We start from the raw sequence: 40,833 nt of genomic DNA, 5'->3' as shown, positions 1-40,833 counted from the left end.
CTCGGGGGTGGTGGAGGTGGACTGGGGGGCGGCACCGGCCGCGGCGTCGTCGGCCGTCTCGGTGGCGGCGACGATGGGCCACCACTTCTCCATGGCGGCGCGCAGGGCCACGTGCTCCTCGTGGAGGCCGAACTCCTCGCCGCGGGCGAGCAGCGCGTACTCCACGCGGGTGCGGCCGTCGTCGTCGGTGCGGGCGCGCACCCACACGCGGCGGCGGCGGACGAACAGACTGATCGCCAGGCCGAGCAGGGCGGTGCCGGCGAACACGCCGACGCCCCACTTGCCCGGGTCGTAGTGGATGTCCAGGCCGACGTAGCGGCGGACGCCGTCGAAGCTGATGGAGCCCTTGCCCTCGGGCAGCTCGTACGTCTGGCCCGGGCTGAGCACGATGCCGCCGTTCTCGTTGGTGCGGCTGTTGAGCTCGGTGAGGGATGCGGTGTCCAGCACGTACACGTTCTGCGGGCGGCCGGTGTCCAGGCCGAGGTCCCCGTAGTACGAGTTCAGCTGCAGCTCCGGGTTGAGCAGCTCGGGGTCCGCGGAGAACGCGGCGCCTTCCTCGTCCTCCACCGCCGAGGGCAGGAAGAAGCCGACGAAGCCCAGCTGGTCCGGCCGCGCGTCGGGGACCTTGATGGTGGCCTGCGAGCCGTAGTTCTGGTCGAACACGCGGGTGACCACGGGGCCCTGGAAGGCCACGTCCCCGGCGCCGTCGCGGATGGTCACCACGGGCGCGTAGCCGTTGCCCACGAGGTAGACGCGCACGCCGTCGATGTCCAGCGGCTGGTTGACCTTGAGGATCTGGCGCTGGAGCTCGCCGCCGGAGCCCTCGCGGACGTCCATGACGGCGGTGTAGTCCAGCGGCTGGCCGTAGTGGGTCTCGGACTCGCGGTCGAACACGGCGTCGAAGGAGTCGAGGGTGAGGGAGAACGGCTGGAGGTCGTCCGCGCTGAAGTAGGTGCCGGGGGTGAAGGAGTCGTAGGCCACGAGGTTGTTGGCGAAGCCCTCGCCCTCCACGATGATCTTCTGCCCGCCGTACTTGGTCATGCCGCCGTAGGCCATGAACACGAGCACGCCGATCAGCGAGACGTGGAACAGGATGTTGCCGATCTCGCGCAGGTATCCGCGCTCGGCGCCCACGGACGCGCCGCCGGCCTCGGGGCGGTGCTCCACGCGGTAGCGGCGCTTGCGCAGCCACGCCTGGGCTCTGGCCACGGCCTCCTCGGGGCTCGGGCCGCCCTCCTCGAGGACGACGACGCCGGAGGCCGGCAGGCGCGTCAGGTTGCGGGGGGTGCGGGCCGGGGGCTGGCGCAGGGCCTTGGCGTGCTGGATGGCGCGCGGCCACACGCAGCCCACGAGGGAGACGAACAGCAGCAGGTAGATGGCCGAGAACCAGACGGAGTTGTAGACGTCGAAGAACTGCAGGGCGTCCAGGACGGGGCCCCACACGGGGTTGTCCTCGATCCACTGGTCCACGATCTCGGGGCCGGCACGGCGCTGGGGCACGAGGGAGCCGGGCACGGCGGCGACGGCGAGCAGGAGCAGCAGCATGAGCGCGGTGCTCATGCTGGTCAGCTGGGTCCAGATCCAGCGCAGGGTGCCCGCCAGGCCGAGGCGCGGCAGGGTGACGGGCTCGGAGCGCGTCCGGGCGGCCTTGGAGCTCACAGGGGCATCTCCCATTCGTTGGCGAACCACAGCTGCAGCTGCGTGGTCCAGGCGGTCCAGACGCCGGTGACCATGAGCAGGCCCAGCGCGATCAGCAGGGCGCCGCCGAGGCGCATGATCAGCACGCGGTGCCGGCGGAAGAACCCGAGGGCCCGCATGCCGCGCTCCATGCCGAGGGCCATGAGCACGAACGGCAGGCCCAGGCCGAGGCAGTAGAGGAAGGCGAGCAGGGCGCCGCGGCCCACGGAGCCGGAGCTGGCCGTGGACATGGCCAGGACGGCGGCCATGGTGGGGCCGATGCACGGCGCCCAGCCCAGGCCGAAGGTCATGCCCAGCAGGGGCGCGCCGACCAGGCCGGCGGCGGGCTTGAAGTGGACGCGGCGCTCCTGCTGAAGCCGGCCGCCGCCGCCGAGGAACACGAGGCCCATGAGCATCACGAGCACGCCGAGCACGGGGGTGACCCAGGCGCCGTCGCGCCGCAGCCAGACCATGGCCTGGGTGAACACCACGGTGATGCCCACGAACACCACGGCGAACCCGAGCACGAACAGCACGGAGCCGAGCACGAGGCGCCCGCGGCGGCGGCTGGTGAGCACGTCCCCGCCGAGGCCGGTGACGTACCCGAGGTAGCCGGGCACGAGCGGCAGCACGCACGGGGAGAGGAAGGAGATCAGGCCGGCCAGCACGGCGATCGGCGCGGCCAGCAGCAGGGAGCCGTCGAGGGCGATCTCGGCGAAGGGGTTGCTCTGCATGGACACGGCGGCCGGGTCAGGCCGCGGCCTCGTCCACCACGGTGGTGAGCAGGGCGCGCAGGGTGGACTCCTCCACGGCGCCGAGCACGCGGGCGGCCACGCGGCCCTCGACGTCCAGGACGAGGGTGGAGGGCACGGCCTGCGGGGGCACGTAGTCGGTCATGTTCAGGAGCACGTCCCCGCGGGCGTCCTCGATGGACGGGTAGGGGATCTCGAAGGTGCGCTCGAAGGCCTGCGCGGTGGTGACGGTGTCCCGGACGTTCACGCCGAGGAACCGCACCCCCTGCGGGGCGAACTGCTCGTGCAGGGAGACGAGGTGGGGGGCCTCGACGCGGCACGGCGCGCAGGCGGCGTACCAGAAGTTCAGCAGGGCGGGGGTGCCGCGCAGGCTCGCGCCGGTCACGGGGGTGCCGTCGAAGAGCTCGGCGGCAAACTCCACGGGGGCGCCGCGCTCGGCGGGGGCGATCTCCAGGACGGAGCCGTCGCCGGCGATGTAGTTCTTGCCGTCCGCGTTGCCCGCCTGCCGCGCGAGCGAGTCGTCACCGCCCGAGCAGGCCGCGAGCGCCGGCGCCAGGCTGGCGAGGGCGAGGCCGGTCAGCAGGGTGCGGCGGGACGGACGGGGCGGGGTGTGCATGGCGTGACTGCCCTCCAGGGGATGCGCGGCGCTGGATTCCGGGGACCTGGGAAGTCTACTGTCCGCCCCGCATTCTGACTGAACCCTGGACGTCACACCCCCACCCCGTGGGAGGCCGCGGCCGGCGTCGTCGACGCCGGCCGCCGTCGGGGCCTCAGGCGCCCGGCAGGGAGGAGGCGTCCTTGAGCAGGGCCTGGTTCGGTTCGTGGTACTCGACGCGCGGCACCCTGCGCCCTTCCTCGTACACGAGCGAGGTCACGGAGGTCAGCGAGCACTCACGCCAGCGCGGGTCGTGCCACAGCGGACGGCCCTCGACGGCCAGGCGCGTCACCCAGATCGGCAGCTGGTGCGAGACGAGCACGGACTCGGCGCCGGGCCCCTCGGCGGCCACGGCCTCGCCGCGGAGCCGGTCGACGACGGCCAGCATCCGGGCGGCCTGCGCGCGGTACGGCTCGCCCCAGGACGGGCGCAGGGGATTGCGCAGCCGGGGCCACAGCCGCGGGTTCCGCTTCAGCGACGCCGCCACCTGGGACATGCCCTCGAAGGCGTTCTCCGCCTCGATCAGGTCCGGCTCGGTGACCAGCGGCAGGTCGAACGCGGCCGCGATGGGCGCGGCGGTCTGCTGCGCGCGGGTCAGCGGGGAGGCGGCGACGACGGCGGGCGCCCGGCCGGTCTGCGCGGCACGCTCCTCGAACCACGCGGCCACGCCCCGGGCCATCTCGTGGCCGAGCTCCGAGAGCCCGAACTCCGGCAGGCGGCCGTAGAGGACACGATCGGGGTTGTGGACTTCTCCGTGGCGGACCAGGTGGACGGTGGCGAGCGTCTGCATGGGGCCAGTCTGGCAGAGGCGGACCGGTGGCCCCGGCGGTAGCGTGGAGCACAGCTCGGCGCGACCGCGCCGCCACCCCCGTCCGCACCGAGACGCCGCGAGCGTCGGCGTCGCTAGGAGGCCCCATGTCCGGCACCTCGCCCACCGATCCCCACGGCAGCCAGAACCCGTACGGCGCCGACCCGTACGGCGCCGTCCCGCAGGGGTCGACCCCGGGCTCCCCCGACCCGGCGGGTGCGAGCCCGTACGGCCAGAACCCCTACGGCGCACCGCCGGCGACTCCGTACGGCGCCCCGGGCCAGGCGGGGATGCCCCAGGCCCCCTCCCCCCACGGCCCGGCCGGCTGGCAGTCTCCCGGCCCGGTCGAGCTGCCCCCGCGGCCGCGCTCCCTGACGGCCGCGTTCTGGCTGATCGTCTCGGGCGGCCTCCTGCTGCTGGCGACGACCCTGCTGGCGGCCTTCGCCCTCACCCAGCCGGAAGGCCAGGCCGCGATCCAGCAGGAGCTGGACCGGTCCGTCGAGCAGATGGATCTGCCCGCCGACCAGGCGGAGCAGATGCGCGCCATGATGGACGGGATGCTCCCGGCCCTCGCCACGACGGCGGCCGTGTTCGGCGTGCTCGCGTTCCTCGTCTACCTGTGGGTGGCGTTCGCGATCCGCGGCGGCTCGCGCGCCGCGCGCATCGTCGGAACGGTGCTGGCGGCCCTGTCCGTGCTGGTGCTGGTCTCCAACGCCGTGATGGGGGCGTTCAGCCCGCTGGACCTGGTGTGGGTGGGCCTCGGCGTCGCCGGCATCGTGTTCGCCTACCGCCCGGACGCCACGGAGTACATGCGGCTGAAGGCCTGGCAGCGCTTCGCGCGCCGCTGAGCCCGCTCAGACCCGCGGGGCGTCCAGGAGCCGGCCCAGGCGGGCCGGGTCCACGCGCCAGAAGTCGCGCTGGACGCCGTCGACGAACAGCACGGGCACCTCGTCCGCGAACCGCTCGAGCAGGGCCGGGTGCGCGGCGCCGTCGACGGCCTCCCAGGCCTCGCCCCGCGCATCGCACACCTGCGCCACCGCGGCCTCGGCCTCGGCGCACAGGTGACAGCCGGGCTTCACGAGCAGCTGGACGCGGGCGGTGGCGGCGGGCAGGTCGGCGGTCATGGCCCCACTCTACGGATCGCCGTCCACGACGAAGCCGCCGTCCCCCCGGAAGGGGACGGCGGCTTCGTCTCGTCAGCGCCCGGAGGGCGCGGGCGTCACTTCTTGTTGCGACGCTGGTGACGGGTCTTGCGAAGCAGCTTGCGGTGCTTCTTCTTCGACATGCGCTTGCGGCGCTTCTTGATCACAGATCCCATGGGGACTCCTTGAATCGGGGCGAGGGTCGGCGGTCGTGGGACCGCAGGCATCCGGGGCGCCGGACACGCCGACCCGCATTCCACCGGATGTGGAACGCCTGGAAACGTTCTCGGCCACAATACCGGCCGCACGGGCCGCGGTCGAACCGGGACGCGGGCCGGCTCAGTCGAACCAGGGGTCCAGCCCGTGCAGCGGGAACACCTCGCGGCGCGTGGCCATGATCGACTGGTCCACCGGGTCGGCCGGGTCGTAGCCCACCTCCCACGAGCGCCACCACACGTCCGCGTCCTCGCCCATCACGGTGGGGATCCGCTCGGCGTCGTCCCCCACGTGCACGGACATGTCCCCGGTCAGCTCGTCCGCGGTGAGGGCCCGGACGTGCTCGATCCAGGCGGCGGGGATCTCGCTCTTCACCGGGATCGGGGTCTGCAGGACGGCGGCGGTCAGGTGGGCCCACGCGCGCGGCACCACCCGCAGCGGGTTGTAGCCGCCACCCCCGGTGGCCAGCCACCGGCCGTGCGCGAACCGGTCGGCCCAGTCGCCGACGTCGAACGCGAGCTGGCGCTGGCCGTCCACGGTCAGCCGCAGGTCGGCGAGCGGGTCCGTGCGGTGGCCGTCGCAGCCGTGCTGGCTGACCAGCACGTCCGGGGCGAACGCCTCCAGCAGCGGCGGGACCACGGCGTGGGCGGCGCGCAGGAAGCCGGCGTCGCCGGTGCGCGGGGGCAGCGCGACGTTCACCGCCGTGCCCTGGGCGGCCGCGCCGCCGATCTCATTGGCGAAGCCCGTGCCCGGGAACAGGCTGATGCCCGTCTCGTGCAGGGAGATGGTGAGCACGCGGGGGTCGTCGTAGAAGACCGACTGCGTGCCGTCGCCGTGGTGCGCGTCCACGTCGACGTAGGCCACGCGCTCCGCGCCGAGGTCCAGCAGGCGCTGGATGGCCACGGCGCAGTCGTTGTAGATGCAGAACCCGGACGCCGAGGACCGGGCGGCGTGGTGCATGCCGCCGGCGAAGTTCACGGCGCGGTCCACCTCGCCGGACCAGATGGCCTCGGCCGCCGCGAGGGAGCCGCCCGCGATCCGGGCGGCGGACTCGTGCAGGTCCGGGAACACGGGACAGTCCTCGGTGCCCAGGCCGAAGCGGCCGTCCTCGGCCGACGACGTCGCCGCGGCCCGGCGGACGGCGGCGACGTACTCGGGGTCGTGGACGAGGGCGAGCTGCTCGTCCGTGGCCACGGGCGGCTCCACGATCCGCACGTGGGGCGCGTCCAGCAGGCCGAACGCCTCCACGAGCCGGTGCGTGAGGTCCAGCCGCAGGGGCGCCATCGGGTGCTCCGCGCTGAACCGGTAGCGGAGCAGGCTGGAGTCCCACACCACAGCGGCGGGGGTGGGAGCGGGAGGGGTGGACGTGGTGCTCATCACGGTCCAGCCTAGGGCTCCGGGCGGCACGGTGGCGACGAGCGCCTCGGATGTCTCACCCGCGTGACGCGCGGGCCTCAGGGGCGCGCGATACTGGGAGCCGGTCCGTTCCCCGTCCCCGTGCAGGAGGTGCCCCGTGGCAGGTCCCCGTCCGACCCCGCACGCCCGCCGCCACGGCGGGGTGCGCCGGCCCGGCGGACTCCCCCGGCCCGGCCAGGCCTCCACGCTGGAGTCCTCGACCGACCTGCGCACGGCGCTGCGGCGCTCGGGCCGTGCCGTCAGCTCGGTGGTGGGCGGCTCCCCGGCCCGCGCCGCCCTCTCCGCCTTCGCCCTCATGGCCCTGGTGTTCACCGGGCTCCTCGCCCTGCCGTGGGCCGCGGCGGACGGCCACGCCACCCCCCTGCACGACGCCATGTTCACCGCGGTCTCCGCCTTCTCCGTGACCGGTCTGACCACCGTCAACACGGCCGAGCACTGGTCCCCCGCGGGCCAGGTGGTCATCCTCGTGGCCATCCAGATCGGCGGCCTGGGCATCCTCTCGATGGCCTCGCTGCTCACGTTGGCCGTCTCCCGGCATCTGGGCCTGAGGTCGAAGCTGGCGACGCAGCAGGCGGGCATGACCTCCGGCAGTCTCGGCGAGGTCGGCCAGCTGCTGCGCGTCGTCGTCGTGACGGTGCTGACCGCCGAGGCCGCGCTGGCGCTCGTCCTCGTGCCGCGGTTCGCGGCCATCTCCGGCTCGTGGCTCACCGGCCTGTGGCACGGTGTCTTCTACTCGGTCAGCGCCTTCAACAACGCGGGGTTCACCCTGCACGTGGACGGCCTGCCGGAGATCATGCACGACCCGGTGGTCATCACGGTGCTCGGCGTCGGCGTGTTCCTCGGCGCGCTCGGCTTCCCCGTGGTCATGGTGCTGCTGGAGAAGGGGTGGCGGTTCCGGGAGTGGAACCTGCACACCAAGCTCACGGTCGAGGTGACGCTGGCCCTGCTGGTGCTCGGCGCCGTCGCCCTCTTCTTCTTCGAGGCGGGCAACCCGGCGACCCAGGCCGGCATGGGCTTCTGGCAGCGGGTCGGGCACTCCCTGTTCGGCTCCGTGATGACCCGCTCCGGAGGCTTCGCGATCGACGACACGAACGCGCACCAGCCCGAGTCCCTGCTGCTCATGGACGCGCTGATGTTCGTGGGCGGTGGGTCCGCCTCCACCGCGGGCGGCATCAAGGTGACCACGCTGGCGATCATGTTCCTCGCGATCGTGGCGGAGGCGCGCGGCGACCGCGAGGTGACGGCGCACGGCCGCACGATCGCCCCCGAGTCCCTGCGCGTGGCCATCGCGGTGCTCGCACTCGGGGCCACCCTCGTGCTCGTGGCCACTCTGGCGCTGGTGCACATCACCGACGAGTCCCTCCAGCGACCCCTGTTCGAGGTGATCTCCGCGTTCGGCACGTGCGGGCTCTCCGTGGGCGTCTCCGCGGAGAGCCCACCGGCCGGCAAGTACGTCCTGACGGCCATGATGTTCGCGGGCCGCGTTGGTACGATCACGTTCGCCGCCGCCCTGGCCCTGCGCCAGCGGCGCGTGCTCTACCGCTACCCCGTCGAGAGGCCGGTCATTGGCTGACACCCCGCAGCGCACCGATCCCAACGCCCCCGTGCTCGTCGTGGGGCTGGGCCGCTTCGGCGCCGCCACGGCCGAGGAGCTCGTCGCACAGGGGCGCGAGGTGCTCGCCGTCGAGCGGGACCCCGTCCTCGTGCAGCGCTACGCCCCCTCGCTGACCCACGTGGTGGAGGCGGACGCCACCGACCCCGAGGCCCTGCGCCAGCTCGGCGCGCAGGACTTCTCGACGGCGGTGGTCGGCGTGGGCACCTCCATCGAGGCATCGGTGCTGATCACCGTGAACCTCGTGGACCTGGAGATCCCGCACATCTGGGTGAAGGCGATCAGCGAGGCGCACGGCACGATCCTCAAGCGGATCGGGGCGAACCATGTGATCTTCCCGGAGCACGACGCCGGCGTGCGCGCCGCCCACCTCGTGAACGGGCGCATGCTCGACTTCATCGAGTTCGACGACGACTTCGCGATCGTGAAGATGTACCCGCCGGCCGAGTGCGTGGGCTTCACGCTCGCCGAGTCCCACGTGCGCTCCAAGTACGGCGTGACCGTGGTGGGCGTGAAGACCCCGGGCGAGGACTTCACCTACGCCCAGCCGGACACCCGGGTGGGCCCGCGCGACACCCTCATCGTCTCGGGCCACACCGACCTCATCGACCGGTTCGCCGCCCGGCCCTGAGGCACGCCGGAGCCGTCAGGCCCCGAACTCCTCGGCCATCTCCTTGTCGCGCTGCGCGGCCGCGTCCATGGCACGGTTCACGAGGTCGCCCATGCCGCCGTCCAGGAACGCCTCCACGGCCTTCTCGGTGGTGCCGTTCGGGCTCATCACGGCCTTGCGCAGAGCCTCGGCCCTGGCCCCCTCCTGCTGGAGCATGATGCCGGCGCCCTTGACGGTGGCCGCGGCCATGGCCTCGGCGGAGGCGGCGTCCAGTCCCATCTCCGCACCGTGGGCGGCGATCAGCTCGGCCAGCAGGAACACGTAGGCCGGGGCGGAGCCGGCGGTGGCCACCACGGCGGAGAGCTGCTCCTCGGCCACCGGCACCACCAGGCCGGAGCCCTCGAAGAGAGCGCGCACGGCGGTGGCCTGCTCCTCGGTGACGCCCGGCCCGGGAGCCACGCCCACGACGCCGGAGCCCACCGTCAGGGGCGTGTTCGGCATGGTCCGCACGATCGGCTGCCCCGCCGGCAGCACGGCGGCCATGGTCGCGGCGGTGACGCCGGCTGCCACGGACACCACCACGGTCTCGGGGCGCAGCGACGGCGCCAGGTCCGTGAGGGTGGCGACCATGTCCTTCGGCTTCACGCCCACCAGGACGATGTCCGCCTCGGCGACCGCGGCATGGTTGGCGCGTTCGTCCCGCTCCTGGGAGGTCACGGTGACGCCGTGCTGCGCGGCGGCCTTCTCGGCGGAGGCGGCGGAGCGGGTGGTGGCGGTGACGTCCTCGGCGCGCACGGCGCCGGCGTCGAGGGCTCCGGCGAGGATCGCGCCGGTCATGGTGCCCAGGCCCAGGATGGTCAGCTTCATGGTCGGTCCGTCTCCTTCGTGGTCGGGCGCGGAACGCCGTCGTCGTCGTGGTGGTCGGTCCCGCCGGCGGCCAGGTGCTCGCGCGCGAAGGCGAGCGAGGCGGCCAGCTTCTCCTCGCGCTGGCCCGCGTACTCCACGCCGCGGGTGCCCACCTCCACGCACACCGCACCGGCCAGGCCCTCGGCCGCCAGGTGGCGCAGGGTCTCGGCCACGCGCTGCGTGCCCTCGCCGGGGACCAGGTGGTCGTCCTTGCCGGAGTCGTTGCCGTCGGTGAGGTGGACGTGCCGCAGCCGCGGGCCGAGCTCGCGGACGGCCGCCAGGGAGTCCGCCCGCGCGATGGCCGCGTGGGAGAAGTCCCAGCAGATGTGCTCGTACGGCTCGGGCAGCGGGTTCCAGTGCGGCAGGTACATCTTGGCCTCGCGGCCGTAGGCCCGCCACGGGTACATGTTCTCCACGGCGATCACGACGCCGGTCTCCGCCATGAGCTCGTGGATGCCCTCGGCGAAGCGCACCGCGTACGTGCCCTGCCAGCGGAACGGCGGATGGGCCACCACGGTGGCCGCGCCCACGGCCTGCGCCAGCTCCACGGAGCGGCGGATCTTGGACCACGCGGAGCCCCAGACCTGCTGCGTGAACAGCAGGGTGGGCGCGTGGATGGAGTCGATGGGCATCCCGTGCCGCTCGGACAGCCGCGTCAGCCGCCGCGCGTCCTGGCTCCACGCGTTGTGCGTGACCATGACCTCCACGCCGTCGTAGCCGAGGTCCTCGGCGGTGGCGAACACGTCCTGGGTGCCCAGGGGGAACACGGACGAGGAGGACAGGGTCACGGGGATGTCCGCTCCGAAGCGCGCCGCGGGGGCCAGGTGCGCGGTGGAGTCCGGCATGGTCAGCGCACCCCCAGGCTCAGTCCCGGCAGGAGGGTGTCCGGGTTGAGGTTCACGTGGCCGACGCCGGGCCGGCCGTCCCGGGTGAGGTGGCCCTCGAGCATGAGCGCGTCGAGGCGGTTGAGGATCAGGCCCTCGCGCAGCGCCCACGGGCAGATCTCGAGCTGGGCGATGCCGAACGTGCGCATGGCCGTCAGCGCGACGATCGCCCCCGCGAACACCTGGTGCGCGCGCACGTCCGAGACGCCGGGCAGCTCCGCCCGCTCCGCGACGGTCATCGCCGCGAGGCGGTTCACCCACAGGTGCAGGTCGTCCGCGCGCAGGTGCCGCTTCACGAAGGGGCCCGCCGCCGACGGCGCCGCCCCGGTGATCCGGGCGAGGGAGCGGAACGTCTTCGAGGTGGCGGTGACCACCACGGGCGACTCGATGCGCGGGAAGGCCGTATACGCCTCCTCGAGTCGCTTCTCCACGTGCTTGCGGAGCTTATTCACCGCCTTGGGGCTGGGCGGGTCCTCGAGCACCCAGTCGCGGGTGAGGCGGCCGGCGCCCAGCGGCAGGGACAGGGCGTGCGAAGGCAGCTCGTCCTGGCCGTAGGCGATCTCGAAGGAGCCGCCACCGATGTCGAAGTTCAGGATGGAGCCGGCGCCCCAGCCCTGCCAGCGGCGCACGGCGAAGTACGTCATGGCCGACTCCTGGTCCCCCGTGAGCTCGGAGAGGTGCACACCGGTCTCGGCCTGCACGCGGGCCAGCACGGCGGCACCGTTCGCGGACTCGCGGATCGCCGAGGTGCAGAACGAGATCATGTCCTCCGCCCGATGCTCCTCCGCGAACGCGGCGGCCTCCCGGACGAAATCCACGAGCTCCCGCTGTCCCTCCTCCGTGATCGCCCCGTCGGCGTCCTGGTAGCGGATCAACGGAAGGGAGCGCTTGTGCTCCGCGTAGGCGACGGGGCGGGCCCCCGGGTGGGCGTCCACGAGCAGCAGGTGGACGGTGTTGGATCCGATGTCCAGGACGCCGAGGCGCATGGCGCTCAGGCCTTCTTCCGCGCGGTGGTCTTCTTGGCCGGGGCTTTGCGGGTCGCCGGCTTCTTGGCACCGCCGCGGGTGGCCGGGCCCTTGGCACGCTTGTCCGCGAGCAGCTGGTAGGCCTCCTCCGCCGTGAGCTCCTCGGGCTGGCGGTCGCGCGGGACGGTGATGTTGGTGACCCCGTCCGTGACGTACGGGCCGAAGCGGCCCTCCTTCACGGTGACCTTCTTGCCGGAGACCGGGTCCTCGCCGAACTCGGCCAGCGGCGGCTTGGCGGCCCCGCGGCCACGCTGCTTCGGCTGGGCGTAGATCTCGAGGGCCTGCTCCTGCGTGATGCTGAAGATCTGGTCCTCGGACTCGAGCGAGCGCGAGTCCGAGCCCTTCTTCAGGTAGGGCCCGAAGCGGCCGTTCTGGGCGGTGATGACCTCGCCCTCGGCGTCCGCGCCCACGACGCGCGGCAGGGACATCAGCTGCAGCGCCTGCTCGAGGGTCACGGTGTCCACGGACATGCTCGTGAAGAGGGAGCCGGTGCGGGGCTTCTCCTTGGCCGGCTTCTTCTTCGGCTTGGGCTTGCCGTTCTTGTAGTACTCGGTGGGCTGGGCGTCGAGCCAGGCCTGCAGCTCCTCCTCGGTCATCTCCGGGATGACCTCGGTGACGTAGGGCCCGTAGCGCCCGTCCCTGGCGACGACGGTCCGGCCCGTCTCCGGGTCCGTGCCGAGCTCGCGCTCGGAGGGCTGGGCGGTGGCGAACAGCTCCTCGGCCTTGGCCGGGGTGAGCTCGTCCGGGGCCAGGTCCTCGGGGACGTTGGCGCGCGGCGGGGTGGCGCCCGCCTCCGCGTCGGCCGGCAGCGACCGCTCCAGGTACGGGCCGTACTGGCCCACCCGCAGGGTGATGTCCTCGGTGATCGGCAGCGAGTTCACGGCCCGCGCGTCGATCTCGCCGAGGTTGTCCACCACGTGCTTGAGGCCCTCGACGCCCTTCTCCGTCTCCGCGGCGGGGGCCCCGAAGTAGAAGGTCTGCAGCCAGGCCTCGCGGCCGAGCTCGCCCGCCGCGATCCGGTCGAGGTCGTCCTCCATGCGGGCCGTGAAGTCGTAGTCCACGTACTTCGCGAAGTAGTCCTCGAGCAGTCCGATCACCGCGAACGCGGTCCACGACGGGACGAGCGCGGTGCCGCGCTTGGACACGTAACCGCGGTCCATGATCGTGGAGATCGTCGGGGCGTACGTGGAGGGCCGCCCGATCTCGCGGCGCTCCAGCTCGGCGACGATCGACGCCTCGGTGTAGCGGGCCGGCGGGGAGGTCTCGTGCCCGGTGGCCTCGATCGGGTCACCGGTGAGGCGCTCGCCCTGGGCCACCTGCGGCAGGCGGCGGTCCTTGGCCTCCGCGTTCTCGCCGTCGACCTCGGCGTCCCGACCCTCCTCGTACGCGTCGAGGAAGCCCTTGAACGTGATGACGGTGCCCGAGGCGCTGAACTGCGCGAGGCGGCCGTCCTGCGCGGTGGCCGAGAGCCGCAGCGTGGCGGTGTAGCCCTTGGCATCGGCCATCTGCGAGGCCACGGTGCGCTTCCAGATCAGCTCGTACAGGCGGAACTCGTCCGGGCGCAGCTCGGCCTTGACCTGGGCCGGGGTCCGGAAGGAGTCCCCCGCGGGCCGGATGGCCTCGTGGGCCTCCTGCGCGGTCTCGTTGCGCTTGGCGTAGACGCGCGGCTGGGCCGGCACGGCGTCCGCCCCGTAGAGCTCGGTGGCCTGGCGCCGGGCGGCCTGCACGGCTTCCTGCGAGAGGTTCACCGAGTCCGTGCGCATGTACGTGATGTAGCCGTTCTCGTACAGGCGCTGGGCCACCTGCATGGAGACGCGGGAGCTCATGCGGAGCTTGCGGGCGGCCTCCTGTTGCAGCGTGGAGGTGGTGAAGGGGGCGGCCGGGCGGCGGGTGTACGGCTTGTCCTCCACCGAGTCGACCGTGAAGTCCGCCCCGCGCAGACCCTCGGCCAGCGAGCGGGCGCCGGCCTCGTCCAGGTGGGTCACCTTCTTGCCGGCGGAGGCCTTGAGCCGCCCGGCGTCGTCGAAGTCGCGGCCCGTGGCCACGCGCTCGCCGTCCACCGTGCTGAGGCGGGCCGTGAACGAGCTGCCCACGGCGTCCGCGGCCTGCGCGCCCTCGGCCACCGTGAAGGTGCCCTCCACGCCCCAGTAGTGGGCGGAGACGAAGGCCATGCGCTCCCGCTCGCGCTCGACGACGAGGCGGGTGGCCACCGACTGCACGCGGCCCGCCGAGAGCCCGCGGGAGACCTTGCGCCACAGCACCGGCGAGAGCTCGTAGCCGAACAGGCGGTCGAGGATGCGGCGCGTCTCCTGGGCGTCCACGAGGGCCGTGTCCAGCTCGCGGATGTTCTCCAGGCCTCGGCGCACGCCCTCCTGGGTGATCTCCCCGAAGGTCATCCGGTACACCGGCACCGTGGGCTTGAGGGTGTCCAGCAGGTGCCAGGCGATGGCCTCGCCCTCCCGGTCCGCATCCGTGGCGAGGTAGAGGGCCTCGGCGTCCTTGAGCTCGCGCTTGAGCTCCGCGACCTTCTTCTTCTTGTCCGGGTGCACCACGTAGTACGGGGTGAAGCCGTGCTCCGTGTCCACGGCGAACTTCCCGAACGGGCCCTTCTTCATGTCCGCCGGCAGGTCCGAGGGCTTGGGCAGGTCGCGGATGTGCCCCACGGAGGAGTCCACCACCCAGCCGGAGCCCACCGCGTTGAGGTACTTCGCGATGGACTTGCTCTTGGCCGGGGACTCCACGATGACCAGCTTCTTGCCCTCGGGCACGGGAGCGGTCACGGAAGCGGATGACGTGGACAAGGGGGTCCTCCTCGGACGGGGAAGGCGGTGGTTCCGGGCCGGTGCGCGGTGCACGCCGGCGTCGGGCGGACGTCCCCACATCGTAGGGGGCGCGGTGCCCACGATAACGCCCGGCGTCCCCGCGCCCGCCACCGCCCGATCGTCAGCCCTCCACCAGGAACCCGTCCTCGTACAGCTCCCGCAGCGCGGCCAGCAGGCCGGCCCGCCCGACGTCGTCCAGCTCCAGCAGCGCGGCGACCGCGCCCACCAGCTGCCCCACGGACAGCTCACCGTCGGAGGCGGACAGCACGCCCGCCGTCGCGGTGTCCAGGCGCGCCACGCGCCGGAACCCGGAGCCCTGCCGGGCCAGGATCACCTCGGGGTGCTCTGCCCCGAACCGCTGGTGGCGCTCCTCCGTGACGTCCGCGGCCACGCGCAGGTGCAGGCCGCGCAGCGCGGCCAGGGCCGGGTCCCCGACGGCGTCCCCCGCCCCGGCGCCGGCGGCGAGCCGGTCCCGGCGGGCGACGGCGGCGGCCCACGCGGTGCCGAGGGCCTCGTCGACCGGCTGGGTCAGCTCCTCGGCGACCACCCACGCCCGGCCCTGGGAGCCGTCCGCGGCGGGCCGACGCAGCCACACGTGGCCGAAGCCCACGCCCGCGACCCCGCGCGCGGCGAAGTCGTCCAGGTACCCGCGGTAGGCGGCCTCGTAGGCGGGCGGGTCGAGCTCGAGCGAGGAGTCCTGCAGCCACGTCTCCGCGTAGCCCGCGGGGTCCTGCCGGTCGCGCTGGAGCAACCAGGCCTGCATCCCCGGCGCCACCCACGAACGCGGGCGCGCGTCCCACGGTGCGGTGTCGGCGTCGGCGGTGTCACCCGCCGGGATCTCCCAGTTGGCGAGCAGCTGCGCGGTGCCGCCCTCGGCGAGCACGTCCGGCAGGGCCGCGATCAGCTCCGCGACGATCCGGTCGCCCTCGCCGCCGCCGTCGCGGTAGGTCAGCACGGGCGCGTCCGGGTCCGTGCGCGGGGTGATCACGAACGGCGGGTTCGAGACCACGAGGTCGAACCGCTCCCCCGCCACCGGCGCCAGCAGATCGCCGGCCGCCAGCCGGACCCGGTCCTCGAGCCGCTCCCGGTCGAGGCCGAGCACGTCCGCGTTGAGCAGCAGGTTGAACCGGGTGAACGCCAGGGCGCGCTCGGAGAGGTCCGTGGCGGTGACGTGGTCGGCGTGGGCGAGCAGGTGCAGGGTCTGGATCCCGCAGCCCACCCCCACGTCGAGGGCGCGGGCCACGGGACGGCGCTGGGTGGCGCCGGCGAGTGTGAGGGAGGCCCGACCGACGCCGAGCACGTGCTCGGGAGGCAGCGGGCCGCGCCGCTGCAGGGCCGTCAGGTCCGAGGCGATCCACATCCGGCCCGGCTCGTCCGCCTCGTACGGCGAGAGGTCCACCGCGCCGCGCACGCGCCCGTCCGGCCCCTCGACGACGAGCCCGGCGGCCACGGCCCCGGCCAGGCCGAGGCTGGGCAGCGCGGCGTCGAGGTCGGCGGCGGGGACGGGGTCGCCGAGCAGCCAGGCCCCGACGGCGGCGGCGAGGCCCCGCGTGCCGGGCCGGTCGCCGGGGCCGGCTGCGTCGTCGTGCCGGCCGGGGCCCGCCAGGTGACCGGCGACGACGCGGCGGGCGGCCTCGGCGTGCTCGCGGTCCAGGGCGAGCGTGGCCACGGGTCCGAGCAGCCCCTCGACGGCGGCGGTCGTGAACGGCAGGGCCGCCAGGTCCGCGGCGAGGGCCACGGCCGTGGCCGGGGTCAGCCGCGGGGCGGGGGGCGACGGGTCCAGTCCACCGTCCCGCCCGGGTGCCCGCGCCCCCGGTCCCGCCGCTGGGGACACGGGCCCGCCCTCCGGCGCCTGTGCAGGAGCGGACGGCGGAGCGCAGCCGTCAGTCGCGCAGGATCTCGTGGGTCCGCGCGTCGCGCACGCGGGAGTCGTCCCACGGCACGTCCCAGCCCAGCAGCCCCAGCACCCGGTCCAGCAGCGCCGCCGTGAACCCCCACACCAGGCGCTCGCCCACGAGGAAGCCCGGCGTCTCGCCGCGGCGGCCGCCGGGCCGGGCCACGCGGCACCGGTTCGCGGGGTCCACCAGGTCCGCGACCGGCATCCGGAACACGGCCGCGGCCTCGGCCTGGTCGACCACCGCCACGCGGCTGGGGTCCCGCCACCACCCGAGCACCGGGTGCACCACGTGCCCGGAGACCACCACCGGCACCGCCGGCAGCACGCCCAGGACCTCCACGCCGGCCGGGTCCAGGCCGGTCTCCTCCTGCGCCTCGCGCAGGGCCGTGGCCACGACGTCGCCGTCCTCGGGGTCGACGCGACCGCCGGGGAACGCGATCTGCCCGGCGTGCTGGCGCAGGGTGGCGGCGCGCTGGGTCAGCAGCACGTCCACGTGCGGGTGCACGCGCTCGGCGTCGTGACGGGCGGGGACGTCGTCGAGGGCGCCGAACAGGATCAGCACGGCGGAGGGGCGCGGATCGCCGGACCGGGGCCAGTCGAAGCCCCACATCGGCACGGCCTCGGGCGGGACCGTCGTGAGCGACGCCGGGTCGTGGTGACCGGGCGCCTCCGCAGGGGGCGCGCCCCACCGGGCCACGAGGTCCGCCAGCTGCTCACGCGCGCCCGCCAGGGACGCGTCGGACGTCCCGGCGGCGTCGCGGGAGGTCGGGCGGGGGCTCGCGGGGGTCTCAGGCATGGCCCCCACGCTAGTCGCCGGTCGTAGCCTCGGGGCATGACGGCTCCCCTGACCTCGCCCCCGGCGGCCACCGCGTCCCCGGATCCGGTGGACGTCGCGGTGATCGGCGCCGGCCAGGCCGGACTGGCGGCCGGCTACTTCCTGGCGCGGGCCGCGCGGGACGTCGACCGCGGACGCCGGGCGGGCCCGGCGCCGTCGTTCGTCCTGCTCGACGCGTCCGCCCAGCCCGGCGGCGCGTGGCCGCACCACTGGGACTCCCTGCGCCTGTTCTCCCCCGCCGAGCACTCCTCCCTGCCGGGCCGACCCATGCCGCCGTCGCCCGGCCCCGGCACCCCGGACGCCGGGCACGTCGTCGCCTACCTGGCCGACTACGAGGACCGCTACGGGCTGCCGGTGCGCCGGGGCGTGCGTGTCGCGGAGGTGACGCACGACGCCGCCGCGTCCCCTCCGTTCACCCTGCGGCTCGAGGACGGCACGGCCCTGAGCGCCCGCGCGGTGGTCTCCGCCACCGGCTCGTTCACCCGCCCGTTCTTGCCGGCCCTCCCGGGCGTCGACCACTTCGGCGGCACGCAGCGGCATTCCGCCGCGTACCGCTCCCCCGACGCGTTCACCGGGCGGCACGTCCTCGTGGTGGGCGGCGGCAACTCGGGCGCCCAGATCGCGGCGGACCTGCTGCTGGCGGGTGTCGCCACCACGTGGGCCACCCGGCGTCCGCCCCGGTTCATGCCGGACGACGTGGACGGGCGGGTGCTCTTCGATCGGGCCTCGGCGCGCGTGCTGGGCCGCTCCGAGGCGCGCGTGGGCGACCTCGGGGACATCGTCATGGTGCCCTCGGTGATCCGCGCCCGCGACGGGGCCGGGCTCCACGCGGTCCCCGCGCCCACCGCGCTCACGCCGGACGGCGTCCGCTGGGACCACGACGCCGGCGCGAGCCACGGCTGGCCCGCCGCCAACCGCGCCGCGGCCCGGGTGCGCGGCGCCGAGCACCCGGTGGACGACGTCGTCTGGTGCACGAGCTTCCGGGCGGACCTGCGCCATCTGCGGGGCCTCGAGCTGACCCGCCACCCCTCCGGGGCGCCGGCGACGGAGCGTGCACTGCCGACCGCCTCGGTGGACGTGCCGGGGCTGCACCTGCTCGGCTACGACGACTGGTGCGGGGCCGCCTCGGCCACGCTCGCGGGCGTGGGGGCTCACGCGCGCCGGGCGGTCGCCGCGATCCTCGCGGGTCTCACCGAAGGCTGAGCGGGCAGGCCGGGCGCTCAGGCCTCCAGCCCGTGGCCGAGGGCGCGCAGCTCCCGGCGCGTCCGCCCCGCGCGCAGGAGCTCGAGCAGCTCCTCCCGGCCGGGCTTGAGCTCGTAGGCCAGCAGGGCGCGCGCCCGCTCGGGGTCGGTCTCCCCCTCGCCGTAGGACGGGCACCAGCGGGCGATCGGGCACGCCCCGCACGCCGGGCGGCGCGCGTGGCACACGCGGCGGCCGTGGAAGATCAGCCGGTGGGAGAGCATCGTCCAGTCCCGGCGCGGGAACAGGGCGCCCACGGCGTGCTCGACCTTCACCGGGTCGGTCTCGTCCGTGAACCCCAGGCGTCGGGCCAGCCGGCCGACGTGCGTGTCCACCGTGATCCCGGGCTGGCCGAAGGCGTTGCCGAGCACCACGAACGCGGTCTTGCGCCCCACCCCGGGCAGCGCCACGAGGTCCTCGAGACGGGCGGGGACCTCGCCGTCGTGCCGGGCCACGAGCTCCTGGGACAGCCGCAGGATCGCGGAGGCCTTGTTCCGGTAGAACCCCGTGGAGCGCACGAGCTCCTGCAGCTCGGGCTCGGTGGCCGCCGCCATCGCGTGGGCATCCGGGAAGCGGGCGAACAGCGCCGGCGTGGCCGCGTTGACCCGCACGTCGGTGGTCTGGGCGGACAGCACCGTGGCCACGAGCAGCTCGAACGGCGTCTCGAAGTCCAGCTCGGCGACGGCGTACGGGTACGTCTCGGCCAGGATCCGGTCGATCCGCCGCGCCCGGCGCACCAGGGCCAGCCGGGTCTCCCCGGTCGGCGTGCCCGTCGACTCCGTCTCCATCCGCGCGTCCTCCCGCTTCGTGCGATCCGCTCAGGTCCGACCATCCTAGGGAGCGGGGCGCGTGCCGACGTCCGTACCGGGTCCGGCCCCCGCTTCCGGGCACGAGGCGACACACAGGACCCGAGGATTTGTGGCGACGGCGCCGCGCGCGGCATGCTGAGGCGGGAGACTAGTGTGGGACGCGTCACATCCGCGCCGCGCACCGACCGCACCACCCCGAAAGGACCCGTCGATGGACGAGCAGATCCCCACGTTCCCGCCCCCGGCCGAGTTCGCCGCCCAGGCGGTGGCCGGAGCCGACCTCTACGAGGAGGCCGCCGAGGACCGCCTGGCCTACTGGGCCCGCCGCGCCCGCGAGATCCTGCACTGGGAGCAGGACTTCACCGACGTCCTGGACTGGTCCGACGCGCCCTTCGCGAAGTGGTTCGTCGGCGGCACCACCAACGCCGCGTACAACGCCCTGGACCGCCACGTCGAGGCCGGCCACGGCGACCGCGTGGCCATCCACTTCGAGGGCGAGCCCGGTGACACCCGCACCTACACCTACGCCGACCTGGCCGCCGAGGTCCGGCGCGCCGCCAACGCGTTCGAGTCCCTCGGCGTGACCAAGGGAGACCGCGTGGCCGTCTACCTGCCGATGATCCCCGAGGCCGTCATCACGATGCTCGCGTGCGCGCGCATCGGCGCGGTCCACTCCGTGGTCTTCGGCGGCTTCTCCTCCGACGCCCTGCGCTCCCGCGTGGACGACGCCGAGGCCAAGCTCGTCGTCACGGCCGACGGCTCCTTCCGCCGCGGCAAGCCCTCCATGCTCAAGCCCGCCGTGGACCAGGCCCTCTCCGCGCCCGGCCACACGGCCGAGCACGTGCTCGTGGTCCGCCGCAACGAGGCCGAGGTCGAGATGACCGAGGGCCGCGACCTGTGGTGGCACGACGTCGTGGACGCCCAGTCCGACGAGCACGAGCTCGTGTGGCACGACGCCGAGCACCCGCTCTACATCCTGTACACCTCCGGTACCACCGGGAAGCCGAAGGGCATCCTGCACACCACCGGCGGCTACCTCGTGCAGGCCGCGGCCACCCACCACGACACCTTCGACCTGCACCCGGAGTCGGACGTCTTCTGGTGCACCGCCGACGTCGGCTGGGTCACCGGGCACTCCTACGTCGCCTACGCACCGCTGGTCAACGGCGCCACCCAGGTGATCTACGAGGGCACCCCGGACTCCCCGCACCAGGGCCGCTGGTGGGAGATCGTGCAGAAGTACGGCGTGAGCATCCTCTACACGGCGCCGACGGCGATCCGCACGTTCATGAAGTGGGGCCGGCACATCCCGGACGAGTACGACCTCTCCAGCCTGCGCGTGCTCGGCTCCGTGGGCGAGGCCATCAACCCGGAGGCCTGGCGCTGGTACCACGAGGTCATCGGCGCCGGCCGCTGCCCCATCGTGGACACCTGGTGGCAGACCGAGACAGGCGCCCACATGCTCACCCCGCTGCCCGGCGTGACCACCCTCAAGCCCGGTTCCGCCCAGAGGCCGGTGCCCGGCGTCGTGCTGGAGGTCGTGGACGAGCTCGGCGAGCCCATGACGGACACGAGCGCGGGCTTCCTCGTGGTGCGCGAGCCGTGGCCGTCCATGCTGCGCGGCATCTGGGGCGACCGGGAGCGCTTCAAGGAGACCTACTGGTCCCGCTTCCCCGGCATGTACTTCGCCGGCGACGGCGCCCGCTACGACGAGGACGGCGACATCTGGCTGCTGGGCCGCGTGGACGACGTCATGAACGTCTCCGGCCACCGCCTGTCCACCACCGAGATCGAGTCCTCCCTCGTGGCGCACCCGTCCGTGGCCGAGTCCGCGGTGGTCGGCGCGAAGGACGAGACCACGGGCGAGGCGGTCGTCGCGTTCGTCCTGCTCACCGAGGACGCCGCCGCGGCCGATCGCGACGTCGCCGAGGTCGAGGAGGAGCTGCGGCAGCACGTGGGCAAGGACATCGGCCCCATCGCCAAGCCCAAGCGCGTGCTCGTGGTCCCCGAGCTGCCCAAGACGCGCTCCGGCAAGATCATGCGCCGCCTGCTCAAGGACGTGGCCGAGGGCCGCGACCCGGGCGACTCCACCACGCTGGCCGACCCCACGGTCATGCAGCGCATCGTGGAGACGCTCGCCCCGAAGGCCTGAGCCGGCACGACGACGCCGCCCCGGTCCGCACGCTGTGTGCGGTCCGGGGCGGCGTCGTCGGTGGGCGGGCCCGGCTCAGGCGCGGGCGGCCGCGTCCCGCCGGACCAGCTCCACGGCCTCGTCGGGCGTGTAGCCGAGGCGTTCGAGCAGGGTGTCGAGACAGCGGCGCACGGCCTGGTGCGCGGCGTCCGCGCGGGCGTCCGCCGAGGCGGCCACGAACGTGCCCGCGCGCCCCCGGGTGCGGATGGTGCCGTGCGCCTCGAGCTCCTTGTAGGCCCGGGCCACGGTGCCCGGTGCCACGCCGAGCTCGGCCGCGAGCGCACGCACGGGCGGCAGTCGGTCCCCGCGGGCGAGGGATCCGGAGGCGACGCCGGCCAGGACCGCGTCCACGATCTGCCGGTAGGGCGGGGCCGGCAGGCTCCCGTCCACCGCCACGACCGGCAGGGAGGCGGAGACCACGCCCGCGGCCCCGTCGGCGACCGAGGCCGCGGACGGGGCCGCTGCGGACGGACCGGGGGCCCTCATCGACTCACCGGTGCCGTGCGTCGAGACGGCCATCCTCGCGCTCCCACACGGCGGGGGCCAGTTCGTCCTCGATGGCGAGGTCGCCCGAGGAGTCATCCGGGTGGCGGAGCAGGTGGACGGCGGAGACCGCGAGGCCGCCCCACACCAGGAGGATGGCCAGGGACATCATGACGATCGCTGCGGTGCTCATCGGTCAGAGCTCCTTCCGGGTGGCGGCCGCGGGCACCACCGGCAGGGCGCCGGTGGGGACGGTGCCCTCGGGCACGGCGTTGTGCGGGATGAGGTCGCCGTGGATCTCGCTGTCCAGGTCCTCGGCGTAGAGGTTGGACTTGCGGGACCACGGGATCAGGGAGAGCAGGATCGCCAGGGCGACGGAGCCGAGCGCGATGCCCCAGCCGAAGACGCCGAGGAAGTCGCCCGGGTAGCCCTCATAGCCCTCCGCGATCACCTTCATGATCCAGGAGAGCCAGATGTAGGCGAGCACGATCGGCATGAGCACGCCGATCAGCAGCACGTACCCGCGGCCGACCTTGAAGGAGGAGACGGCGTTGAGGTGCGCCGTGATGCGACGGGCCGAGCCCAGCGCGCCGGTGACCAGGAGCACCGACAGGAGCGCCGCGCCCACGATGCCGAAGTTGTTGGCGAACGCGTCCATGGTGTCCAGCATCTGCAGGCCCGTGGTGGTGGAGAACAGGGCGAGGGAGACCACCCCGGACAGGCCGATCACCACGATCGTGGCCGTCCAGCGGCCCCAGCCGAGCTTGTCCTTCACGGCGGAGATGACGACCTCGAGGATCGAGATCAGCGAGGTGAAGCCGGCGACCACGAGCGAGCCGAAGAACAGCACGCCGATCAGGGCGCCGAGCGGGGCCTGCGAGATCAGGGTGGGGAAGGCGATGAACGCCAGGCCGATGCCGCTGCCGGCCACCTCGGACACGGACACGCCGGAGGCCTGCGCCATGAAGCCCAGGGCGGAGAACACGCCGATGCCGGCCAGGATCTCGAAGCCCGAGTTGGAGAAGCCGACCACCAGGCCGGAGCCGGTGAGGTTCGTGCGGCGGTTGAGGTAGGAGGCGTAGGTGATCATGATGCCGAAGCCGACGGACAGCGAGAAGAAGATCTGACCGTAGGCGGCGATCCAGACGCCCGGGTCCGCGAGCGCGGCCCAGTTCGGCGTGAACAGCGCGTCCAGGCCCTGGGCGGCGCCCGGCAGGGTGAGGGCGATGCCGACGAGGACCAGGAACATCACGATGAGCAGCGGGATGCCGACCATCGAGGCCAGGGCCACGCCCCGGCGCACGCCGAAGCCCATGATGAGCAGCGTGATCACCCAGACGGCGAGCATGGGCCAGAAGACGCCCGAGACGAAGTCGAAGGACGGGGACGGGTCGTCGGCGACCTGCAGGTAGTCGCCCATGAGGAAGGTCTCCGGGTCCTCGCCCCACCGCTGGTCCACGGAGAACCAGGTGTACATGATCGCCCAGCCGATGATCGCGGCGTAGTAGATCCCGATGACGACGCAGATGAGCACCTGCCACCAGCCGACGGCCTCGGTCCACCGGGACAGGCGCCGGAACGCCAGAGGCGCGGAGCCGCGGAAGCGGTGGCCGATCGCGTAGTCGAAGAACAGCAGCGGGATGCCCGCCGTGAGCAGCGCGATCAGGTAGGGGATGACGAACGCGCCGCCGCCGTTCTCATAGGCGACGTAGGGGAAGCGCCAGATGTTGCCGAGGCCCACGGCGGAGCCGATGGCCGCCAGGATGAAGGCCCACCGGCCGGTGAACTCCTCCCGGGTGCGCTTCGGCGCCGTGGCGGGCGCGGAGACGGTGCTGGACATGCAGGACCTCCGAGGGTCGGGGAAACTCGAGTGTGACGGATGCCACAATAGTCGACGCGGGCCGTTACCGGACAGTCCGGTCCGGAATGCGGGCGTCAGGCGCGTGGCGCGGCGCCGGCTCAGCCGCCCGGGACGCAGTCCCCCGAGGGGACCGTGGCCGTCATCCCCGGGGCCGCGGCGACGACGGGGGCGATGGTGTCCGCCGTCAGGGCGTAGCCGACGGCGTCCGAGCCCGGGGCCCGGGCGAACACCAGACCGGCCAGGTTCCCGGCGGCGTCCACCACCGGGCCGCCCGAGTAGCCGTGGCGGATGTCCGCCGCGAGGGTGTAGACGTCCACCATGCTCGCGGCACCGGTCAGGACGTCGCCGAGCGGCACCTCGCCGACGGCCTGCACGGTCGCGGGGGTGGAGGCGAACGGGCCGCCGTCGGGATAGCCCAGGACGGAGGCCGACGCGCCGCCCGTCAGCTCGGCGCCGACCGGCATGACGGGCAGGTTCGCGTCGTCGACCGCCAGGACGGCGAGGTCGTGCGCCGTGTCCAGGTGGACGATCCGCGCCGCGTGCACGCCGCGGGCGCGGTCCGTCACGGTGGGGGCGTCCACGCCGAGGACCACGTGCGCGTTCGTGAGCACGCGGTCCGGGGCCACGGCCACGCCCGAGCCGCTCTGCACCTGGTTGCACTGCGCGGCCGTGCCGGTCAGCCGGACGACGGCGGCCGACGCCGAGGAGGCGGCGGGAGTCGAGGGGGCGGCCGTCGACGTCGACGAGGCGGGGGCGGTCGTCGTGGCCGACGGCGCGGCGGCCGTGGACGACGACGCCGCGGCGGCGTCGTCGGGCTCCTCGGGGGTCGCCGAGGCGGACGGGGCGGACGTCGCGGTGTCGGACGGGGAGGAGGCGGCCGAGGGCAGACCCGGCGTCGCGGCCGGGGCCGGGGCGGCGCGGACGCCGTCGTCGGACTCCGGGACGGGGGCGGGCAGCTCGAGCTCCGGCAGCACGTCCAGGTCGGCGACGGCCGAGCGCGAGCGGGCGGCCCAGGCCAGGAGCGAGTCGGGCATCACGGTGTCCAGCGCCGTGATCACCTGCGAGCGGTTCACCTCACGGGTGACCGCGGTGGAGCCGGAGGCCGCGATGGAGAACGCCACGAGCCAGAGGACGAGGGCGCCCGCGAGACCGGCGGCGAGCGCGCCGAGCAGACGGTCGACGAGTCGCAGGGCCGGCAGGTTCACGCGCAGCCGGATCGCCTCGCCGATGGCGGCGCCCACGTACTGGCCCGCCGCCACGAGCAGGACGAGGGTGGCGATCAGCGCGGCCCACCGCCACTGCGGCGCGGTGACGAACTCCGCCACCTCCGGCAGGGCGTAGAACGCGATCGCGGCGCCGCCGACCAGGCCGACGAGGTTGCCCAGCACCACCCACAGGCCACGACGGTGACCCTGGACCAGGAGCATCGCGAGCGCGACGATGAGCAGGACGTCCAGCCACGTCAGACCCAGCGGCATGGGCGACCTCCTTCGGATGCGACGGCACCGGCCACGCACGGGGACCGCCCGCGCGCCCGGTGGAGGATCCAGGGTATCGGCCCGCACGGGGGTATGGGGCACAATGGACGCCAGTGAACCGGGCGGCTCCTCCGCCGCGGTGTGAGGAACTGCCCACAGAGAGGACACGCACACATGGATCTCGAGGTTCTGCGGAAGGCTCCGCTGTTCACCAACCTGGACGACGAGGTGTTCGCCATCCTCACCTCGGAGCTGACCGAGGTGGAGCTCTCCCGCGGCGCGTCCGCGTTCCACGAGGGCGACCAGGGCGATCAGCTGTACGTGATCATGTCCGGCAAGATCAAGCTCGGCCGCACCGCTTCGGACGGCCGCGAGAACCTCGTGGCCGTGCTCGGCCCCGGTGAGATCTTCGGCGAGATGGCCCTGTTCAACCCCGCCCCGCGCAACGCCACCGCCACCGCGGTGTCCGCCACGCGCCTGGCCGGTCTGCGCCACGAGAACCTGCGCCGCGCCATCGCCTCCTCGCCGGACGTGTCGGTCCAGCTGCTCCAGGCCCTGGCCCAGCGCCTGTCCAAGACCAACGAGTCCCTGGCGGACCTGGTGTTCTCGGACGTGCCGGGCCGCGTGGCCAAGGCGCTCCTGGACCTCGCGGACCGCTTCGGCCGCCCGGCCGCGGACGGCCTGCTGGTGGCGCACGACCTCACGCAGGAGGAGCTCGCCCAGCTGGTGGGCGCGTCCCGCGAGACCGTGAACAAGGCCCTGGCCGAGTTCGTCCAGCGCGGCTGGATCCGCCTGGAGAACCGCGCCGTGGTCATCCTGGACCTGCAGCGTCTGCGTCAGCGTTCGCGCTGACGCCCCCCGCCCTGCCGTGGAGCGGGCCACCCCGGTCAGTCCCGGGTGGCCCGCTCCACGCGCATCCGGGGGGTGCCGTCGTCGCCGGCCTCGGTGACCAGATGGTATTCCGGCACGGGACCACGCCGGACACAGGGCGTGACGGAGAGCAGGAAGGCGGCGGCCGTCCGGTGCGCCGCGACCCGCCGCACGATCACCTGCGTCAGCGGGGTCGCCACCTGGTCGAAGGGTGCCGTGCCCTCCGCCCCGGCGGGTCCGGGCAGCCGCAGCGGGCCGGCGAGCGCGCGACGCGCGGGCACCCACGCCTGAAGTTCGGGACCGGGTTCCTCGGATGCCGGCGCGGACTGCAGCGGTGGGGTCATCGTGGCGAACACGGCCGTGTCGAAGCGTCGGTGGACGTGGGGCGCGGATCGCCAGCGCATGACGGGGCGCAGCAGGTCGGCGCGCACCCCGAGGCCACGCGCGGCCAGCAGATGGGGCAGACTCTCCGAGCCCTCCTCGAGGGAGCTGCGGCCCCCGCCCCAGGTCTCGATGCGCGCCGTGGACACGACGTCCGTGTCGGAGCGACCGGCGAGGAGCACTCCGGCCTCGTCGTGGAGCTCACGGACGGCGGCCACCACGTGCTGCCGCGCACGCCGCCGGTCCGTGGTCCCGAACGTGCGGGCCCACTGGGAGGGCTCGGGCCCGTACCACGGGCAGGAGTCGGCGTCGGACTCGATGAGCGCGCCGCCGGGCAGACCCACGCGGCCGAGCGGGGTGCGTCCCGCGCGGTGACGGAGGAAGACCTCCGGGCCGTCGTCGCCGTCCCGGACGAGCACGACGGACGACCCGGGCCGGGCGGGGCGGACCTGGCGGAAGCGCCGGTCCAGCCACTGGCGGGTGAGGTCCTCCTCCTGCCCCGGGACCGGCAGCAGCAGGCCGGCCGGGTCAGCGGACACGGACGGTGATCTCCACCTCGACGGGAGCGTCCATGGGCAGCACGGCCACGCCGACGGCGGAGCGCGCGTGGCGGCCGGCCTCGCCGAAGATCTCGGCCAGCACGTCCGAGGCGCCGTTCACCACGCCGGGCTGACCGGTGAACGCGGGGTCGGAGGCCACGAAGCCGACGACCTTGACGACCTGGGCGACCCGGTCCAGGTCGCCCACCAGCTCGTGCACCGCGGCCACCGCGTTCACGGCGCATGCCCGCGCGAGCTCCTGGGCGCGTTCGGGGGTGACCTCCGCGCCCACCTTGCCGGTGGCGGGCAGGGCGCCGGCCACGAAGGGGAGCTGGCCGGAGGTCAGCACGAGGTCGCCGTCCCGCAGCGCCGGGACGTAGGAGCCGACCGGCGCCGCGACGGCGGGTCGGTCGATGCCGAGCTCCGCGAGGCGGGCCGCGACGGCGCCGTCGCCCCAGGTGGGGGCCGAGGACTGCTCCGTCACGTTCACGCCGCCTTCGGACGCTTGAGGTAGGCCACGGGGTTGTTCCCCTCGGGGCCCGGGATCACCGTGACGAGCTCCCAGCCGTCCTCGCCCCACTGGTCGAGGATCTGCTTGGTCGCGTGGATGAGGAGGGGGATCGTGGCGTACTCCCACTGCGTCTGCTGAGTCATGGGACCCACCCTAGCCACCGGCGCGGACCCCGGAAGAGGTCCCAGGTGCCCGCGCTACACTCGCGCCCATGGCCTCCCGCACGACCCGCTTCCCCGCGCCCTCGAGCGCCCTCGGCCGCCTCCTCGCCTTCGTGGGCCTCTCGGCGGTGGCCGGCCTGCTCGTGGCGGCCCTCCTGCTGCCCGTCGCGGGCCTGGCCGGTGTCGCCGCCGCGTCGGGCCGGGAGATGCTGGACGAGCTGCCGGACGAGCTGCCCACGGAGCCGGTCTCCGTGCCGTCGCGCATCCTCTCGGAGGACGGTGAGGAGATCGCCGTCTTCTACGAGGAGAACCGCACCCCGGTCCCGCTGGACGAGATCTCGGAGCACATGCAGCACGCGATCGTGGCCATCGAGGACGAGCGCTTCTACGATCACGACGGCGTGGACGCGCGCGGCCTCATCCGCGCTGCCGTGAACAACGCCACCTCCGACTCCACGCAGGGCGCCTCCACCCTCACCCAGCAGTTCGTGAACAACATGCTGGTGAACGTGCAGCAGATCCGCGGCGACTCCCGCCTCACCCTCTCCGGCTCCAAGAACATCGCGGACAAGGTCAAGGAGATCAAGCTCGCCGTCGCCGTCGAGAAGCAGATGTCGAAGGACGAGATCCTCGAGGGCTACCTCAACATCGTGCTGTTCTCCGGCCGCGCCTACGGGGTCGAGGCCGCCTCGCAGTACGTGTTCGGCAAGTCCGCCGCCGACCTGGAGAGCTGGGAGGCCGCCACGCTGGCCGGCATGGTCCAGTCCCCCACCCGGTTCAACCCGGCCCGCAATCCGGAGGAGGCCACGGAGCGGCGCAACCTCGTGCTGAACGCGATGAAGGACAACGGCTACCTCTCCCAGGAGGAGTACGACCACGCCGTCGCCCAGCCGATGGAGGTGGTGATGGAGTCCCGCCCCTCGGGCTGCCTCTACGCCAAGTTCGGCGCCTACTTCTGCGACTACGTGGAGCGGCAGATCCTTGCCGACCCCACGTTCGGCCCGGACGTCCAGTCCCGGCAGGCCCTGCTGGACCGCGGCGGACTCACCATCCGCACGACGATCGACTCGACGCTCCAGAAGGAGACCGAGAAGAACCTGCGCGCCTCCGTGCCCAACAACGAGTCGCTGGGCGCCGGCCACGCGCTCACCTCGGTGGAGGCCGGCACCGGCAACATCCGCACCATGGCCCAGAACACCGAGTACGCCATCCAGGACGAGCTCGGCCACACCTCGCTGAACTTCAACGTGGACAAGCAGTGGGGCGGCGGCCAGGGCTTCCAGGCCGGCTCCACGCTCAAGCCCTTCGTGGCCCTGACCTGGCTGCGCAACGGCAACCGCCTGGTCGACTCCGTGGACGCCTCCCGGAACGTCTACCCCACGGGCACGCGCTTCGCGGCCTCGTGCCGCCCGGGCGGCTACACCACGATCGGCGGCACCTGGCAGTTCAAGAACGTGATCCCCGACATGCTGCGGCAGGTGCGCGTGGACGAGGGCCTCTTCTGGTCCGTGAACACCCCGACCGTCGCCACCGCGTACCAGCTGGACCTGTGCGACATCACGAGCCTCACCACCCAGCTGGGCATCACCCGTGCCCTGGACAGCTCCCCGCTGCAGCCGGACGACCCGTCCTTCCTGCTCGGCAAGGACTCGGTGGCCCCGCTCTCCCTGGCCGGCGCGTACGCCGCCATCGCCGCGAACGGCCTGTACTGCGAGCCGCGCGCCATCCTGGAGGTCACGGACACCGCCGGCAACCAGTACGACGTCGCCGACCCGCAGTGCGACCAGGTCATCGACCCGGACCACGTCCGGGAGCTGATGCCGGTCCTGCGCCACATCGGCGGCTTCAACATCGCCGAGGAGGGCGCCGGCTACGAGTTCGGCGGCAAGACGGGCACGAACGACAACGTGTCCTCCACGTGGTTCGTCGGATTCACCAGCGAGCTGGCCACCGCCGTGTGGACCGGCCGCTACAACAACCTGAAGTCCATGACGGGCGAGACCGTCAACGGCGAGGTCCGCAACCCGTTCTACTCGACCTCCATCAACGGCCCGTCCTGGCTCGAGTACAACCAGTTGGCCAAGGAGAAGTTCCCGCCGGGTGAACTGCCCGAGTGGGACGGCCCGCAGTCGGAGGACCCGGGCGAGGCCGGCGAGCACCCGGACGGACGCCAGTTCACCATCGACGACCTGGACCGGGGCGGGCCGCAGCCCCAGGCGGTCCCGGGCTTCTGACCGCGATGCGCCCCGCCGCCTCCCGCGCCCGGCGCATGTTCTGCGCCGCAGCGCCTGCCGCCGCCGGGCTGGCCGCGACGGCGGGCCTCGGCCTGGCCTGGGGCCTCGCCGAGGCCGAGGCCCGGACGGTGCGCACGCACCGACTGGCCGTGCTGCCGGCCGGGTCGGCGCCGCTGCGGGTGCTGCACCTCTCGGACATCCACCTGCTGCCCCGGCACCGGGCCAAGCGGGCGTGGCTGCGCGGATTGGATGCACTCGAGCCGGACCTCGTGGTCAACACGGGTGACAACGTGTCCGCCGCGGCGTCGGTGCCGCTCGTGCTCGACGCGCTCGGGCCGCTGCTGGCGCGGCCCGGCGTGTTCGTGCCCGGCTCCAACGACTACTACGCGCCCAAGGCGGCCAACCCCCTCCGGTACTTCGCGGGCCCCTCGCGCATGGACGCGGACCGGCCCCGGCTTCCCTCCGACGTCCTGTTCGGCGCGTTCCGCGCCGCCGGCTGGGCCGACCTGACGAACCGGGGCGCCGCTCTGGCCGTGCCGACCCGCGCCGGGACCACGCTCGAGGTCCTCGCCGCCGGCACCGACGACCCGCACCTCGGTCTGGACGCCTGGGCCGGCTTCTCCGGCTCCGCGCCCGACGACGGCGCCGGGCGGCCCGGCGACGACGGGCGGTTCCGGCTGGGCGTCACCCACGCCCCGTACCGCCGCGTGCTGGACGCCATGACCGCCGACGGCGCCGACCTGCTGCTCGCCGGCCACACCCACGGCGGGCAGGTGTGCGTGCCGTTCCTCGGCGCGCTCGTCACCAACTGCGACCTGCCCCGCCGACAGGCCTCCGGGGTCTCGACGTGGACGGCCGCGGGGCGGACCGTCCCCCTCGAGGTGTCGGCCGGCCTGGGGACCGCGCCGTCCGCGCCCGTGCGGTTCGCGTGCCGGCCCGAGGCCGTGGTGCTGGACCTGGTCCCGCGGGGCTGAGCCGCCTGTCCCGTCCGCGGCCGCGGGTACAGTGGAGCCCCGTGACCCGCGCCACCTCTCCCGCCGCCTCGTCCCTGCGTGACGCCCTGGGCGGGATCGCACCGTACCTCGAGGGCGTGCGGGCGCGCTGGGTGCTCGGGCTCGCCTCGGCCACGGCGGCGGGCCTCGTGGCCCTGGCCATCCCGCAGGTCATCCACCTGCTCGTGGACACCGTGTTCACGCAGACTGTGCTCGCCGGGCCCTCCTCCCCCGACTCCCGCGCGGACGTATGGCGGGCCGCCGGCCTGCTCACCGTGCTCGGCCTCGCCGAGGCCGCGTTCATCGGCCTGCGCCGGTACTTCATCCTCCCGCCGGCCGCCGGGGTGGAGAACCGGGCGCGCATCGCCCTGTTCGAACGGCTCCAGCGCCTGCCGGTGGCGTTCCACGACGCGTGGCCCTCGGGGCAGCTGCTCTCCCGGGCCCAGGGCGACCTCTCGCTGCTGCGGCGGTGGATCGCGTTCGGCTCGGTCATGCTCGTGGTGGACGTGGTGACCATCGCCGTCGGCCTCGTCCTGCTGTTCCTGCTGTCCTGGCAGCTGGCCCTGCTCTACCTCGCCGCGGCCGTGCCGATCATGTGGGCGTCGTTCGGGTTCCGCAACGACTTCCGCGCCGCGTCCCGGCTCTCCCAGGACCAGGCCGGGGACCTCGCCACGTCCGTCGAGGAGTCGGTGCACGGCATCCGCGTCCTCAAGGCGTTCGGCCGCGGCGCGCACGCCCTCGACGGCTTCCGCGGGCGCGCCCGCACGCTGCAGGGCACCGAGGTGCACAAGGCCTCGGTGCTGGCCCGGTTCATCGCGCTCATCGTGGCCCTGCCGGAGACGGTGCTGGGCCTGGGCCTCGCCCTGGGCCTGTGGCTCGTGGCGACCGGGGAGCTGACAGTGGGCGCGCTCGCCGCCTACTTCGCCACCGCGGCCGTGCTGGCCGGGCCGGTCGAGTCGGTGGGCCAGCTGATGGGCATGACGCTCTCGGCCCGCACGGCGATCGACCGCCACGTGGACGTCCTCGCCACGCCCGTGGACATCGCCTCGCCCACCGGGGAGGCCGCCGTCGTGCCCCCGGCCACCGGCGCGCTCGCGTTCCGCGGGGTGCGCTTCCGCTGGCCGGACGCGGACCCGGGGCGCGGGGAGCGCGACCTGCTCGACGGCGTCGACCTCGAGCTGGTGCCCGGCGAGACGATGGCCCTGGTCGGCGCGACCGGCGCCGGCAAGTCGACGCTGCTGCAGCTGGTCCCCCGGCTGCTCGACGTCACGGCGGGCTCCGTCTGCGTGGACGGGGTGGACGTGCGCCGGATGCCGCTCGAGGAGCTGCGCCGGCGGGTGTCCGTGGCGTTCGAGGACGCCACGCTGTTCTCCGCGACCATCCGGCAGAACGTGCTGCTCGGCGCCCCGGCGGACGTGCTCGCGGACGGCCTCCACTCCCCCGCGGCGGACGCCCTGCTCGACCTCGCGCTCGAGACCGCGCAGGCGGGCTTCGTGGCGGACCTGGCGGACGGCGTCGAGACCGAGATCGGCGAGGAGGGCCTCAGCCTCTCCGGCGGACAGCGCCAGCGGATCGCCCTCGCCCGCGCGATCGCGGCGCGCCCGGACGTGCTCGTGCTGGACGACCCCCTCTCCGCCCTCGACGTGCGCACCGAGGAGGCCGTGACCGCGCGCCTGCGCGAGGTCCTCGACGGGACGACCACCCTGATCGTGGCGCATCGTCCCTCCACCGTGGCCCTGGCGGACCGGGTCGCGGTGCTGGCGGACGGGCGGATCGAGGACGTGGGGACGCACCCCGAACTGCTGGCCCGCAGCGCCGTGTACCGGCACATCATCTCGAGCCGACCGGAGGAGCAGGCATGAGCGCCGCCGACGTGAGCCGCGTGCGCGGCGTGGGGGCCGAAGAGGACCTCGACTACACCCGCGCGGAGCGCCGCCACATCCGGCGCCGGTCCTTCCGGCTGCTCGGCGAGCTCGCGCGGCCGGTCCGGGGGACGCTGCTGCTCACCGTGGTCTTCGTGCTCGTGTCCAACGCGGCGCGGGCGGCCGGGCCGCTGATCATCGCCTGGGCGATCGACGCGGAGCTGCCGCGCGTCGTCGAGGCCGTGCGGGCCGACGAATCCGTCTGGCCCATCCTCGTCCCCGTGGGCGGGGCGTACGTGGCGGCGGCCCTCATCTCCGGCGGCCTCCTGGGGGCGTACACGTGGCTCACCGCGCGGGCGAGCCAGGCCATGCTGCTGAGCCTGCGGCTGCGCGTGTTCCGGCACACGCAGCGGCTGAGCCTCGGCTTCCACGAGCGGTACACGTCCGGGCGGGTGATCTCGCGGCAGACCTCGGACCTGGAGGCGCTGCGGGAGCTGCTGGACCAGGGCGTGTCCTCGCTCGTGTCCGGGCTGATGTTCATGTCGTTCACCGCGGCGTCCATCCTGCTGCTGGACCCGCCGTCGTTCCTCGTGCTGCTGGGTGCGGCCGTGCCGGTGGCGATCGTGACGCGCTGGTACCAGGTGCGGTCCGAGGAGGCGTACCGGCGGTCGCGGGTGTCCTCGGCGCGGTCGATCGTGCACTTCGTGGAGACCATGACCGGCATCCGCGCGGTCCAGGCCTTCCGGCGGGAACGGGACAACGACGCGCGGTACCGCGACTTGGCCACGGCCTACCGGGACGACATGGTGGCCACGCTCAACCTGTTCGGCATCCTGCAGCCGGTGCTCGTGGCGACGGGCAACCTGACGGTGGCGGCGCTGCTCGTGACCGGGGGCCTGCGCGTCCTCGACGGCGACCTCGAGGTGGGGGTGCTCGTGGCGCTCCTGCTGGCCGGACGGCGCGTGTTCCAGCCCATGGAGATGGTGGCGATGTTCTACTCGTCGCTGCAGTCCGCGACGGCGGCGCTCGAGAAGGTCTCCGGCCTGCTCGAGGAGGAGCCCACCGTGGTGGAGGCCGCCGAGCCCACGCCGCTGCCCGGGGCCGACGCTCCGGGGACGGGCGTGGCGTCCGGGCGGGTGGAGTTCCGGGACGCGGTGTTCAGCTACGGACCGGACCGGGTGGTGCTGCCGGAGTTCGACCTCGTGATCCCGGCCGGGCAGACCGTGGCCGTGGTGGGCCAGACGGGTGCGGGCAAGTCGACGCTGGCCAAGCTCATCGCCCGGTTCTACGACGTCTCTGCCGGCTCGCTGACGCTGGACGGGGTGGAGCTGCGCGAGCTCAGCCAGGCGGATCTGCGGCGCAACGTGGTGATGGTGACCCAGGAGGCGTTCCTGTTCTCCGGGTCGATCGCGGAGAACATCGCCCTCGGCCGGCCCGACGCCACCGAGGCCGAGATCCAGGCGGCCGCCCGGGCGGTGGGGGCGCACGACTTCATCCTGGGGCTGCCCGAGGGCTACGCGACCGACGTCGCCAAGCGCGGCGGGCGGCTGAGCGCGGGACAGCGGCAGCTCGTGTCGTTCGCGCGGGCGTTCCTCGCGGACCCCGCCGTGCTGATCCTGGACGAGGCGACGTCGTCGCTGGACCTGCCGAGCGAGCGACTCGTGCAGGCCGGGCTGGAGCGGCTGTTGGGGAACCGGACGGCCCTGATCATCGCCCACCGGCTCAGCACCGTCGAGACCGCCGACCGGGTGCTCGTGATGCACGACGGCCGGATCGTCGAGGACGGCAGCCCCGCCGAGCTGGTGGCGGCCGACGGGCGGTTCGCGGCGCTGCACCGGGCCTGGGAGGACTCGCTCGCCTGACGGGTGGCGCGCCCGACGCGCTTTCGAACGTGGCAGAGGGCCTACCCCACGTTCGAAAGTGCGGGTCAGGCGTCGAAGGGGCGGCCCGTCAGGCGCTCGTACGCCTCCACGTAGCGGTCGCGGGTCTTGGCCACGACGTCGGCGGGCAGCTCCGGCGGGGCCTCCCCGCTGGTCTTGTCCCAGCCGGAGTCGGGGCCCGTGAGCCAGTCGCGGACGAACTGCTTGTCGAAGCTCGCCTGGGGGCGGCCGGGCTCGTAGTCCCTGGCGTCCCAGAACCGGGAGGAGTCCGGGGTGAGGACCTCGTCGCCCAGCACCACCTGGCCGGTGGCAGGGTCCACACCGAACTCGACCTTCGTGTCCGCCAGGATGATGCCGGCCTCGCGGGCGATCGCCTCGGCGCGGGCGTACAGGTCCAGGGTGAGGAACCGCAGGCGCTCGGCGGCCTCGGTGCCCACGCGCTCGACCATCTGCTCGAACGTGATGTTCTCGTCGTGCTCGCCGACCTCGGCCTTCGCGGACGGCGTGAAGATCGGCGGGTCGACCCGCGAGCCGTCCACGAGCCCGGCGGGCAGCGGCAGGCCGGCCACCGTGCCCGACGCGCGGTACTCGGCCAGGCCGGAGCCGGTCAGGTAGCCGCGGGCGATGCACTCCACGGGGAACATGTCCAGGCGCTTGACGATCATCGCCCGCCCGGCCACGGCCGCGGGCACGTCCGCGCTCACCACGTGGTGCTCGACCGGCTCGGCGTGGGCCCCGTTGTAGCCCTCGGCCAGCTTCTCGAACCACCACAGGGTCAACCGGGTGAGGATGGCGCCCTTGTCCGGGATCGGCGGCTCCAGCACGTGGTCGTAGGCGCTGATCCGGTCGGAGGCCACCACGAGCAGCGTCGCGGACCGCCCCGGCTCGGCGTCAGCGGGCTCGTACAGGTCCCGCACCTTGCCCGAGTAGACGTGCCGCCAGCCCGGCAGCTCGAGGGCCTCGGCCCCCGTGAACCCCACGCGCTCCCCGCTCACTTCGCTCCCTCCGTCCCCGGCACGGTGATCTCGCCGCGCTCGGCCTTGAGTCCGATGTCCGTGCGCCACTGGGCGCCGTCGAACCGGATGCGCTCGACGCCCGCGTAGGCGCGCTCGCGCGCTTGGGCCAGGTCCGCCCCGCGCCCGACGACGGCCAGCACCCGGCCGCCCGCCGTCACCACGTCCTCACCGGACACCGCGGTGCCCGCGTGGATCACGTGCACGCCCTCGAGGCCAGCCGCGTCGGCCAGCCCGGTGATCACGTCGCCCTTCGAGGAGGAGGCCGGGTAGCCGGCCGAGGCCATGACCACGTCCACGGCGACGTCGTCGCTCCACTCGAGTCGACGGTCCGCGCCGAGCCGGCCGGCCGCGGCGTCGGCGAGCAGCCCGCCCAGGGGCGTCTCGAGGCGGGCGAGCACGGCCTGGGTCTCGGGGTCGCCGAAGCGCACGTTGAACTCGATGACCTCCACGCCCTCGGCGGTCACGGCCAGGCCGCAGAACAGCACGCCCGTGAACGGGGTGCCGCGGCGGGCCATCTCGGCGAGCACGGGGCGGGCCACGCGGTCCATGACCTCGTCCGTGAAGCCCTCGGGCAGCCACGGCAGCGGCGTGTACGCGCCCATGCCGCCGGTGTTGGGGCCGGCGTCGCCGTCGTGGATGCGCTTGAAGTCCTGGGCGGGGGTGAGGGCGACGGCGGCCTCGCCGTCGCAGATCACGAAGAGGGAGACCTCGGGGCCGTCCAGGAAGTCCTCGATCACCACGGTGCCGCCGGCGGCGAAGCAGGCCTCGGCGTGGGCGAGGGCCTCGGCGCGGTCGGAGGTGACCACGACGCCCTTGCCCGCGGCCAGACCGTCGTCCTTGACGACGTGCGGGGCGCCGAACTCGTCGAGGGCGGCGGCGGCCTCCGCGGCGGTGGTGCACACGCGGGAGCCGGCGGTGGGCACGCCCGCGGCGGCCATGACCTCCTTGGCGAAGGCCTTGGACGCCTCGAGCTGCGCGGCGGCCTGCGAGGGGCCGAACACGGCGAACCCGGCCTCGCGCAGGGCGTCGGAGACGCCGGCGGCCAGCGGGGCCTCGGGTCCGACGACGACGAGGTCGGCCCCCAGCTCGCGCGCGAGCGCCACGACGGCGGCCGGGTCGGTGGCCTCGACGGCGTGGAGGGTGGCGAGGTCGGCCATGCCGGCGTTGCCGGGCGCCGCGTGGAGGGCGCTGACCTGCGGATCACGGGAGAGGGCGGTGAGCAGCGCGTGTTCGCGGCCGCCGTTGCCGAGCACAAGGGTCTTCACGAGCCTGAAGCCTACGCGGTGGCCCTGGCCCGGCCCGGCCCGTGGCCCCTACGGTGGAGCGCATGACGATGCCTCCCCTCCACCACGGTCAGCCCGGCGACGACGGTGACCCCCGTGACCCCCGCCACCGGCCCGGTGCGGGGCTGGGACCCGGGCTCCGGTCGGTCTGGATGTTCGTCGGCGTGATGTTCACGTGCGCCCTGATCGTCTTCTGGACGCTGCGGGGGTTCGGCGTCCAGCGCGGCGACCTCAGCCTGCCCGCCGCGCTCGGCGTGCTGGCGCTGGCCGCCGTCGCCGCGGCGGTGATCACCCGGTACGTGCGGCGCCGCTGAGCAGGGCCGGGCCCTCCAGGGCCGGCCGCCTCGGCCTGCCCGTCAGCGGATGATGCGCCGTCGCCGGGCCTCGTCGACGGCGCGCGTGCGGTTGTCCACCCCGAGCTTCTGGAAGATGTGCACCAGGTGCGTCTTCACGGTGGCCTCGGAGATGAACAGCTCCTTCGCGGCCACCTTGTTCGTGGCGCCCCGCGCGATCAGCTCGAGCAGCTGGATCTCCCGCTCGGACAGCACCTCGGAGCCGCCGGACATGCGCCCCATCAGCGTGGCCGCGACCTGCGGGGCCAGCGCCTTGCGCCCCGCCGCCGCCTGCCGCACCGCCGAGGCGATCTCCTCGCTCGGGGCGTCCTTGAGCAGGTAGCCGGCAGCGCCCGCGTTCACGGCCGCGAGGATGTCCGCCTCCGTGTCGAAGGTCGTCAGGATCAGCACCTGCACCCCCGGCCACCGCTCCCGCACCGCGCGGGTGGCGGTCACGCCGTCCATCCCCGCGCCCATCTGCAGGTCCATCAGCACGACGTCCACCGCGGGCTCGCCCGCCTCCAGGACGCCGATCGCCTCCGCCCCGTCGGCGGCCTCGGCCACCACGCTCAGGTCCGGGTGCGCCTCGACGACGGCCCGCACCCCCGCCCGGACCACGGGGTGGTCGTCCACCAGCATCACCCGCACGCTCATGCGGTCTCCTCGCTCTCGGTCTGCTCGGGATCAGCGCTCCGGCCGGCCCCGGCGGCGGCCAGCGGCACCCGCAGCGCCACCACGGTGCCCTCGCCGGGGGCCGACTCGACGGTGGCCTCGCCGCCCACCGCAGCGAGACGCTCGCGCACGCTCGCCAGCCCCACGCCGGTCCCCGCCCCCGGGTCGGCACCGGCGGCTCCGGCCCGGGGGCGGGCCGCGACGACGGCCGGGTCGAACCCCGCGCCGTCGTCGGCCACGTCCACCGTCAGCTCATCACCGAGGTAGCCCAGCGTGACCCGGGCGCGCCGAGCGCCCGCGTGCGCGCCCACGTTCGCCAGGGAGGCCTGCACGGCTCGCAGCACCGCGGTCTCCACGGCCTCGGCGACCGCGACCGGCTCCCCCACGACCTCGACGTCCGCAGCCACGGGCGTCCCGGCGGCGGCCTGCCGGTCGGCGAACCCGGCGACCGCTCGTTCGAGCGCCTCGATGAGGGACGGTGCCCCGGTGCCGCGCAGGTCGCGGACGAAGCGGCGGGACTCGGCGAGGTTCTCGGCGGCCGTGGCGCGCACGGTCTCCATGCGCTGCCGGGCGAGGGCGGGGTCGGCGGCGTCGAGCGCGTCCTGGGCCGCGCGCGAGACCAGCACGATCGAGGCCAGCCCCTGGGTGAGGGTGTCGTGGATCTCGCGGGCGAGCCGCTCCCTCTCGGCGCTCACCCCCGCCCGGTGCTCGGTGCGCGCGAGCTCGGCCTGCGCGGCGCGCAGCTGCTCGGCCACGGCACGCTGGCGCTCGGACTCGGCGTGCAGGGCGCGGTACGCCCCGGAGAGCACCACGGCCACGGCGGCGCCCACCAGCGGACCGATCACGGCCGGCACCCGCACGCCGCCGGCGCCCGCCGCCATCCCGGCCACCACGACGACGGCCATCGCCACCACCAGCGCGGGCCCGACCACGTGGCGCACCCAGGCCTGCCGGGCCACCCGGTCGACCACGTGCAGGACGACGAAGAAGAGGGGGAAGGCGACCCACGCGAAGTCGCCGTGGTGGGCCACGAGCAGGCCCCACAGCAGCAGCACCAGGGCCAGCCAGGCGACCGCCGGACCGCGGCCGACGTCGTCGCCCCGGGCCCACCGGCGCCGCTCCAGCACGGTCCCGGCCAGGTAGACGCCCGCCAGCGCGGCGGTCAGCAGCACCAGGGTGGTGGCCGGGAACGGACCGGAGGACGCCTCCGGGGACCGGTCCGCGAGCGCGCGCGCCAGCCCCACGGTGAGCAGCGCGGCGAACGTGACGTGCAGGGCCACGCGCAGGCCGGCGAGCACGGCGGTGGTGCCGGTCTCGGCGGCCGCGGGGGGCACGGCGGCGCGGGGTGCGACGGACATGGCTCCACCCTAGGGCGCGCCCCGGACGCGACAGCGGCCCGCGGCCCCGGGGCTGCGCCGCTGAGCCGCCGGGATCAACCATTCGGTTGACCGGGTCCAGCCGCCGCGGGCGATGTGCCGACCCCTCCCCGCGCGAGACCGTGGAGGCAATCTCAGGACAGACCTCTCCCAGGAAAGGACGCGCCCCGTGTTCCTCGCACTCCGCGACCTCCGCTTCGCCACCGGACGGTTCGCCCTCATGGGCTCCGTGGTGGCCCTCATCAGCCTGCTGCTCGTCATGCTCTCCGGCCTCACGGCCGGCCTGGGCGGGCAGAACACCGCCGCGATCGACCGCCTCGGCGAGCAGGGCGTGCAGCGTCTGGTCTTCGGCGGCGCGGCGGGCCAGGAGCCCACCGCGTCGTTCACCCAGTCCGAGTTCACCGTGGCCCAGCGCGACGCGTGGGCGGCCACTCACGGCGTGGCCTCCGTCGAGCCGCTCGGTGTGAGCCAGGGCCGGGCCATCGGCCTCGAGCACCCCGTGGACACGGACCCGCAGGGCCGCGCGGACGTGTCCGGCGAGCCCACCACCGGCGTGGCCACCACCGCGTTCATCGGTCTCACCCCGGGCGGCTCCGACGCGCCGGCCGGCGTCGAGCCCGGGCAGATCGTGCTCAGCCAGGACGTGGCCGACTCCCTCCACGCGCAGGAGGGTGACGCCGTCGCGGTCTCCGGCTTCGTCTACACCGTGGCCGACGTCGTGCCGACCGAGTACTACTCCCACTCCCCCGTGACGTGGCTGGCGCTCGAGGACTGGAACGCCATCTCGCACACCGCCGACGACGCGGTGCTCGGCACCGCCGGCCTGGTGCGCTTCGACGCCGGCGCCGACGTCGACGCCGTGGCCGCCGCCGGTGACGACGCCGCGGGCACCGTCGCCGAGACCGTGAAGGGCTCCTACGCCGCCCTGCCCAGCTACCGGTCCGAGAACGGCTCCCTGATGACCATGCAGGGCTTCCTGTACGGCATCTCGGCGCTCGTGGTGATCGCGTTCCTGTCCATCTGGACGGTGCAGCGCACCCGCGACATCGCGGTGCTCAAGGCCCTCGGCGGCTCGAACGGCTGGGTGCTGAAGGACTCGCTCGCGCAGGCCGCGTTCGTGCTCGTCGGGGGCGTGGCCGTGGGCACCGGGCTGGCCGCCGTGGTCGGCGCGTTCGCGGGGCGGGCCGTCCCGTTCGAGCTCTCGTGGGCCACCACCGCGGTGCCCGCCGCCGGGGTCCTCGTGCTCGGCATGCTCGCCGCCGTCGTCGCGGTCTACCGCGTCACCCGGATCGACCCGCTGGTCGCCCTCGGCGGCAACTGACCGCCTCCGACGACGGCGCCGCCCGGCGCCGTCGTCCCCCTCGGCTCCGCCTCGCCCCCGCCTGGAGAAAGGACCTCCCCATGAC

General features: G+C 74.1%; 37 protein-coding genes. 12 read left to right on the top strand and 25 right to left on the bottom strand.

Annotation, left to right across the window (positions count from 1 at the left end; translation table 11 throughout):
- From resB to J1M39_RS05090, 4 genes are all read right to left on the bottom strand, one after another.
- Window positions 1–1,659 (bottom strand): cytochrome c biogenesis protein ResB (resB, locus tag J1M39_RS05105; RefSeq protein WP_206496530.1); only part of this gene is annotated, 1,659 nt, incomplete at its 3' end.
- Window positions 1,656–2,411 (bottom strand): cytochrome c biogenesis CcdA family protein, encoded by a 756-nt coding sequence (locus tag J1M39_RS05100; RefSeq protein ID WP_036336893.1) that lies wholly within the window; start codon window positions 2,409–2,411, stop codon window positions 1,656–1,658. The genes J1M39_RS05100 and resB, both read right to left, overlap by 4 nt.
- Window positions 2,412–2,427: 16 nt before the next feature.
- Window positions 2,428–3,045, bottom strand: coding sequence for a TlpA family protein disulfide reductase (locus tag J1M39_RS05095; protein ID WP_036317264.1), 618 nt, complete (start codon window positions 3,043–3,045; stop codon window positions 2,428–2,430).
- 154 nt (window positions 3,046–3,199) lie between these two features.
- The gene (locus J1M39_RS05090) at window positions 3,200–3,874 is read right to left on the bottom strand and encodes a histidine phosphatase family protein (protein WP_206496529.1); all 675 of its coding nucleotides are present in this window, start codon (window positions 3,872–3,874) and stop codon (window positions 3,200–3,202) included.
- Between the two features lie 125 nt (window positions 3,875–3,999).
- On the opposite strand from J1M39_RS05090, the gene J1M39_RS05085 reads away from it, so the two are divergent.
- Window positions 4,000–4,740, top strand: a complete 741-nt coding sequence (locus J1M39_RS05085; protein WP_206496528.1) for a hypothetical protein — start codon at window positions 4,000–4,002, stop codon at window positions 4,738–4,740.
- 6 nt (window positions 4,741–4,746) lie between these two features.
- Here J1M39_RS05085 and J1M39_RS05080 read toward each other — a convergent pair whose 3' ends face one another.
- The 3 genes from J1M39_RS05080 to J1M39_RS05070 all read right to left on the bottom strand — a co-directional run bounded on the left by J1M39_RS05080 (window position 4,747) and on the right by J1M39_RS05070 (window position 6,627).
- Window positions 4,747–5,016: a glutaredoxin family protein gene (locus J1M39_RS05080; protein ID WP_036317272.1), complete on the bottom strand. Its 270-nt coding sequence runs from the start codon at window positions 5,014–5,016 to the stop codon at window positions 4,747–4,749.
- A 95-nt stretch (window positions 5,017–5,111) separates the two neighbouring features.
- Complete coding sequence (locus J1M39_RS05075) at window positions 5,112–5,210, bottom strand: 30S ribosomal protein bS22 (RefSeq protein WP_005504750.1); 99 nt, start codon at window positions 5,208–5,210, stop codon at window positions 5,112–5,114.
- A 163-nt stretch (window positions 5,211–5,373) separates the two neighbouring features.
- Window positions 5,374–6,627, bottom strand: a complete 1,254-nt coding sequence (locus J1M39_RS05070) for an acetoin utilization protein AcuC (RefSeq protein ID WP_206496527.1) — start codon at window positions 6,625–6,627, stop codon at window positions 5,374–5,376.
- 136 nt (window positions 6,628–6,763) lie between these two features.
- On the opposite strand from J1M39_RS05070, the gene J1M39_RS05065 reads away from it, so the two are divergent.
- Together J1M39_RS05065 and J1M39_RS05060 are read left to right on the top strand one after the other, a co-directional pair.
- Complete coding sequence (locus J1M39_RS05065) at window positions 6,764–8,239, top strand: TrkH family potassium uptake protein (RefSeq protein ID WP_098470739.1); 1,476 nt, start codon at window positions 6,764–6,766, stop codon at window positions 8,237–8,239.
- Window positions 8,232–8,909: a potassium channel family protein gene (locus J1M39_RS05060; protein WP_065572451.1), complete on the top strand. Its 678-nt coding sequence runs from the start codon at window positions 8,232–8,234 to the stop codon at window positions 8,907–8,909. Before J1M39_RS05065 ends, J1M39_RS05060 begins: the two co-directional genes overlap by 8 nt.
- A gap of 15 nt (window positions 8,910–8,924) precedes the next feature.
- Here the strand turns inward: J1M39_RS05060 and proC are convergent, their stop codons facing one another.
- The 6 genes from proC to J1M39_RS05030 all read right to left on the bottom strand — a co-directional run bounded on the left by proC (window position 8,925) and on the right by J1M39_RS05030 (window position 17,218).
- Entirely contained in the window at window positions 8,925–9,755 is an 831-nt protein-coding gene (proC, locus tag J1M39_RS05055) for a pyrroline-5-carboxylate reductase (RefSeq protein WP_206496526.1), read from the bottom strand.
- The gene (locus J1M39_RS05050) at window positions 9,752–10,639 is read right to left on the bottom strand and encodes a sugar phosphate isomerase/epimerase family protein (RefSeq protein ID WP_206496525.1); all 888 of its coding nucleotides are present in this window, start codon (window positions 10,637–10,639) and stop codon (window positions 9,752–9,754) included. The genes proC and J1M39_RS05050 overlap by 4 nt, the downstream gene beginning before the upstream one ends.
- 2 nt (window positions 10,640–10,641) lie before the next feature.
- Window positions 10,642–11,664, bottom strand: coding sequence for a Ppx/GppA phosphatase family protein (locus tag J1M39_RS05045; protein ID WP_206496524.1), 1,023 nt, complete (start codon window positions 11,662–11,664; stop codon window positions 10,642–10,644).
- Window positions 11,665–11,669: 5 nt separating this feature from the next.
- Window positions 11,670–14,504 carry a type I DNA topoisomerase gene (topA, locus tag J1M39_RS05040; RefSeq protein ID WP_206496523.1) on the bottom strand — a complete coding sequence of 945 codons (2,835 nt, stop codon included), beginning with the start codon at window positions 14,502–14,504 and terminating at the stop codon, window positions 11,670–11,672.
- A 142-nt stretch (window positions 14,505–14,646) separates the two neighbouring features.
- A complete protein-coding gene (locus tag J1M39_RS05035) occupies window positions 14,647–16,359 on the bottom strand; it encodes a DUF7059 domain-containing protein (protein ID WP_342356366.1) in 1,713 nt (570 codons plus the stop codon).
- Window positions 16,360–16,408: 49 nt separating this feature from the next.
- A complete protein-coding gene (locus J1M39_RS05030; RefSeq protein ID WP_206496522.1) occupies window positions 16,409–17,218 on the bottom strand; it encodes an NUDIX hydrolase in 810 nt (269 codons plus the stop codon).
- 36 nt (window positions 17,219–17,254) lie between these two features.
- Between J1M39_RS05030 and J1M39_RS05025 the strand changes: the two genes are divergently transcribed.
- Window positions 17,255–18,460 (top strand): NAD(P)-binding domain-containing protein, encoded by a 1,206-nt coding sequence (locus tag J1M39_RS05025; protein WP_136939929.1) that lies wholly within the window; start codon window positions 17,255–17,257, stop codon window positions 18,458–18,460.
- Window positions 18,461–18,477: 17 nt separating this feature from the next.
- Here J1M39_RS05025 and nth read toward each other — a convergent pair whose 3' ends face one another.
- Entirely contained in the window at window positions 18,478–19,284 is an 807-nt protein-coding gene (gene nth, locus J1M39_RS05020) for an endonuclease III (RefSeq protein ID WP_061867655.1), read from the bottom strand.
- 232 nt (window positions 19,285–19,516) lie between these two features.
- Here nth and acs point away from each other — a divergent pair, with 232 nt between their 5' ends.
- Window positions 19,517–21,457 carry an acetate--CoA ligase gene (gene acs, locus J1M39_RS05015; RefSeq protein ID WP_206496521.1) on the top strand — a complete coding sequence of 647 codons (1,941 nt, stop codon included), beginning with the start codon at window positions 19,517–19,519 and terminating at the stop codon, window positions 21,455–21,457.
- 75 nt (window positions 21,458–21,532) lie between these two features.
- Here acs and J1M39_RS05010 read toward each other — a convergent pair whose 3' ends face one another.
- From J1M39_RS05010 to J1M39_RS04995, 4 genes are all read right to left on the bottom strand, one after another.
- Window positions 21,533–22,015 carry a GntR family transcriptional regulator gene (locus J1M39_RS05010; protein WP_036314285.1) on the bottom strand — a complete coding sequence of 161 codons (483 nt, stop codon included), beginning with the start codon at window positions 22,013–22,015 and terminating at the stop codon, window positions 21,533–21,535.
- The gene (locus tag J1M39_RS05005) at window positions 21,987–22,172 is read right to left on the bottom strand and encodes a methionine/alanine import family NSS transporter small subunit (protein WP_036338231.1); all 186 of its coding nucleotides are present in this window, start codon (window positions 22,170–22,172) and stop codon (window positions 21,987–21,989) included. Before J1M39_RS05005 ends, J1M39_RS05010 begins: the two co-directional genes overlap by 29 nt.
- A gap of 3 nt (window positions 22,173–22,175) precedes the next feature.
- Window positions 22,176–23,819 (bottom strand): sodium-dependent transporter, encoded by a 1,644-nt coding sequence (locus tag J1M39_RS05000; protein ID WP_206496520.1) that lies wholly within the window; start codon window positions 23,817–23,819, stop codon window positions 22,176–22,178.
- Between the two features lie 119 nt (window positions 23,820–23,938).
- Window positions 23,939–25,318 (bottom strand): MarP family serine protease, encoded by a 1,380-nt coding sequence (locus tag J1M39_RS04995; protein WP_141843889.1) that lies wholly within the window; start codon window positions 25,316–25,318, stop codon window positions 23,939–23,941.
- 174 nt (window positions 25,319–25,492) lie between these two features.
- Here J1M39_RS04995 and J1M39_RS04990 point away from each other — a divergent pair, with 174 nt between their 5' ends.
- Complete coding sequence (locus J1M39_RS04990) at window positions 25,493–26,170, top strand: Crp/Fnr family transcriptional regulator (RefSeq protein WP_002854021.1); 678 nt, start codon at window positions 25,493–25,495, stop codon at window positions 26,168–26,170.
- A 35-nt stretch (window positions 26,171–26,205) separates the two neighbouring features.
- On the opposite strand, the gene J1M39_RS04985 is transcribed toward J1M39_RS04990, so the two are convergent.
- The 3 genes from J1M39_RS04985 to J1M39_RS04975 are packed head-to-tail and all read right to left on the bottom strand — an operon-like array spanning window position 26,206 to window position 27,762.
- Window positions 26,206–27,108, bottom strand: a complete 903-nt coding sequence (locus J1M39_RS04985; RefSeq protein ID WP_044658871.1) for a hypothetical protein — start codon at window positions 27,106–27,108, stop codon at window positions 26,206–26,208.
- The gene (locus J1M39_RS04980; protein WP_020628330.1) at window positions 27,098–27,598 is read right to left on the bottom strand and encodes a RidA family protein; all 501 of its coding nucleotides are present in this window, start codon (window positions 27,596–27,598) and stop codon (window positions 27,098–27,100) included. Before J1M39_RS04980 ends, J1M39_RS04985 begins: the two co-directional genes overlap by 11 nt.
- Complete coding sequence (locus J1M39_RS04975) at window positions 27,595–27,762, bottom strand: DUF4177 domain-containing protein (protein ID WP_010080276.1); 168 nt, start codon at window positions 27,760–27,762, stop codon at window positions 27,595–27,597. The genes J1M39_RS04980 and J1M39_RS04975 overlap by 4 nt, the downstream gene beginning before the upstream one ends.
- A 68-nt stretch (window positions 27,763–27,830) precedes the next feature.
- Between J1M39_RS04975 and J1M39_RS04970 the strand changes: the two genes are divergently transcribed.
- From J1M39_RS04970 to J1M39_RS04955, 4 genes are read left to right on the top strand one after another with little or no spacing between them, the layout of a single operon-like run.
- Window positions 27,831–30,014 carry a transglycosylase domain-containing protein gene (locus J1M39_RS04970; protein WP_129866900.1) on the top strand — a complete coding sequence of 728 codons (2,184 nt, stop codon included), beginning with the start codon at window positions 27,831–27,833 and terminating at the stop codon, window positions 30,012–30,014.
- A gap of 5 nt (window positions 30,015–30,019) precedes the next feature.
- Window positions 30,020–30,988: a metallophosphoesterase gene (locus tag J1M39_RS04965; RefSeq protein ID WP_206496519.1), complete on the top strand. Its 969-nt coding sequence runs from the start codon at window positions 30,020–30,022 to the stop codon at window positions 30,986–30,988.
- 41 nt (window positions 30,989–31,029) lie between these two features.
- Entirely contained in the window at window positions 31,030–32,868 is a 1,839-nt protein-coding gene (locus J1M39_RS04960; protein ID WP_036314269.1) for an ABC transporter ATP-binding protein, read from the top strand.
- Window positions 32,865–34,730, top strand: coding sequence for an ABC transporter ATP-binding protein (locus J1M39_RS04955; protein ID WP_036314267.1), 1,866 nt, complete (start codon window positions 32,865–32,867; stop codon window positions 34,728–34,730). The genes J1M39_RS04960 and J1M39_RS04955 overlap by 4 nt, the downstream gene beginning before the upstream one ends.
- 65 nt (window positions 34,731–34,795) lie before the next feature.
- Here J1M39_RS04955 and J1M39_RS04950 read toward each other — a convergent pair whose 3' ends face one another.
- Together J1M39_RS04950 and purD are read right to left on the bottom strand one after the other, a co-directional pair.
- Window positions 34,796–35,743 (bottom strand): phosphoribosylaminoimidazolesuccinocarboxamide synthase, encoded by a 948-nt coding sequence (locus tag J1M39_RS04950; protein ID WP_036314265.1) that lies wholly within the window; start codon window positions 35,741–35,743, stop codon window positions 34,796–34,798.
- The gene (gene purD / locus J1M39_RS04945) at window positions 35,740–37,029 is read right to left on the bottom strand and encodes a phosphoribosylamine--glycine ligase (RefSeq protein WP_036314263.1); all 1,290 of its coding nucleotides are present in this window, start codon (window positions 37,027–37,029) and stop codon (window positions 35,740–35,742) included. The genes J1M39_RS04950 and purD overlap by 4 nt, the downstream gene beginning before the upstream one ends.
- Before the next feature lie 62 nt (window positions 37,030–37,091).
- On the opposite strand from purD, the gene J1M39_RS04940 reads away from it, so the two are divergent.
- Window positions 37,092–37,361, top strand: coding sequence for a hypothetical protein (locus tag J1M39_RS04940; RefSeq protein ID WP_036314260.1), 270 nt, complete (start codon window positions 37,092–37,094; stop codon window positions 37,359–37,361).
- 42 nt (window positions 37,362–37,403) lie between these two features.
- Here the strand turns inward: J1M39_RS04940 and J1M39_RS04935 are convergent, their stop codons facing one another.
- Together J1M39_RS04935 and J1M39_RS04930 are read right to left on the bottom strand one after the other, a co-directional pair.
- Entirely contained in the window at window positions 37,404–38,033 is a 630-nt protein-coding gene (locus tag J1M39_RS04935) for a response regulator (protein ID WP_020624423.1), read from the bottom strand.
- Window positions 38,030–39,409 (bottom strand): sensor histidine kinase, encoded by a 1,380-nt coding sequence (locus J1M39_RS04930; protein WP_052520068.1) that lies wholly within the window; start codon window positions 39,407–39,409, stop codon window positions 38,030–38,032. The genes J1M39_RS04935 and J1M39_RS04930 overlap by 4 nt, the downstream gene beginning before the upstream one ends.
- 187 nt (window positions 39,410–39,596) lie before the next feature.
- Between J1M39_RS04930 and J1M39_RS04925 the strand changes: the two genes are divergently transcribed.
- A complete protein-coding gene (locus J1M39_RS04925; protein ID WP_041103973.1) occupies window positions 39,597–40,748 on the top strand; it encodes an ABC transporter permease in 1,152 nt (383 codons plus the stop codon).
- The last annotated feature ends 85 nt before the right edge of the window (window positions 40,749–40,833 follow it).

The sequence above is a fragment of the Micrococcus sp. KRD077 genome (assembly GCF_017168505.1).
GTDB lineage: Bacteria > Actinomycetota > Actinomycetes > Actinomycetales > Micrococcaceae > Micrococcus > Micrococcus luteus.
Note: the sequence above shows the minus strand (reverse complement) of the source record. Positions and strands in the feature narration are given on the sequence as shown.

Bases quoted from the DNA above. Each gene is read 5' to 3' on its own strand.
- J1M39_RS04935 (WP_020624423.1), bottom strand. From the start codon at position 38,033: ATGAGCGTGCGGGTGATGCTGGTGGACGACCACCCCGTGGTCCGGGCG.
- J1M39_RS05025 (WP_136939929.1), top strand. From the start codon at position 17,255: ATGACGGCTCCCCTGACCTCGCCCCCGGCGGCCACCGCGTCCCCGGAT.
- J1M39_RS04965 (WP_206496519.1), top strand. From the start codon at position 30,020: ATGCGCCCCGCCGCCTCCCGCGCCCGGCGCATGTTCTGCGCCGCAGCG.
- acs (WP_206496521.1), top strand. From the start codon at position 19,517: ATGGACGAGCAGATCCCCACGTTCCCGCCCCCGGCCGAGTTCGCCGCC.
- J1M39_RS05010 (WP_036314285.1), bottom strand. From the start codon at position 22,015: ATGGCCGTCTCGACGCACGGCACCGGTGAGTCGATGAGGGCCCCCGGT.
- J1M39_RS04930 (WP_052520068.1), bottom strand. From the start codon at position 39,409: ATGTCCGTCGCACCCCGCGCCGCCGTGCCCCCCGCGGCCGCCGAGACC.
- J1M39_RS05100 (WP_036336893.1), bottom strand. From the start codon at position 2,411: ATGCAGAGCAACCCCTTCGCCGAGATCGCCCTCGACGGCTCCCTGCTG.
- proC (WP_206496526.1), bottom strand. From the start codon at position 9,755: ATGAAGCTGACCATCCTGGGCCTGGGCACCATGACCGGCGCGATCCTC.
- J1M39_RS04995 (WP_141843889.1), bottom strand. From the start codon at position 25,318: ATGCCGCTGGGTCTGACGTGGCTGGACGTCCTGCTCATCGTCGCGCTC.
- J1M39_RS04955 (WP_036314267.1), top strand. From the start codon at position 32,865: ATGAGCGCCGCCGACGTGAGCCGCGTGCGCGGCGTGGGGGCCGAAGAG.
- J1M39_RS05030 (WP_206496522.1), bottom strand. From the start codon at position 17,218: ATGCCTGAGACCCCCGCGAGCCCCCGCCCGACCTCCCGCGACGCCGCC.
- J1M39_RS04975 (WP_010080276.1), bottom strand. From the start codon at position 27,762: ATGACTCAGCAGACGCAGTGGGAGTACGCCACGATCCCCCTCCTCATC.
- J1M39_RS05050 (WP_206496525.1), bottom strand. From the start codon at position 10,639: ATGCCGGACTCCACCGCGCACCTGGCCCCCGCGGCGCGCTTCGGAGCG.
- J1M39_RS05005 (WP_036338231.1), bottom strand. From the start codon at position 22,172: ATGAGCACCGCAGCGATCGTCATGATGTCCCTGGCCATCCTCCTGGTG.
- J1M39_RS04940 (WP_036314260.1), top strand. From the start codon at position 37,092: ATGACGATGCCTCCCCTCCACCACGGTCAGCCCGGCGACGACGGTGAC.
- J1M39_RS05080 (WP_036317272.1), bottom strand. From the start codon at position 5,016: ATGACCGCCGACCTGCCCGCCGCCACCGCCCGCGTCCAGCTGCTCGTG.
- J1M39_RS05045 (WP_206496524.1), bottom strand. From the start codon at position 11,664: ATGCGCCTCGGCGTCCTGGACATCGGATCCAACACCGTCCACCTGCTG.
- J1M39_RS04970 (WP_129866900.1), top strand. From the start codon at position 27,831: ATGGCCTCCCGCACGACCCGCTTCCCCGCGCCCTCGAGCGCCCTCGGC.
- J1M39_RS05090 (WP_206496529.1), bottom strand. From the start codon at position 3,874: ATGCAGACGCTCGCCACCGTCCACCTGGTCCGCCACGGAGAAGTCCAC.
- J1M39_RS05075 (WP_005504750.1), bottom strand. From the start codon at position 5,210: ATGGGATCTGTGATCAAGAAGCGCCGCAAGCGCATGTCGAAGAAGAAG.
- J1M39_RS04990 (WP_002854021.1), top strand. From the start codon at position 25,493: ATGGATCTCGAGGTTCTGCGGAAGGCTCCGCTGTTCACCAACCTGGAC.
- nth (WP_061867655.1), bottom strand. From the start codon at position 19,284: ATGGAGACGGAGTCGACGGGCACGCCGACCGGGGAGACCCGGCTGGCC.
- J1M39_RS05070 (WP_206496527.1), bottom strand. From the start codon at position 6,627: ATGAGCACCACGTCCACCCCTCCCGCTCCCACCCCCGCCGCTGTGGTG.
- J1M39_RS05095 (WP_036317264.1), bottom strand. From the start codon at position 3,045: ATGCACACCCCGCCCCGTCCGTCCCGCCGCACCCTGCTGACCGGCCTC.
- J1M39_RS05085 (WP_206496528.1), top strand. From the start codon at position 4,000: ATGTCCGGCACCTCGCCCACCGATCCCCACGGCAGCCAGAACCCGTAC.
- J1M39_RS05000 (WP_206496520.1), bottom strand. From the start codon at position 23,819: ATGTCCAGCACCGTCTCCGCGCCCGCCACGGCGCCGAAGCGCACCCGG.